We start from the raw sequence: 57,671 nt of genomic DNA, 5'->3' as shown, positions 1-57,671 counted from the left end.
TTGGATTTCTTCATTTAACCATGTTCCCCATTCAGGAAATGTATTTAAAACCCATGATTCTCTTGTAATTTTTTCTACTTGTGACATTGCTATACCTCCTAAAATATATACTATTTAATTTATTACTTTGTAAATTTGTTATTTTGTTTCTTTATTGTTTTATTTTTTCGTTTTTTTGTTTCTTTTCTCATCATATTTAATTAAATGTTCTTTTTTATTGTTACTTTTCACTTTATTTTTAATTTTTATTATTATTTTTGTTCTTTTTGTTCTTTTAGTTTGTTTTTCTTGTTTATATTTTTATAATAATCTATTTTTTCACAAAAATCAACACCTTTTTTATATTCTTTTTATTTTTTCTTATTTGAATTGATTTTTATGTTCTTTTCTTTTATAATAAAGATACAAACAATCATAATTAAACTTTAATTTGTTCATTTTATATTTTCAAGTAGTATATAATGATTTTTTTATTACAATCATGAAGAGATTCTAGTTTGTTCATCTTTAATTTTTTATACTTATAATAAGTAATAAGATTTTCTTAACAATTTATAAGAGGGGGAATTTTCATGGGTAAAAAGGGTTGGTATTCTTTAAGTAAGAAAAATAAACAGTATTTAGATTATTTAGTTTATATATTATTTGTTATATATATGATCTATTTAATTTCTACTTCTACTGATATTAGGCTAAAACTTGTTTATTTATTATTTTCATTAATAATGATATGTTTTGTATTTTTACATGAATATTTGGATAAGCTTTATAAAAAAGCTATTAATGAGCTTACTGTAAGCTGTAATCCTGTTAGTGGTTTAGAAACTTTATCTAAGCTAGAAAAGTATGACTTACTTAAAAGCTATAGAAAATCTATTTTAGTTTATAAACTTTTAGCTTTTAGTGATTTGAATAAGTATAATCAAATAATTGAATTACTAGAAAAGGTTACAATAAAGCCTTTTAAAGCATCTTATGACTTACTATTAATTTATTACTATAGTTTATTTCTATCTTATATAAGCCTTGATAATAGTAAAAAGGTTAAGGAATATTATAATAAATGTATGGACTTGAAAGATAGAAAAGATGTAAGAAAAAAGATTGCTCCTATTTTATCCTGGAATGAAATTTCTGGCATATATAACCTTTATCAAAAGGATTATGTGTTAGCTAAAAAGTATTTCAAAAAGGTAAATGTGACCTTATTAAATAATCGTGAGAAATATTTACATTTTTTCAATTTATCTTTGCTAAAAATCTATGATAATGATTTTATTAGTGCTAAAATCTATTTAGATGATATAAAGAATAATACTACTTCAATGTATATAACATACAAATCTGAAGTTATTTTTAAAATAAAACCTAAAAGATCGGAGGACATCTATAATGGGATTGTATAATTCACTTTCACCAAGGCAACAAAAGATAATTGATTATTTGACTCAAAATAAAGAAGCTAAAACTGAAGAGTTATCTGAGTTATTTAATACAGCTCCTATTACAATAAGAAGAGATTTTAAAGAACTTGAATCTATGGGTTTGGTTCTTAGATATTACGGCGGAGCTAAAATATTAGAAGATGAGGTTTCTAATGAAACTGACATTGTTAAGATAAAAAAACAATCTATTGCAAAATATGCAGCTTCTTTAGTTGAGGATGGAGATACAATTTTTATAAATTCTAGTTCTACTGCTATTTCTATACTAGATTATTTAGAAGATAAGAGAGTTACAGTTGTAACTAATAATGGTAGAGCTCTTGAAAAGAATTTGCCATCTAATATATATTTAATATTAACCGGTGGAGAAGTTTATGGTAGAAAGCATTCTATGATTGGGGATTTAGCAATGCAAGTACTTTCAAACATAACATCTACTAAATGCTTTATGGGAGTTTCCGGAATAAAGCCTGATTACGGAATAAGTACTTCTGTTATACAAGAAACTACAATAAATAAAGAAATGATAAAGCGTTGCACTGGCCCTGTATATATACTTGCTACAAGCAACAAAATTGGAATTCATCATAATTTTTCTAGTGGTAAAATATCTGATGTTGATTATTTAATTACTGACTCGGATGCAGACCCTAAAAAAATATCTGAACTTAACTCTGCTGGAGTTAAATCAATCATAATTGATTATAATGAAAATTAATTAAGATTTAATTATTTTGAATTTAATAGATAAATTAATAAAGTAGCATTTTTGTGCTACTTTATTAATTATACAATTTCAACGAGTAAATATATGACGCTTTATTTTTATGATAGTAATCATAAAGAAATTGATAAGTTAATATTAAATCTAAAATAAATCATTAATAAAAGACATGTATTATTTATATAATAATACATGTCTTTTATATTAAAATTATAATTTATAAATTTTTTCTCTATTATTAACAACTTCCTTAGTTGCATTTCTTGTGTCATAAACAACTTTAGCTCTTTCAACTATTTGCTCATAGTCATAAATAGTATGACCAGTTGTTATAACTACCATATCAGCTTCATCAATAATTTCTTTCCAATCTACTGAATGATAAGTCTTTCCTTTATATTTAGCAGTATCACAGAAAGGATCGTTAACTATAACTTCTGCTCCATTCTTTTCTAATAGTTCTATAACTTTAAATGATGGTGACTCTCTGTAGTCATCTATATCATTCTTATATGCTAATCCCATAACTAAAACTTTTGATCCATTTAAAGCCTTTTTATGTTTATTTAATATCTTCATGATATTTTCTAAAACGAAATCAGGCATAGAATCATTGATTACTCCTGATGTTTCTATAAGCTTAGTGTGATAATCATATTCTTTAGCCTTCCATTCTAAGTAGAAAGGATCTAGTGGAATACAGTGACCACCAAGTCCTGGACCTGGATAAAATGGCATAAAACCGTATGGTTTAGTTTTAGCAGCATCTATAACTTCCCACACATCTATTCCCATTCTATTACATAGTATAGCCATTTCGTTTGCTAATCCTATATTTATATTTCTAAATGTATTTTCTAGAATTTTTTCCATTTCAGCTACAGCTGGTGAAGAAACTTTATGTATTTCTCCTTCTAGTACATTTTCATATAATGCAGCAGCTATTTCTGTACATTCTGGAGTACATCCTCCAACTACTTTTGGAGTATTTTTAGTGTTGTAGCTCTTGTTACCTGGATCTACTCTTTCTGGTGAGAATGCTAAGAAGAAATCTTCTCCACATTTTAATCCACTTTCTTCTAATATTGGTTTAAGTACTTCTTCTGTAGTTCCTGGATAAGTAGTACTTTCTAATATAACAATCATACCTCTATGTAGATATTTTGCTACATCCCTTGTTGAATTTACAACATATGAAAGATCTGGTTGTTTATATAAATCAAGTGGAGTTGGAACACAGATACAAACTGTATCTACATCTTTTATAAAGCTAAAATCTGTAGTTGCTCTTAAAATACCTTTTTCAGTTAATTCCTTTAATTCAGCATCAACTACATCACCTATATAGTTTTGGCCCTTATTAACCATTTCTACCTTTTGATCTTGAACATCAAATCCTATTGTCTGATATCCTGCATTTGCTTTTTCAACTGCTAAAGGTAATCCAACATAACCTAAACCTACTACACCAACTTTTGCAGTTTTATTATTTATTTTTTGTAATAATTCATCTTTTAAAACTGACATGACTTTTCCTCCTAATCAATTAAAAACTTACTAATTGATATTACTTTTTATTATAGCTTATTTATTAGAATATATTATTATTTTACTTTGCTTATTATATAGTCAACTTGCTCTTTTGTTAATTCTGGATAAACAGGTATAGCAAAGGTTCTTTTGGATAAGTATTCAGATACAGGCATATCTCCTTCTTTGTATCCTAAATTCTTATAAACCTTTTGAAGATGTAATGGTACTGGATAATATACTCCTGTTGCAATTCCAGCTTCTTTTAATTTCGCTAAAACTTCTTCTCTATTTTCTGATTGTAGTATATACATATGATATACATGTTCATTGTAATCTTCACATACTGGAGTTACTAAATCATTATTTTGTAAAGCCTTGTTATAAAGCTCAACTATTTCTCTTCTCTTTGCATTCCAATTATCTATTTCTTTTAATTTAACACTTAAAATAGCTGCTTGAACAGCATCTAATCTTGAATTATATCCTATTAAATAATTGTAATACTTAAGTGGATTATAAACAGTATCGTTTGCTCCTTCAGCTGTTTTAATTTCTTCTTCTATATTATTTAAAAGGTTATATGCCTTTTGACCATTTTCCCCACTACCGTGAGTTCTAAGTGCTCTTGCAATAGTAGCTATTTCATCATTATCTGTTACTATTATTCCACCATCACCAGCACAACCTAGGTTCTTTGTTGGGAAGAATGAGAAGCAAGCAACATCACCTAATGTTCCTATCTTTCTTTCTTTATATTTTCCACCTACAGCTTGACAAGCGTCTTCTATAACTAATAAATTGTGCTTTTTAGCTATTTCATTTATTTCATCCATATCTGCTGCTTGACCAAATATATGTACAGGCATTATAGCTTTTGTTTTTGAAGTTATTTTTTCTTCTATTTTCGTTACATCTATATTAAAAGTATCTTTATTTACATCTACAAATACTGGAGTTGCTCCAACTGCTGAAATAGTTTCTGCCGTTGCAAAGAATGTAAATGGAGTAGTTATTACTTCATCTCCTTCTCCTATTCCCATTGATTTAAGAGCAATTACTAAGGCATCTGTACCATTTCCTACTGATATTGCATGCTTAACTCCTATAAATTCTGCAAATTCCTTCTCAAATTCTATTACGTTTTTCCCCATTATATAATTAGCTGATGATAGCACACCTAATGTTGCTTTATTTAATTCTTCCGCTAATGATTCATATTGAGCTTTTAAATCTATTAAAGGTATATTCATTATTATACCCTCCTTTATTTATGATTAACAAAAAACTAACAATAATATTTTACCACATTTATTATGTTATACAATCTTTTTAGTGTAAATTCTTAGACTATTTATAAATTAAGTGCTAAAATTTAAATTATCATATATTTATTTTGATTTGAAGGAGTTGTTTAAATGAAAAAATATTTCAATAAGCTTTATAGTGTAATTTCAAATACTTTCTATCTGAAATTATTATATTTGCTAGTTAGCTTATCTTTTGTGACCATTATTTTTGATTTTCCTATCTTTAAAATATTAACTAAGATTTGTCTAGGTTGGGCGCTGTTATTATTCATAACTCAATTTATAGAAGTAATTCTGAAAAAAAGAAAAATTCTTATTTTTAACATATTTCTATATGGCTTTTTAGCCGTTACTCTATTTTTTACTATTTATAAATATCCAACAAAAGAAAACTTTAAGGTATGGATTTTGAATGTTGTAATTTTAGCAGTATTATTTTCAATAGATACTTTTAAAAATAAAAAATTACTTTTAAGAGAGTTGGATATTTACTCCTATTTCTATGTGATTTTTACTTTTATTTTTTCTTCATTGTCTACAATATTAATATTTAGCAACTTTTCAGTACAAAAATCTATTATAAATGCTGATGGTGTAGAAGAACTAATTATTTTTACAGGATTATTTAGAAATGAGAATTCACTTGGAATTGCTTCCTCTATATCATTAATAATTACCTTCTATCTTCTTTATAAAAGTAAGTTGAAAAATGTTAGATTATTTTTAATTACTAATTTAATAATTCAATTGATAACACTATTTATTTCTGGTGGAAGAAGTGGATACTTAATTTTACTATCACTTATATTTTCTTTTATATTTGTTTATAGTAAAAATAATATAATAAGAACTTTAATGATTATAATTCCAATAATAACAGTGTTCTTTATTTTTAAATTAGATCCTAAAACCTTACACTATATATTTACTGGCCGAGAATACATTTGGGTTGCTGCTATTCGTATAATAAAATTTGCATTCTTTAGTGGAATTGGAACATCAAATACAATTCCAACACTTATACAAAATCAGCCTGCCGAGTTAATAGGGGTTACAAAGGGTGGCATTCATAATATATATATGGAAATAACTACAGTCAATGGATTTATAGCTACATTTATGATTTTATTATTTATATCATGTGCATATTTATATGGTGTATATAAAATCTCAAGGCTAGATAATAAAAATAAATTTTTATATACAATTCTACTTGGTATAATTTTAGGGATTCCTGTATGTAACTTAATGGAAAGTAATTTAGTATATAAAATAAGCTTTATTTCTCTAATTTACTGGTTTTATGTAGGTCATTTTATTGCTATATTATATAATGAAAAAAAATACTAAGCCAAAAGGCTTAGTATTTTTAAGTTAATATATTATTTACCTCTTTAACTAGTTCAATTGCAATATATTCTGCATTTTTTAATTCTAATGTACTATAAACTGGTAGTGAAATTTCATTTACATATTGTGCATATGCATTTGGATAATCTTCTATTTTATACCCTAAATTTTTATACAAAGTAAACATAGGTAATGGCTTAAAATGAACATTTGTTGAAATCCCTTTTTCAGCTAATCTTTGAATTAGTAAATTTCTTTGTTCTTCATTAAACCCCTTTATTCTTAATGGATATAAATGATAAGAGCTTTCAGTACCTTCACCATATTTAGTTAATGGTATTATAGCGAAATCTTCTTTTTCTAATATCTTCGTATAAGTATCAAATATTTCTTTTCTATACTTTAACATATCTTCATATCTTGTTAATTGGACTCTTCCAATAGCAGCATTTATATCTGTCATATTACATTTGAATCCATCTGTAATTATATCATATTCCCAAGCCCCTGCCTTCATCTTAGATAAAGCATCCTTTGATTGTCCATGAAGAGAAGTGAATTTAAGATCTTGATATAAGTTTTCTCTTCCATTGAAGTTATTATCATTGTAAGTTATAGCTCCACCTTCAGCAGTTGTAAAATTCTTTACAGCATGGAATGAAAAACTATGGAAATCACATTGTGCTCCAACTCTTTCTCCTTTATACTTTGCTCCAAAGGAATGAGCTGAGTCTACTAAAATTATTATATCTTCTCTATTCTTTTCTTTTAAAACTGCTTTTATTTTATCATAATCACAAGGTACTCCTGCAAAATCTACAGGCATTATAACTTTAGTTCTTTCAGTTATTAAATCACCAATTTTTTCATAATCAATAAAAAAAGAATCTTTTGCTACATCACAAAATATAGGTTTAATTCCTCTGTGAACTGCTACACTTGCAGTTGCTGTATATGTGTAGGGAGTTGTTATTATTTCATCTCCTTCTTTTATATCAAAAACCTTTAATATAAGTTCCATTGCTGCTGTTGCACTATTTAACGCTACTGCTTTATTTGCTTCACAATACTCTGCTAATTCTTCTTCAAATTTTGCTAAAGTTGGTCCTGATGTTATCCATCCTGATCTTAAAACCTCTACGACTGCATTAATTTCTGCTTCAGTTATATCTGGAGGAGAAAATGGTATTACTTTTATATTATCCATTATTTTCAACCCTTTCACAATTTTAATATGTATATTCCCAATTATATAATTGTAGATATTAAAATTCAAGCTTATCATAGTTTTAAATATAAAAGTAAAGTGTATTGATTTTATTATCAATACACTTTATATAGACTATTCATATATACTTTTTAATTTATATTATTGTGTTCTACTTAATAGTTCTCTAAGGTTTTCTATAACCGCTCTAGAAACCACTCCACCAGCTTGTACTATGCTATTAGTTGTTTTATTTTTTAAAACTACCTTTTGAGTATAAGTTAACTGACTCTCAGATATTATTACTGGCGATCCATTAAGTGATGCTATAGGTCCTGATGTTAAAGCATCTGCTAATTCTAATCCTTCAGTCACATAGACTTTTTCAGTTACATTCCCATAAAACTTTTCTATAATTTTCGCATTTGTTTCATACCTATTTGCTCCACCTAGTCTATTTCCAGAAACATCTTGTTTAGTTATTGAATTAATTCTACTTAGTATATTATCATTAACTGCTGTAGTTCCTCCAATAATGAATGCATTATTTAGACTTTCTGATCTTAACCAATCATAAACATCATTTGAAATGCTATTATTATCAACTAATATTATTGGCATTTTATCTCTTCCTGATATAGGTGCTATTGATAATGCATCTGCTTCACCATAACCATTAGCAATTGCTACATTTTCTACATCATATAGATTTTGATCAATATACTTAGCAACCTGTAAAGCTGTTTCATATCTAGTAGCCCCTCCTAATCTTGTTATCTTAGTAACTCCTAATCCTCGAAGCTTATTTTCAACATCTTGAGATACAACTGCTGGCCCTCCAACAATAATAGCATTTTTTGCACCTAGTCTCTTTATTTCATCTTGAGTTGATGATGGAATAGAATTCTTATCAACTAGTAATAATGGTCCTTTATAATATGAAGCAATTGGTGTTGCCGTTAATCCATCTGGTATAGCATATCCATTTGAAATTACTATAGTTTCTGCTGAATTAAATGAGCTTTTGCTTAATTCCACAGCTGTTGCATATCTATCAATTCCAGATTTCACTTCAACTGGCGGTGTAAATATATTAGCTAAACTAATGTTATTAGAGTTTATATATCCTCTATCTCCCCAGTTATAATTCCCATGATATTTATTATCTGCTCCACCATAACCTACTGGTGTATTTCTTTCTGGATATATTTCGTAATACTTTTGCCCATTTATAGTAACTTGTTGAATATCTGATATTATAAATGGAGTATTTATATATCCACCATATTGATTAGTATCGTTAGTCACATTATATAATAATGAACCATCTCTTTTTATAACTGCATTATTAGTTCTAGCCATACCAACTTGATTAGCATTAGTATCTTTTAAATTAGTGTTACCACCTGATAGATACTTGTCTATTTCATATGCAAAGCTTGCAGCCTTTTCTCCCCAGAAAGGATCTGATGCATATTTTACATTTGCACCTCTGTTTTTATTTCCTAAGAAACCGCCAAAGTATCTCCAATCTGCTGGATCTGCATAACCCCTTGAAATATAGTTTTTTGTAAAATCTATTACTGAATCTCTTGGTGCAGCAAAACTATCAGCTGAACCTACTGAAGAATCATATGCTTTTAGTCCAAACAAGTTATTTTTAGTTTGAGCAATATCTGACATTCCATAGGAAGATTCATTTATTGAAACTGCAAGTGTTAAAAGCGCATTAACTCCATAGTTGTTTTCAACTTCTTTTAAAGTAGCACCTAAGTTTCTAAGCTTTGATTCTGTCTTAGTATATGCATTTATATACCTATTTAAATCATCTGCTGAATAAATTGTCTTACTTCTAAACGGTAGATTACCATAATATAAATAATGTGGATTGCCTGCATTTAATGAATTATTTCTAACTCCTGCCCTATAATCATTAATTAAAGTATTTAATCCTGCTTCAATATTACTTCCATCATAGAAATAAATTCCATCATAGCTTAAATATCTAACACCTTCTCTTAAATAAGATGGGGCCTTTCCTAGAGTTTTTGTAAATCCAGTAACTCCTGTTAAATCATAACTTATAAAATGAGTTAACTCTCCATTTTTCACACTATAGTAACTTGGATTTTTAACTTGATTTAAAGGAACTACTATCATATCATAAGTTCCAGATGAAGTATTATTATTTATCCATCCATCATATCCATTAATCATTACTTTAGCTGATGTACCACTCATTTCTAATATAGGTGCATCATCCATATATCCTGGATTAACATATGTAAATGCATTGCTTAATTGAGGCTCTTTATACAAATTAACAGTTCCATAAACTGGACTATTATTACTGTACTTTATTACTCTTGCCATTTGATTTGTTGAATAAACAACTTGTCCAGCAAAATTTATTACTGCAGGCATTTGAGAACTAGCTAATGATTGTTCTGGCATTTTTTTTGCAGCATCTACGGCTTCTGATAAATTTTCATAAGCATCAACATATTCAAAGCTTCCATCTGAATTAGCAATTGTTAACTCATATGGCTTATCTGTCATTGGTTCTAGAACTTCTAAGTTTTCTAGAGCTTCTCTTTTCAACTTAAACTCTTCACGCTCTTGCCCTTCTTGTGATGCCATAGAAAAGCTTTTTACATTTGTGTTTATAGCCTTTTTCTTTGTATATTTAGTTCCCTTAAGCTCGCTATTTGAATTAGCATCTAATGTTACCTTTGATTCCTTAATTTCTTCTTCTTTTTTAACTTCCTCTTTTTTTATTTCATTTAAAGAATCTTGTTTTGAAGAATTTTCTTTTAAATCATTGTTTAAAGCTTCATCAGTAACTTTATTTTGCTCTTTATCATTACTGCTATCCTGTTTTAATTCTTCCTTTTTTTCACTGTTATCAACAGCTTGTACATTTTGGTTGTTACTACTTACATCTTCATTGGTAGTAGTTTCCTCAATAACTGAATTTAAATTAGTTGTTACTGCTTTTGCACTTATATTTGGTACTATAAATGCTATTATTAATAGTTGCGCCACCATTCTTTTTATTTTCTTTAATGACACATTCTCACCTCCCTCTCAATTATATAGCTTATCAATTTAAGTTAAGTATTTCAACATTTTAATATATAATATTATGTTATTTTAAAAGTTATATATAAAAATCAACAAATTTAGTAAATAAAATTAAACGCTTGACAATATTTCCCTACTAAAATAATATTATTTTGAGGTGATATAATTGTTTACAAATAACAGAATAGTTTCGGCAGATATTCTTAGAATTATGTCTGCTTTTCTTGTAGTTATGCTACATGTATCTGGAGTTATTTGGACTACTCTAGATGTTAACTCTATAAACTGGAGTATAATTAATATATATAACTGTTTATCTAGATGCTGTGTTCAAATATTTATTATGCTAAGTGGCATGTTTCTTTTGGATCCTAGAAAAAATATATCTACTAAGAGCATTTATACTAAATACTTACCTAGAATTATTATTTCTCTTTTATTTTGGAGTACAATATATCTTATTAATACTCCAATAAATATTGAACTATTTAAGAGTATAGTTATTTCTATTTTGAAAGGTACTACTAATTATCATCTGTGGTTTTTATATATGATAATTGGACTATATATTGTAACTCCAATTTTAAGAATAATAACCGCTAACGCTACTAAAAATCAAATAGAGTATTTTTTAATAATTGGAATTATAATTTCAGCTATTATACCAACACTTTCAGGATATTTTCCATTTAATTTTATATCAGAAAACGTAAATAAAATGTATATTTCTATACCTAGAGACTACGTCATATATTATTTATTAGGATTTTATTTAACTAACTTCCAATTAAAGAAATTAACAAAAAATTTCATATATATATTAGGGACATGTGGTGCAATTTTTACAGTAATTATAACTCAATATGTATCAATTAAAAATTCTGTTCCTACAGATTCTTGGCAAGGTATATTCTCAATAAATGTTATGTCATATAGTATTGCTATATTTTTATTATTAAAAAATTTATTTGATAAAGTTAAAGTTTCAAATAGAAATATAAAGTATATATCAACTATATCATCATATACATTTGGTGTTTTTTTAATTCATGACTTATTTATAAAATATCTTATTCGTCATGAAATTTTAACAGCTAATATTGTAAATCCCGCTCTCACCATTCCATTCATATCCATTTTAATATTTATATGTTGCATTATATTATCTTACTTAATAAAGAAAATACCTTTTGTAAATAAATATATAATATAAATAGTAAATATTTTGTTATATAAAAAGGTGACTATCATATTAGTCACCTTTTTATATATCTATTAATTATTCATCACTTTTACCAACACCAGATAATACTAATCCTTTATTATGATCTAATGCCCAGCTAATACCCCAATCATTTTGGAATATAAGGATATTTCTATCTTTGAAGTCTTTAACCTTTTTAGTATCTGACGTTAGATTTAATTTATCCATATCAATATCTTTGTTTTCTATCCATCTTACATATCTAAATGAAAGTCTATCCATCTTTATATCAACGTTGTATTCATTCTTCAATCTATATTCTAGAACTTCAAATTGAAGTACACCAACAACTCCAACTATTATTTCTTCCATTCCTATAAATAGTTCTCTAAATACTTGAATTGCTCCTTCTTGAGCTATTTGAGTAACACCTTTTACGAATTGTTTTCTCTTCATTGTATCTACTGGTCTTACTCTTGCAAAGTGCTCTGGTGCAAATGTTGGAATACCTTCAAATTTAAACTTCTTTGACGGTGCACACAATGTATCTCCTATTGCGAATATACCTGGGTCAAATACTCCAATTATATCACCTGCATATGCTTCTTCTACTATTTCTCTATCTTGAGCCATAAATTGTTGTGGTTGTGCTAATTTTATCTTTTTACTACCTTGCATATGGTAAACATCTTCACCTTTTTCAAATTTACCTGAACATATTCTCATAAATGCAATTCTATCTCTATGAGCTTTATTCATATTTGCTTGTATTTTAAATACAAAGGCTGAGAAGTTATCATCAAATGGATTTATTTCTCCTATGCTTGAATTTCTTGGTAGTGGTGATGTTGTCATTTCTAAGAAATGTTCTAAGAATGGTTCAACACCAAAGTTTGTTAAAGCTGATCCAAAGAATACTGGTGTTAATTCTCCTGATTTAACTTTTTCTAAATCAAGCTCATCTCCAGCTATATCTAAAAGTTCTATATCTTCCATTAACTTATCATGAAGCGCATCTCCTAATATTTCTCTAAACTTAGGATCGTCTACTGAACCTTCTACTGCATCTACTTCACTTTGACCGTGATTTCCTGCTGAAAAGGCTATAATTCTATTGTTATCTCTTTCATAAACTCCCTTAAATTCCTTTCCTGAGCCTATTGGCCAGTTCATTGGATATGTTTTTATTCCAAGTTCATTTTCTATTTCTTCTAATAATTCAAATGGATCTTTAGATTCTCTATCCATCTTATTAACGAATGTAAATATAGGCATTTCTCTAAGAGATGCAACATGGAATAGCTTTCTTGTTTGATCTTCTATACCTTTTGCTCCATCTACTACCATAACAGCACTATCTGCTGCCATAAGAGTTCTATATGTATCTTCTGAGAAGTCTTGGTGCCCTGGTGTATCTAATATGTTAATACAATGTCCTTTATAATTAAATTGCATTACTGAGGAAGTAACTGAAATCCCTCTTTGCTTTTCTATTTCCATCCAGTCTGATACTGCATGAGTAGAAGCCTTTCTTGCTTTAACTGAACCTGCAAGCCTTATAGCTCCTCCGTATAACAAGAACTTTTCTGTTAATGTTGTTTTACCTGCATCTGGGTGAGATATAATAGCAAAGGTTCTTCTTTTTTCTATTTCATTTATATAATCTGCCAAAGTAGCTTCCTCCTTAAAATTAAGTTTTATCTCTATTTCTCTAGTTATTCATTATACCCTAAAGTTATATAATTTAAAATGAAAATTTTATTACAACATTCCAAAAAGAGCTTTTCATTAAATAGCAGAAGAGCATAGTCTGGCTTTCTATTAAGAATACCATACATGCCCTTCTTCTATGCTTGTATCAAATTAGATTAAATTTTCATCTTTCTTCTTAAAAGTTAATGCGAAAATTCCAAGTGTACTAATTACTAATCCTAGAATCAATACATTAACACTAGTTTTATCTCCTGTCTTTGGTAATTCTGGAACAGTTGAAGGATTTCCAAGCTCTTTATTCATTAACTTTGTAATATTAACAAGAGCATTCAATGCTTTATCAACATCTTTTTGTGTTACGTTATCATCCTTTATAACTTTTTCTGCTGTTTTTAATGCTTCCTGATATTTTTCCCAATTTTCTTTTGAATGATTTTCTTCAATATAATAATTTAGGCATTCTTTGTAGAATTCTTCTAACTTAGACTTATCCACTTTAGAAGCTTCAGGTGTTTCTGTTTCTACATCTATTAGATTGCCTTTCGCTATCTTTAATTTTGATAGAGCTTTATCTACTTCTGATTGTGTTGATGCATTTTTATATACATCTTTTGCTTCTTTTAATGCATTTATAAAGGCATTTTTCTCTGCTCCATCTTGATATTTATCTAAGTCAATCTTTTCATATTCTGCAATTACATTTCCTAATTCGCTTCTATCAATATCTTCTTCTACGTCTAGCAATTTTAATGCTGCTTGTGCTTCTGTAAGAATTTTCACTGCATTATCTATTTCATCTTGTGAAACTGAATTGTCAATTAAAGCTTTTGCATCTTCTAGTGCTTTTACAAAGGCATCTTTTTCAGCTCCATCTTTATACTTAGTTAAATCAACTTTTTCTGAATTTTTTATAGTCTTTTCTAATTCAGTATAATCTAATTTTTGTTTTTCAACAGTTACTGTACTCTCTGCTATTAGACCTGCTGCATTTGTTATTTTAATCTTAGTAGTGCCTGAGCTTACTCCTGTTAAAACACCATTTTGATTTACTTTTACTACATTCTCATCAGAAGAGCTCCATACAATACCTTTTAGAACAGTATTTTCTGGATGCTTAGGAGTTAATGTTACTTTTTCACCTATATTTAGTGTCACATCTTCTAAAGTTGCTGTATCTGCTACCTTTTGTAGGATAATTGGTGCAACTTCTGCTATTGCTGCAAAATTACCTTTACCACTTTCTACATAAATTTTAATTGTTTTTGCAGTAAGTGTTTTATTAAACTTAGAAGTTATCCATGCTCCTCCTTGTGTATTTGAATCTGGAACAGTAATAGAATCTGAAGTTTCTAAAACATTTCCTTCTGAATCTAGAATTTCATATTTGTATTGTTGTACAATACCATTATTTGCACTTGGTCTTTGTTGGAATTTAAATCCTCCAATTTCCATTCCCGTTCCTAAATCTACAGTTAAAATTGCTGGATTTTCCTTACTTACAACAAAGCCTGTACCACTCCAATTTGAGTGCCAGAATGTAGAAGAATCTCCATCAGTAGTTGCAGAAGCCACTCCACTTCCTGCTCCTTCACCTGTAGGTTCTTCTGTATTTGCACTAGAACTTATACCGCTTAATTCAGTTCTTGGAATATCTATTACAACCTCATCTACAATTGCCATTTCAAATACAACTTCTTTTCCATCTGGAAGTGTTGCTGTAATAGTCGCATTTCCTGCTGATAATGCTTTTACAACATTAGCATCTTTATCTACAACTGCTACTTTTTCATCACTTGAATTCCATTGGATTTTATCTAAACCACTTCCATATATTGTAGCAGTCTCGCCTTTGTAAAGATTTAAACTTGAAAGTGTAACTGCGATAGCATCCTTATCTTCTTCAATTAAAAGATTATCAAGGGTAAAATCTCTTTGTCCCATAGATCCACTGCCTGCTTTACTTCCATTTTCATAAAGGCCAATCCAAGTTTGTCCACTTCCACTGCCAATTACCTGCATTTTAACATGTTTTGTCTCTCCGCAAGCCTGTACAAGATACTGATCAGCTGCAGGTGCTGTATAATTTGTTCCATCTCCAATGACCATAGCATATGCTTTGTCTGGTCCTGATTGATAATCAAATTCGACATTATACACTTTGCCTGCTTCAAAACGGAAATTTTGCGGAAGTGTTTGATAAATTATTCCAGTATTTGCATCATGATGTTTTAATGACCAATCTCCTGAAATTACATCATCAATTACTCTTCCGTTCCATCCCGCTTGTGTGTATGGCGCATTTAATTGTGATAAATGCGTTGCAGGGTCTGAGATTCCTTGTGCAGAGCTTAATACAAATGGATATAATCCTTGTACTACTGTTTCAAAGTCTTGTTTAAATGTTCCATCTTTTTGGAAGTTATCTAATGTCTTTTCTACAATACGGATATCATCCATATAAGTAGCTCCTTCTCCAGCTGCTCTAGCTAAAGTTAATTCTGCTGTATCCTTTTCTGCTGTGAATGAAATTTGCATACGTTGCATTTTACTTCCATTCTTTTGATCAGATTTTACATAGTTATTTAAAATAGAACGCTCAGTATAGTTAGAAACTGTCTTACTTCCTGTATTTACTTCTATAGTTGCCTTTTCATCACTATTATTCTCTACATATACTTCTGCTACATAATTTGTATTTTTCTTCAATCCTGAAATAGTTGTAGTTACAGATACATCTTCAGAAGGATTATTAAATGCTAGTCTTTGATCCCCTGTATTTGCCTTTTCTATTACAACTGATTCATCTTTTATATCTCCTGACCATTCATCTGAAGATAATTTTTCTCCTGCAGCATAACCATTAAATCCTGGATCTACTACATAATCCAATTGACCAAAGTCATTTTTTAGTTCTTTGATTTCAGAACCTTTTGCTAATACATATGCTGTTGCTGCTTTAGCTTCTAAAGTTATAGAACCATTATTTACTGGAACACTTATTTCATTTATACGTCCTTGGTCAGATAGTTCATACATTACAACATTTCCAAGCCCTTCCCATCCTGCTGGAAGTTCCCATGTTGTTTTTCCACCATCTAAATTCCAATGGTATAATTTTTCTGTTCCATCCTCATCTGTCCATGGTAATAAATACGTAACATCATTTAATACTACTTTACCATTTAAAGTAATTGTACGCTCAATATTATCATCATTTCTTTGTTCTTCATTTCTTGTTACAACAACTTTATCTCCTGCATCATTTTTTAATGTAATTTCTTTTTCATGATTTCCTACAGGTGATTGTCCTTCTTTATAATTTTTCCAATCAGTTACATTATAATGTTGTAAAAATTTAGTAGGTAGGTTTTGATTAAATGTTTGTAAAATATAGTCATTAAAGTCTCTATCTCCACCCCATCCTTCAAATCCATACAGTCTGTAACCTCCAAGTAATGGATTATCTGCTGTTCCTCCATATGCAGGATAATTCAATACTTGAGAATCTCTATGGTCATTTCTTATAAAACGGATAATATCGCTATTAAATCCTTTTGCACTTGCACCACCATAAGCTGCATCTGTTGACCAGTGTTGCCATGTAGAATCATATTCTCCTTGCCCACTAAACTCTGTTGAAAATCTCCAACCAAGAGAATTGATTTCTTTTGCAATATTTCTTGTTTCCCATGCATTTTGATACCATACATCAAGATATATGAAATCCATATTATTTTCGCGGCTTTCAGCATCAGCCTTAATTTCTTCTTTGCTTGCAGTTACTTCACCTTTTGAATCTTCTACAGCTAATGGCCATTCTCTAGTATAGAAATTTGTTCCATTAATACGATCATATAATTGTACAAGACGTTTCCATCTTGCTTGACTTGATAAATCCCAAAGCTTATCAATTACATGTGACTGATCTAGCCATCCCCATCCATTTGTAAATGGTTTTTGTAACATATCTTCATTAAATGAAGCTGCTTCTGGATATACTTCCTGTGCATTAACGTGAACACCAATTTCTGTATTATAATCATGTGCAATGTCAATTAATTTTTGGAAATCTTCTACTCCACCTTCACGCTCTGCAATATCTGCATATTCAGAGTTTGCAGAATCATGACCTTCATTTCCATATCCCTTTAACATAACTGATTGTGGAAGCCCATCTGTTGCAAGATATACTTTCTTAATATTATCAGCTGTTGTTAAATAAGGATTAGATGCCATACTTGCAAAGTTCATAACAATACGATAGTTAACCATATCCTTAATTACTTCTGATTCATAAGGCATATTCATAATATCACGGAACGCAAGGGCTCCATCATTCCAGTCAATATCTCCATCTCCATTTTCATCTGCTGCAATAGATACCTTTGTACATGGTAAATCACTTACTGGATAAGATTCATATTTGTTAGCTGCAGCTTGTCCCTGCTTATCTCCTAATTCATAATACCATGGTGCACTTGTAAGACTCATTGTATCTGCACCATTGTTTCTTACAACACGTTTATCTCCTTCAGCTTCTGAATTACTGAAAAGACCTGCACTTAACTTTTCATTTGTAAGGAATCCATATAAATAAGATTCTGTTTTTGATGGAACAAATCCATTTTCAAAATCAATAAATACGTCTCCACTTGCTGTTGTAGTTGTAGAAGTTTGTGCACCTGCAAAATTAGCACCTTCTTCTACAGCATCTACTGTTAAAAGATTTAACTGTGGAACATCAATAGTAGCAATCTTTGCAGAGCCTTCCGCCTTTGTAAGCTCTGTTACTTCCCATGTTAAATCATTTTCTTTTACGCTTACTTTTATTTTCATATCCAAATTTATGTTATTTTCAACATTTTCAACATGCATTGAATATATTCTAAAATCTGCTTCTGTCTTTTCAACTGTAACAGTTGGTTCAATTTTTATACCATTGATTGCTACAGTATTAAGTTTAGTTTCGTTACCACGCATATATTGGTCTTTTACTTCTACGCCATCTTTAAGTATTTGATATCTAGCAACAACAGGGAATGTTTTCCCAATATATACTTTCATTTCATCTGATGCAATAGTATCATACTCTGTTAAATCTAATCCTGCTTTTTCTTCTAATATAATATCTACTACATTGTCTTTATCTTCAACTTTTATAACCTTAGAATATGCATCATAACCTGGCTTTGTAACAGCCATATTATGTTCTCCAACTTCCAAGCCATCAAACTGATACTTTCCATTTACATCACTCTTAACCGACTTTGTTCCTATACGTATAACTGCTTCTGGAATTGCCTTCCCATCTTTAGTTAAAACAGTTCCTGATATTGGTACAAGCTTTGAATATACTTCTTCTACTTTTTGTCCTGTACGCTCTGCACAGAATACCCAATTATCCTCCATAGTGCTTGTTCCATTGTATTTCACATCTGCAAATGAAATTGATGTTGCTCCATTTGTCTTTACACCAAATCTTCCTTTTCCGGAAGCCTTCTCAGCAAATGAAATTAAAGCTTGATTAGTAACTCTAACTGTAGTTCCATTAACAGTTACTGATAATGTCTCACGACTTAAGGATACAGACATTTGTAATTCTTGACCCTCTACAGGCTCTGGAAGGCCTGAAATCTTTGGATAAGACTCACTACCATTTAACTTATATTGATAATACCACTTACTAGCTGAATCATATCCTACATATAACCAGTTGTTATCGTCTACATAAGTATAAAAAACTCCCCAGTTACTACTTGGTTTTACTTTTAGTGAAAGCTCACCGGCATCTTCCATCTTCTTATCATTATCAAGTAATAAAACTGGTGCTTTTGCAGCTGCATTGCCATAAGCATGTCCACCACCATTGTTAGCACCACCTGTCAATTTAAACCACTTTTCACCTTTCTCAGATGGCTCTTCCCCGTCTGAAACTACTACTGATGGTTCCCATACTTGACCTGCAAGGTTATCTTTATATAATGTCCAAGCATTGTAATCTGTGTACTTATTGCTTCCAACTGTTACATCGGAAAAATAGATATCAGTGTAAGCTGTTTGATATGCAGCTGAACCAAGTCCAATTTGTCCTGCTTGATCTTTTAAACTAACAAAATTAGCTGTATCAATTAGTGCTTCTCCACTCTTACCACTTGTCTTATTATCTACTTTTAGTTTAAGTCCATTTTCCTCATACTCTGCACTAATGTTTACGATATCATTTTGATTTAAATCTGGTAGTCCTGTAACTCCTTTATATTCTGAGCTACCATTCTTATACTCTATAAGCCAACCTGATGCTCCATCATATGCAACATATCCCCATTTGTTATCGTCTACATATTTTGTTACAAAACGAAATCTTGTATCTTTCTTTTCACTTCCTACTTTCATCTGAAAGCTAATTAACTCATTTGTAATGTCTTTTTTATCTGATAATACAAAAGCCTCTGGAGTCGCGCTGCCGAAATGACCATTACCATTACCACTTCCAGCTTTTATATGTCCTACAATTTTTGGTGCTGCTAAAACATGTAAAGATGGCAATAGACATGTTGAAAAAAATACAGTAAACGCTATCAATGCGGACCAAAACCTTTTCATTCTCCCTTTTATAATATTAACCATATACATAAACTCCTTTCCTTTAGTTTAGATTTGTTATTGCAATAAATTTTACCCAGTTCTTTTAGCTTTCCTCCTTTCATTTTTCTCCTTCATTTGCAAAATCCTCATCCTATCATTATAAAATGTGAATCATTTACTTTTATAATAGAAAGACTTCGCAAAATGTATCCCTTTCATTCGCCTTTGTCCTTTTAGAAATTTTTCCAAATAATGTAACTATGTAGTAAATTTAGACATACGATATACATAGTATGAGATAATTTTACATTATTTATTAGTAATAAAATATTATTATGTTAGTGAAAAATTATATTATCTTGCTGTATTTTCTTTTTTCTAGAATTAATTATCCTGTGTCATAAAAAACATAACATTTCTGAAATTAGATTCAATAAGGTGATTTCTTACCTTTAATTTATTATTTTTTTATTTCACATTAAAAGTGGCTCTGATTGAACACAAATCAATTATGATTATGTACAATCAGAGCCAAATATAAATGTTTCTTAATTATCTGTTTCCCTAATGTTTACTTTGTTATAATTTAATTCTCTTACATTCCACTTAATAAACAATATAAGTCCAAAATTAATTATAGCTGTTATAAATAAAATTATTCCTAGCGGTATTCCAAAATCTATGACTTGTCCATATAGAAATTGTCCTGGTGCTACGCTTATTGTTGCTACTGCAGTTGAAAAAGCTGAAACTCTTCCTAGCATTTCTAGTGGCACTTCTTTTTGTATAAATGTTAAGGTTAAAACATTTGACAATGAAAGAGACATCATTATCGCAAGTCCACCTATTGCAAACAAGAAAGCTATAGTATAGTTATTTGCTTTTATTCCACCTAATGTTGACATTAATATAACACCTGTAACCATTGGAAAATATGTATAATGAACCTTATTTATTTTAAACATATTTGGTTTTACACTTATCCAAAGTCCACCTAAGATCATTCCTAAGACACATATACCTTCCACTATTCCATATACTTCTGAAGGTAAACCTAAAAAAATGTTTATAAAATATGGTGCTAGTATTGTTAATACTGGAACTAAAAATATATTACATAAAGCATATGAAGCTATGATTCCAAGAACAACCTTTTTCTCTTTTGATAGATACTTGAAGGTTTTTCCCATATCTATAAAGGAATTTTTTATAAACTCCATTGATAGTATCTTGTCTTTCTTCTTTATATTTTCTTTAACTTCTGTAGATGTTGCTCCTATTTCTTCTAATTCTGAAGCTTGTGAATCTAATACTGTTGCTGCTACTTCTGTAGTTACTGTATTTTTCTCTAAAGTAACTACACCACTTGATTCTAGTTTCTCTTCCTTTACTACTACATCCGGAATCTCTAAGAATAATTCCATTATTGCAGAAGCAAAAAAGCTTATGGCACTTATTATAACTATTAGTTTTATTCCAACTATTCCATAAAGAATACCTGCAAGTATTGGTCCTGCAAAGTTTACTATTGATCCCACTTGATTTATTATACCATTTGCACTTGTAAGTTTATCTTCTTCAACTATTTGAGGAATTGATGCTGTAACTGCTGGTCCATATAATGTAAAGCAAATTGATAGCATAAACATTACTATAGCAACTATTACTTCATGATCCCTACCATTAAGTAATATTATTGCATAGCCTCCAATTAATAATGAGCAGAAGAAATCTAAGTAAACCATTATCTTTTTCTTATTTACACGATCTGATAACATTCCAGCAATAGGTGCAAATAAGATATATGGTATTGTTGATATTGCTAGTATATTTGCAAAGGCAGCCGTACTACCTGTAAATTCTAGTAAATATAAGGACATACTAAATCTTTGAATAGCATTACCAAACAAAGATATAATTTGCCCTATAACTATTATTGTAAAGTTTTTATTTTTCATGCTCCCCCCTCAGAAGTTCGTATTCCATACATATTGGGTATTCACCATTTTCACTTGTTTGAAGGTTCGCTTCTACCCCATATATTTCTTTTAATGATTCTTTTGTTATTACATCTATTGGTCTTCCTTCACAAATAATCTTTCCCTTTTTAAGACCAATAATATTATCTGCAAATCTACAAGCATTGTTAAGCTCATGAAGAACTATTACTACTGTAATTTGCTTCTCTTTATTTAATTTTTGTAATACTTCTAAAACCTCAAGTTGATATGACATATCTAAATATGTAGTCGGCTCATCTAGCATGATAATATCTGTTTCTTGAGCTAAAGTCATAGCAATCCATGCTCTTTGTCTTTGTCCTCCAGATAGGTTTTCAACTTCTCTTTCTGCAAATTCTTTAAGGCCCGTTTCTTCTATTGCCCAATCAATAACTTCTTTATCATGGCTATTTAATCCACCTATCATTTTTTGATGTGGAAATCTTCCATAGGCTACAAGTTCTCTTACTGTAAGTCCAGTAGGACATACTGGTCCTTGAGGAAGAAATGCTACTTCTTTTGCTATATCTTTTTCTTTTACCTTCTTTATATTTTTATTATTTATAAAAATATCCCCAGACTTTGGTTTATTAATTCTTGATATAGTCTTAAGAAGTGTTGACTTTCCACATCCATTTGCTCCAATTATTATACTGATTTTTCCCTTTGGTATTGATAAGCTCATATTTTCAATTATAGTATTGCTTTCATATGCAACTGATAAATTCTTTACGCTAATAGCTTCCATAATTATTTCTCCTTCATCATTAAATAAATAAAATATGGTACTCCAAATATTGATACAGTAATTCCAACTGGAATTTCAATTGGAGAAAATAGATTTCTTGAAACTGCGTCTGCAAGAAGAATTATTATAATACTTATTATTGCTGAGATTGAGACAAAGTGCTTATGATAAGGACCAACTAATTTCCTCGCAATATGAGGAGATATAAGTCCTAAAAATCCAATGTTTCCTGCAAAGGCTGTTGCAGTTCCTGCTAATATAACTGCATAACTTAAAAACTTTTTTCTTTCTTTTTCTAGATTTAATCCAAGAGATATTGAAAGCTCATCTGAAAGATTTAGAACATCTAGCTTTTTATGATTTAATAAGATTATTATAAAAATTATAGTCACTATTGGAATTATCACTTTAGCATAACTCCATCCAGATCCCCAAAGGCTTCCAGATGTCCAAACTAAAACTCTATTATAATCTCCAACTCCTCCTCTAAAGGTAAAGAAGGTAATAAAAGCATTAAGTGCTGCATTCATACCTATTCCAATTAAGAGAAGTCTTTTTGGTTTTACTCCATTCCTACTAGATAGCATATATATTATAAATGAAGAAATTGCTGCTCCAACTATAGCCATAAAAGGAAGAACAAAAATAGATAATGCTCCAAGTTCACTATAATAATTTTCAGTTTTATATGTAATAAATAGAACTGCTGCTACTGCCGCTCCTGCATTTATCCCTATTATTCCTGTATCAGCTAAATCATTTTTTGTTATAGTTTGAAGTATGGAACCTGCTGTTGATAGAGCAATTGCTACAAATACTCCGACTAACATTCTTGGAAGCCTTATATTTAAAACTGCTGTATTTTGAAGCTTTGTTCCCTTTCCAAGTAAAGTACTTATAACTTCTAAAGGTGTTACTTTAAACGTCCCCCAACATAATGTAACAAAAAATGAGACAAGTAATAATGATATTAAAGTTATTAAAACTAATTTAAATTTTTTCTTCTTCATTATCCTCTCTCCTTCCTTGCTACTGCTATGAAAAATGGTATTCCTATAAGGGCTGTAAATATTCCAATTGGAGTTTCATATGGGTCAAATAACATTCTTGCTGCTATATCTGCATATGTTAAAAGGGTCGCCCCTAATAAAAAAGCACACGGTATATTTTTTCTGTAATCTTCACCTAATATTTTTCTAACTATTTGAGGTACAATAAGCCCAACAAAAGCTATGTTTTTCCCAACTGCTACTGCTGCTGCACTCATTGGTATCATAACCATAAGTGTTGTAAATCTTATTTTTTCTGGATTCTCTCCAAGGCCAATTGCTACGTCATCTCCAAGATTTAAAATATTGATTTTAGGTGATAATAAAATTGCTATAATAAGTCCTATGATTCCTACAAAAAACACTAATTTAAAATCTGACCAGCTTGCATTTCTAAAGCCCCCAGATACCCAAAATCCTATCATTTGAGATTGATTTGATAAAAGTCCAACTATGGTTGTTAATGAAATAAAAAATGTACTCATAGCTGTTCCTGCTAAAAGTATCTTTGCAATTGAATTATTATTTGCTTTTTTAGATATAAAGGCTAAAACTATAAGACCTGTTATAAGTGCTCCTATTAAAGATGCTATCATAACATTTTTTGTATTTATTGTTATTCCTAATGCATAAAAAATTGATATTACTAAAGTTGCTCCTTGGCTAACCCCTAAAATTGATGGTTCAGCTATTGGATTTCTAGTAACACCTTGTATTATTGCACCTGTCACTCCTAAAATCCCTCCTGTAAATAATACAGAAAGTGCTCTTGGAATACGAACATCTCTAACTAACATCAGCTCAAGAGTTTCACTATAATTAAAGATACTATCCCAAATTTCTGAAAAACCAATATGGACAGATCCTAACCTTATGGCTAGGACCAGTCCTATTATTAGAAGTAACATACTACAAATTGTAAAAGCTATTGTATGTTTCTTACTTTGTTTCATTTAACATTTCACCTATTTCGTTTACTAATAGTTCTCTACCTACTGAGCTATAACCTTGGTTAAAGTATGGTGAAGCTCCTAATTTAACTACTTTACCTTCTTTAACTGCAGGTAAGCTATTCCAAATTGCATTGCTTTCAAGTTGAGCTAAGTCTTCATCAGTTGCCATTAAGAATATATAATCTGATTTAATTGATGCTAAACCTTCATATGTAACAACTGGAAGGCTAATATCACTTTGTTCTGGCATTCCTTCTGGTTTCTTAAGTCCCATGTCTTCATATAATACACTACCAAATCCTGCACCATCAAATATAAAGAATTGTCCACCACTTGCTAAGAATGAAAGATATGTTGTATCTTGACCGTACTCTTTCTTAATATTATCTCCTGCTGCTTTTGCTTTTGCTTCATAATCTTCAAGCCATTTATTTGCTATGTCTTCTTTATTAAATACTTTTGCAAATGCCTTAACATCCTCTTTCCAATTTAATGCTTCTAATTTAATCATAACTGTTGGAGCAATTTCGCTTAATTGATCATACATCTTTTCTTGAACTGTTGATATAACTATTAAGTCTGGTTTTAAGTTCATAACTGCTTCTATATCCATAGTATCTTGCATGCTATATCCTAAAATTTCTGCTCCTTTTAATGTTTCTTCTAAATATGAAGGAAATTTAGTATAATCATAAGCATCACTATTTGCAGTTCCAATTACTTTGTATCCTAAGATAGATAAAATATCACTATTTCCACTTAAGTCTACTATTCTTTGAGGATTTTCAGGTATTTCTACTTCTCCTCTTACATCTGTTACTGTTATACTCTTTTCTGATGTTTTATTCTCTGTTGTACCACCATTTGCACTACATCCTACAAGCATAATTGCAGTAGCACAAGAAGCTACTATTGTTTTTAATAAATTTTTCTTCATAATTTACCTCCATACATTTCCATAACTATTTTATTTACTACTTAATCTCTGTAGTGATTGTATATGATACTCATTCTCAATTCAATATTTGCAACCAATTTAATAATTTTATCATCTATTATGATAATTTTTTATTTATAAATAATCTGCTTCTTTGATATAATAATTATAAAATTAAGTTACAAATGCTATTTTTTATTAAAAATAGTATTACCAAAACCAATATTTTTATTATGACTTTATCTATACTAAATAAAAAGAGAGAATATTTATTATTAACTTATAAGCCTAAACAGGAGGAAAAATGATATCAAAATCAACACAAGAGTTTCAAGATACAGTTTTAAATAATATGACATTTTCAGCATATCCTATGGAAAACTACACTATATACAAAAATGAAAATAGACCTGAACTTGGATATTTCATTAAATATGGCCGTGAAGGATATTATGATTTTGGAATTGGTGACTACACTATTGCTGAAGATTTTTCACTTTCTTTTGACCATCAAGATGAAATAATGCGCTTTGGAACTGTTTATACTGGAGTTACAAAATTTAAAATAGAAAATAACCCTATCTCTTCATTTACTCCCTCTTCCTTTTTTGTTGTAGAAAAGAACTTAAAAGGGACACAGGTTTGGAAAAAGAGACAGCACTTTCATGGAGCAGAAATAACAATTTATAAGAAGTATTTTGATGAAATTATTAAGCCAAACTTTTCTAATATTGTTGATTTTAATAGTTTCATTTTTAATTATACTTATCATTATCTTCCCCTTGAAATTGCTACTATTATTCAGCAATTAAGAAACTTAGCTCAAGCTGATGCTTTAACCCAACTATATTTAGAAAGTAAGATTTTAGAAGCAATTGCCTTAATATCAAAAGAAATTCATTCTTCACCTGAAAACACTTTTACTAATCAATTAAATTATGGCGATATTATGATTGGAAAAAATAGAAAGGTTACATTAACAGCCTCAGATGCTAATGCAATACAAAATGCCTATGAAATTTTGACAATGGAAGCTTGTAATCCTCCCACCATAAAAGCTTTAAGCAAGATGGTATTTTTAAATGAACAAAAATTAAAGGCAGGATTTTCAGCAAAATATCATATGTCAATTAGTCAATATACAAACTCAATTCGTATGACAATTGCCGAGAACTTATTATCAACAACCGACTTAAGCATTGAAGAAATTTCTAAAATGATTGGTTATAATTATTGTGGAAACTTTGTAAAAATGTTTAAAAAGGTACATGGAAAAACACCTTTAGCTTTTAGAAAAATCAAAGAATAAAAAAGAGGGAATTAAAAGTATAACATTCAAGCTTTTAATTCCCTTTACATAATTCAATTTTTTCTTTATGTTTTTAATTTAAAAACAAATTATTGCTTTATATATAACTTTTTAGTGTAAATCAATAACATTCTTTTATATATTAGCAACTTTTATTTAAACTCATTAAATTCTTTTCTAGCATACTCATGATGTTCCATGCAAGCCACTAATGGCATATCGTATCCATCCTCTGTAAAGTTTATTTCAGTTAGGCTTGTCTGCTTTATAAATGGTGGATCCCATAAAGTATCTATATCTCTTTTTTCTAATTCACATAAATAAGATTTTAAAGTTATTGTATGGGTTACTACTAAAACAGTTTTACCTTTCTCTTTTTCTAAGATCTCATTTATGGCTTTAAAAGCCCTGTCTTTTACTTCATAGAAGTTTTCTCCATCTCCTGTTGGTACATATTTTGATGGAACATTCCAAAAGTTGTAGTAATTTTCTTCTCCCATACTTTTCATTTCTTCTTGGTTTAAGCCTTCCCAACTACCTATTTTAATTTCTTTTAATCCATCATGTGTTTTAAGAAGTATGTCTCTTTCTCCTCTTACAATTTTAGCTGTATCATAAGCTCTTCCTATTGGACTTGAGTATATTACATCTATATGTAAATCTTTCATCCTATCTCCAAGCCACTCTGCTTGTTTTATTCCAAGATCAGTTAGTGGTGAATTTCCCCAGCCTTGCATTATTCCTTTTTCATTCCATTCTGTTTCTCCATGTCTTGTTAAATATAATTTAGTCATATGCCCTCCGTAAATTCTTATAATTTTTGATTTATATAAATAGTAAAATAATTCATTTTTATATTAATTTAAAAAAATCTGAAAATTATCAACAATTAATATTTAATTATTCACAATTATCAGTTGATAAGTTTTCTTTTAGTGTTGATAATTTGTTAATATTTCATTTCTATAGTTTATATTTTCTAAACTTTGTCCCATAAGCTCGTCTTACTATTATATATTAATATAATTTATAATTAAATAAAACCTCATTATAAAAAAGTTGATATATGTAAGTTTACTTATTCCACCCTTTCACTCCAAGTCAACGTAAACTTACATATATCAACTTGAAAACTGAAGGAAGAAAAGTATAAAATAAATCTACTCTTAAGCATTGAGGTACTAAAAGCATTATATAATTACTTTTTTAAATTCTACACTTTTATAAACATAAAAAAGAAGCTACCGAAACGTTAGCTCCTCTTCAATTATTTTTTATTTCGCCATATCTAGATTTATTTCCTGAGAAATTCCTACAATTTGTAGTATTTTTTCTGCTCTTTCTTTTGTTGGTCCTGTTATTAATGTATAGTTAACATTTTCTGCTTCTAAAAAGCTTAGTATAGCCCTGTCCACAGCTTGTGCAACTTCTTCATCTTGCCATCTTACACCATCTTTTGAATAACCAAATTCTCTTGGTACAAAGAATATATGGTCATACTTTGGTAAATCTCTTAAAGCTAACACATAAAGATCTTTTAATATTTCTATTTCTTTTGTTGTTCTTTTTTTATCACCAAGCATGAATCTAGCATATATGTATGGCACAAATGTAGCATAATCTGTAATAGCATAATCAAAATCATTTAAGCTTTCTTCTAAGTGAAGTTGTCCTAAATATATTCCATATTGTTCAGCTATATTTTCTATCATGCCTTTATCTCTTAAGTAATCTGTGCTATATTCTGTTGCTACACCTACATTTAAATCTTTTATTTTCATTTCTACATAAAGTTGTTGTATTAATGTAGTTTTTCCACATCTTGGCCCACCTAAAATGGCAATTCTCTTTGGCATTGCAAACCCTCCAAAAACTTCTATATGAAATTAAATTATTTTTCAAAACAGATTTTAATTATATCAATAATCTAAGTTAATTTCAATGTATATTGGAGGGAATCTTGATTTTGATTTAATTTTGCTAAGTTATATTAATTTATTAAACCTTCATCTTGTAAAAATTCTTTTGCAACTGACTTTGCATCCCTTTTATTTACATCTACTTCATAGTTTAACTTTCTCATTTTTTCATCTGTTAATTTTCCATCTAATTCACCTAAAACTTCTCTAAGCTCTGGGAACTTTTCTAAAGTTTTTTCATTTATAATTGGAACTGCATAATATGGAGGGAAGAAGTTCTTATCATCCTCTAAAACAGTTAATTTAAATTGTTCTATTAATCCATCTGTTGTAAATGCATCAATAACTTGAGTTTCATTACTATTTAATGCTGTATATCTTAAACCACCATCTATAGGTTTAACGGTTTTAAAGCCCATATTGTAAGCCTTGTTAATTCCTAATAACCCATCTTCTCTATTAGCAAATTCTATTGTAGGCCCTGCTACTAATTCACTTGATATCTTAGCTAAATCTGATACTATCTTTAAGTTATATTTATCTGCAGTTTCTTTTGTAACTGCCATTGCATAAGTATTATTAAATCCCATTGGATTTAACACTTCAATTCCATAATCCTTCTTGAATCTATCTTTCATTACATTATAAACTTCATCTGTATTTGAATTAGGCTCTTTTATGTTTAGTATATTTACATAACCAGTACCTGTATATTCAACATACATATCTATTCCACCAGATTTTAATGCATTAAATGCAACTTGTGTTCCACCTAAGTTTAGTTTAGTTTCTACATCTATATCTGTTTTATTTTCGATTAATTCTTCTAGCATGTTTCCTAATATAAGCTGCTCTGTATAATTTTTAGATCCTATAGTTATCTTGTTATCACTTCTTGATAATATACTTGAAGCTAATGCTCCTCCAATAACAGCAACAGCTAGTAAAGATGCTATAATTATATTTCTCTTTTTATTTTTATTAGAACCATTTCTTTTAACCTTCATAGTTCCATCTGATTTTTTTATACCATTTGGCATTGTTGCTGCTTCTATTTTTCCTGTTATCCAATCTATTATTAAAGCTAATATAGCTGCTGGAATTGCTCCAAATAATATAAGGTTATTATCTACTGTTTGAATACCTGAGAACACTAAATATCCAAGACCACCTGCCCCTACAAAGGCTGCTATTGTCATAAGTCCAACGGCTGTAACAGCTGCCATTCTTATACCTGCCATCATAACCGGCATTGCTAGAGGTATTTTTATAAGCTTAAGTGTTTGTCCACTAGTCATACCTAATCCCTTTGCAGCTTCTAGCATATCTGGGTTTATATTTGTAACTCCTGTATAAGTATTTTTAATTATAGGTAACATTGAATACAATACTACCATAGTTATAGCTGGTGCTGATCCTATTCCTATAACTGGTATTAAGAAACCTAAAATAGCTAAACTTGGTATAGCTTGAGTTAAATTTGCAAATCCAATTACACCCTTAGCTAGCTTTTTATTCTTAGTTATAAATATACCTAATGGTACACCAATTACAACTGCTATCAATACAGCTATAACTGTAAGTTGTATATGCTCTAGTAGAAGAGATAGGATTTCTGATTTTTTCGATATTAGTTGTTCCATAAAAGTATTCATTAATTATCTCCTCCCATCTCGATATATTGACTACTTAAAACTGATATTAAACTACTTCTTGTTACTAAGCCTAGTAATCTACCAACTTCATCACAAACTGGCAAGTATCCTTTCTTTAAATTATTAAATACTTCTAGTAATTCTGGTAGACTCTTATCTCCTGAAACCCACTTAGGTTCTTTATTCATAACTTCTTCAACTAATTTATTTTTCTCTGATATTTTTTGAATATCTTCTAATGTAATATATCCTAATAGGGTTCCTAATTTATTTATTACAAGTAAACTATCTACTTTCTTTTCTCTCATTATCTCTCTTGCTTGTAGCAAGTTTCTCTTTGGACTAACTGTTACTGGTTTTGATATCATAACATCTTCTGCTTTAATCATTTCTGGTTTTGTCCAAATTTTATTTTTACCAACAAATTCTTCAACATATTCTCCTGCTGGATTTTTTAATATATTTTCTGGAGTATCATATTGAAGTATTTTACCACCCTTTAATATACATATTTTATCTGCTAAATTTATAGCTTCATCCATATCATGAGTTACGAAAACTATAGTCTTTCTATATTCTTTTTGAATATTGAAAAGTTCTTCTTGAAGCTCTGTTCTAGTTATTGGATCTAAAGCACTAAAAGGCTCGTCCATAAGTATTATCTCAGCATCTGCTGCAAAAGCTCTTGCAACTCCAACTCTTTGTTGCTGACCTCCACTTAGTTCTACTGGATATCGTTCGCTATATTTTTCTGGCTCTAGTCCAACCATATTTAATAGCTCAACTGTCTTATTATCAATTTCCTCTTGGCTCTTCCCCATAAGCTTAGGTATTATTTCTATATTTTCTTTTACTGTCATATGTGGAAATAAACCTGTTTGTTGAATTACATAACCAATACTTCTTCTTAATTTTATAGGATCCATATCTTTTATATTTTTCCCATTAACTAATATTTCTCCTGATGTAGATTCTATTAATCTGTTTATCATTTTTAATAAGGTTGTTTTACCACAACCACTTGAACCTATTAATACAACTAAATTTCCGTCTTCTATATTTAAATTAAAATCTTCTAATATAATGTTATTTTTATAGCTTTTTTTAACATTTCTAAACTCTATCATAAATTACCTCCCTTTCTCAGTAACAACTCTATACTATCACTAAGTTGTCAGTTTGTCAAATTACAATCCTGAAATTTTACATTTACTGTATTTTTTTTAACATTAAATTATTAAAAATTTAGATTTTCCTTTAAGCCATTGTTGTAATTAATCTAAATAATAAAGGACAAGTCTACACTTGTCCTTTGTTATTTATTAGTTATATTTTTTTCTGTACCGTCATTATTTTTATTTTTAGAATCATATATAGATCCAAGTGTTAGTCCAACACCAGTTCCAATGATTATTCCCCAAAGAAGCTCATTAAATATGATCCCCAATGCTATACCTAATCCACTACCAAATATGATTCCTAAGCTTACTCCTGAATTTTTTCTTTCCTTACTACCCATAAATTTCCCCCAATTATGCTTTTAATAATATATTATAACTATTTGTTAGTTTATATAGTATTATTATATCTATAATTTAGATAAATAATCCATATATGCCAAGTAAATTATTATATTCATACAAATATTGTTTGTATATGCTTAAAATCACTTATTTTAGTGTAACTATATAGGCTCATTACTATCTTCAGCTAGCTTTATTTCATTATTTATTATTAACTTTTAATTACTATCCTTTAATTTTACTCATTTTCTACAATATAATTCACTATATCTTCACATAATTTATGTGTAATTATAGAATCACTAATTGATGGATTTGGAGCTGTATCTTCTTTTATAGAGTTTATAAAATGATCTATTATATCTTCAAAACCTCTTTTATATAATGTTGAATCCCATCCACCAAAACTATTTTTTGTTTTGCCTTTGTTGTTAACTTCCAATGTATCAACTAAATCCTCAACAATGTATTTATTTCCCTTAACCATGTATTCTATATTTTCTTCGGTAATCCCTGCAGTTCTATTCATAACTCCAATTGTAGTTACCTTATTTCCCTTTAAAGTAACTACTACATTATTGAGATTATTTCCATCCTTTGAATAATTAATATCAACCGCTGTAGCTTCCTCCCCCATTAAAAACCTTAATGTATCCACAACATGAATAAAGTCTTCCACAATAAATCTTCTAATATCACCAGGTGGGTATTCTCTATTTTTTTGCATTATAATTATATCTGCTTTGCCTTTATCCTTAAGCTCTCTAACCTTTGGACAAAATCTTCTATTAAATCCAACCATAGCAATCACATTATTAGCTTTAGATAGTCTTTCTATCTCTTTACTTTCTTCAAAGTTAAAACTAAGAGGCTTGTCTATATATACATTAATACCTTTTTCTATTAACTTTTTAGATATTTCAAAATGACCATCTGCATGAGTTGAAACTATTGCTCCATCTATTTCTTCATTGAGCAAATCATCTATATTATTATATGCTTTATCTATTTTATATTTATTTGATACTTCTTCTAATACGTCTTTATTTCTAGTACAGATTAAAAGCTCTACTCCTTCTTTAACAGCTAAAATAGGTAAATAAGCCTTTTTAGCTATTGATCCTAAGCCAATTATAGCAATTTTCATAGTATCCCTCCTTTTATATATAATATTATTATATATAAAATATAATATTATTCCAAACCCTATTCAATTCTTAAACTTCTTTGGTATTTCACGAAATATAATAAACAGTCTTTTTTACATTCCCATACATTAAGAAAAGTCTAGTGATGTAACACTAGACTAGTCCTATCAATTAAAATAAATACAACAACCTATTATAATTATCATATAGTATTATTAATATCTATATATTCTATCACTATATTGATTTAATAATTTCTGATTAAATTCTGGTCCACCATCCACATTTGCACTCATAAATACTGGAGGATTATATCCTTTTTCAACCATTGTATTTATGGCATGTAGCATAGTTGCATTTAATAGTACTGCTGCTGCTACTGAAGAGGTACCACAAACTTTAACTGGTAAACCTGGTACATCTATAGAAGCATCACCTTCTACTCCACAGTTATCTAATATTACATCTGCGAATTCATAAAGATTTTTTCCACAGCTATGTCTAGATGTTAACTTTTTAGATACATCTAATGAAGTAACAACAATTATTTTAACATTTTGACTTTTTGCGTATTGTGCTAATTCAATGCTTAACGGATTTCTACCTGAGTTTGAAATTAATATTAAACAATCATTTTCTCTTAAATCTAGTCTCTTAATAAGTTGATTTCCTACACCTTCTATCATTTCATATATTCCACCAGCTGGATCTATAATACATTTTGAAGGTATTAATCCACCTGCTCTTCCACATACCTCAATAGCTGCAGCATATGAGTGTCCACTTCCAAATGCCTGTAAAATACCACCATTCATTATACAACTAGCAACTACTTCTCCAGCCCTCACTATATTTTCTGACTGACTTTGTTCTAAATTAATTAGCATCTCCGAAATTAATTCAAAATATTTGTTACTCACAATTATGTCCTCCCCCCTATACTAGTATTCCTAAATTAAATAAAACTACTGATAAAATCATTACAAACACTATCAATTTTGTAGATGTTATTTTTTTACGTCCTAGTAACCAGAAACATAGGGCTGCTAATCCCACGTGGGCTAGTCCAGGCATAATTTGATTTAATACATCTTGTACCTTCATTACTACATCACCAGCAACAAACTCATATGGTATTGTTACTCTAACAACTGATGGTATCAATGCTCCAATAACAGTTAGCCCTAGTATTGTTGCAGCTTCTGTGAAATAATTTAATTTATCCTTAAACTTAGTAACTAATAAAGTTCCTTGCTTATAACCTAAACTAAACATTTTAGTACGTATAAACCATCTGCATATTAAAAATACTGTCCATATTACTAGTCCTGTATAACTTCCTTTTATGGCCATATTAGCTGCTATTGCTCCAAATACAGTTCCAGCAATTACGCCAAATATTGTATCACCAACTCCTGCAAATGGTCCCATTAATCCGTTCTTTATACTTAGTACTGCTTCCTTACCTTCTATACCTTTCTCCTCTTCAACAGCTAATGATGCACCAACAATTAAATGTCCCATATCAGGCTCTGTATTAAAGAACTGTGAGTGAGTTCTTAAGCTTTCTTTTAATGCTTCTTTATCATCCTTATATATTTTTTCTAAGGCTGGAAGTATAGCATATATATAGCCAAGTCCCATCATTCTTTCATAATTCCAACCTATTTGACTCCCATATAGCCATCTAAAGTTAACATTTTTTAAATCTTTTTCAGTTAAATGCTTTCCTACTTGAACTTCATTATTTTTTACTAATTGATTTTCATTATTCTTCGTCATACTCATCACCATCTCCCATATTACTATAAACTGGCAATACGTTTGCATTCTTTTCAGATTTATATTTAAACGTTAATATAGCAATAACTAACCCTAAAGTTGCTACCCCTATCATAGGTAATGAGAAGTATACTACTAAAGCAAAACCTAAAATTAAATATGCTATATACTTCTTAGTTGGTAAGTATCTTAGCAATATACTAATACCTACTATTGGTAATAATCCTCCTGCAACCTTTAATCCTCCCATTAACCATTGTGGAACATATTGTAAAACCAATTCTACAAAGTTTTGACCAAATAATAATACCAGTAATACCGGAAGTGCCCTTGATAATCCCCAAGGAATCATTCCCATTAAATTCATTCTAGCAATTCCCTTAAGGTTACAATCTTCTACATATTTATCTGCTCTATGTTGAAAGAATGTATTTGAAAATCTTGCTAAAATATCAAGTTGAATTAGTAATAATCCCACTGGTACTGCTATTGCAATTGCCACCTCTATATCTTGTCCTACTCCTAGTACAGTACCTATTATTGCTGCTGTAGTATAATCTGGTACTGAAGCACCGCCATAAGTTCCTATACCTAAAATCATTAATTGTAATGTTCCACCAATTATCAGTCCTGTTATTGGATCTCCTAAAATTAAACCTGCAATGAATCCAGCTTGTATTGGCCTTCCTAAACCAATATCAAAAGATAATAAATCAATAATCGAAAAAAATGCCACTAAAGTAAGTAATAATATTTGCCACCATTGTACGTTCATGCTAATTCCTCCTATCTATTATTTTATTAAATTCATGAAGTTTATTTTTTCTTCTGTAGGAACCATTTGAGCAGTTATTCTTACTCCAAGTTGTGAAATTTTATTAAAATATTCGATGTCTTCTTTTCTTACGCTAATTGAAGACTTAACCAGTTTTGATCCTGCCTTTGCAGACATGTTTCCCACATTAATTTCTTTAATATCTATCCCCTTAGAAATTACTTCAAATATCTCCTTAGGCCCCTTTGTTATCAATAGTATCTTATCCTTTTCGTACTTATTTATCTTAAGATTGTTTACTGCTGTATCAACTGAAAGAATAGATAGTTTAACCCCAACTGGGGTTGCCATTTTTAAAGCCATTTTCTGAATTTGATCTTTGATTATTTCGTTGTTAACTACAACTATTCTTGTAATACCTAATTTATTTGTCCATAAAGCTGCTACTTGTCCATGTATTAGTCTCTCGTCAATTCTTACATTTACTATTTCCATAATGCCCTCCTATTTTTTAATCATAACGATCATCCATATTACAGAAATCCTTTACATCAACAATCCCCTTTTTCCCATCATCAATTATCATATCAATGTCAGCTTCTTCTTGTAATAATGTAGTTAATAGCATTGAAAAATTCATTCCGCTTATAACTTTTATTTTGTCATTGTTTAAATACTTCTTAATGACTGTATTACATGGTGTGCCACCAAATAAGTCACAAAATACTACACACTCACTATATTTATTCATGTCCTCATCTATCCGATCTAATTTTTCACTGAGATTTTCTCCATTCTCATTAGCTTGTAATCCAATGCAATAAACATTTTCTCTTTTTCCCACTATCATCTCTATGGATTCCTTCATTGCCTTTGCATAATCCCCATGGCTCACCAATAAGACTCCAATCAGTATACTCACCTCCAATTATTTTCTTACTATTTTCTTTGCACTTATATCGTTATCAATACTTATATTATTAGCAGTTCTTATGCCAACTTCTGAAATATAGATTTTATTATACTTTTTAAAGATTTAATTGCACACATTTTAAGCTTGTGTGACAGTTATTTAATAATACCTACATTTTTTTGTTACAAACACCTAAATTTACACATCTAGGCTTTGTTTTGTATCACACTCTCTATTAAGTTTCCTTATTCACTCATAGCAACTGTATTTGAAATAATTTGATATATCATATTTATTTCTGTGATGTTTATTTTTACACCATATTGTTTTTGTATATTCATAAAACTTTTATTAATAGCATTTATAAATTCTCCATTATTAATAATGAAATCTGAATAATCATCATCAGATTGCATTTCTCTTCCTGTTATTAGCCTTTCAACTAATAAACTTACGTGAATATATATAATTATTGTTAATTGTGATGAAAACTTAAATCCTAGTTCCCTCTCTAATATTTGTATCATTTCTTCCACATCATTTATTATTTTATTCACATTGAGAATTGTTAATTGATTTATAATATTTTCCATAGAGAAATACTTTACAATATTTGAAGTTATATTATTTAGCTTTTTAGTTATTCCCATTCCACTAAGGGTCTCTACAAGTTCTTTTTCTCCATTTTCCTTTATTAAATCCTGAAGAAGAATACATTTAACATCATCTAGTTCTATTTCGATAGTAGATATAATTAGCTGGATATCATAATATTTAAATATCTCTTCATTTCTTCCATTTGTAAGTAACTTTCGATACTCATATTCAATTACCTCTACATCATTTCCATCTAAGCACATTTTCATTAAATCTCTTATTTTAGTTGCAGTACCTATACCTGTTATACATGTAGTGATTATAGCCTTCTTCTTTTTTACCTTTTCAATAAATTTGCTTTGAATAGCATTCCTTTTTCGATAGAATCAATTATTCTTTCTATACTTTGATTATTTATTATTCTACCCCCTACATCTAAAGCTACCTGAGTTGTGATATTATTTATTATTCCTATATTACCCTTTGATACTTTTTCTATTTCTTCACCCATGTTAAATAATGATCCCATATCAACTAGTATTATTACTCCATTAGTTGTATCTAGATTCTTCAAATAATCTGTAACCTTTTTTATTATCTCTTTCGGTTTCATATCTATGGGCATATCAAATGATTCAAAAATAAATTCCTCATACACTTTATTAGTTAAACTTGCAATACTACTGGCCGTTGAAAATCCATGTGCTACTAATATTGCATTAATTGAATTAATTTTATTAGCTCTTATGGAAATAAAATATAAGTTTATTAATACTCTACACTTTAATTTTATATTGCAATCTAAAGATGAATTTATTATTGAAATAAACTTATCAGACGTAATATATAACTTACCCCAATCTTTTTTTAAATAAGTATCTATATATTTAATATTGTTATTCTCTTGACTATTATCAAAATAATCTTCATCTCTTAACTGCAAAAGAAACTTAGTTAATACTTTAGAAGAATTACCATAATACTTTACTCCATATTTATCATTTAATATCTGCAGTCCTCTAGAAACATTTTGAATGTATATACTCTCCATCAATTCATTACCTTTACTACTAGAGTCATATGTGATATTATCAATCAACTTATTTATTTCTTTTGTAAGTTTCTTTATTAAACTATCATTACTAGTATGGCTTCTTTCAAACTTCTTAATTTCTTCATAGACATTATCTATGGTTTCATTAAAGTAATCCCCTGTTTTACATGTCATAATAGAAAGATCTATTCTATTCTCAATATCATCATTAATATATAAATAGTCCTTATTAAAATAACTTTGTATTTTCTCACTTAACATTAAATAATTGTCTGTTAGATCTTCCATAAGCACTTCTTTTACTTTCCCATTAATATTTCTTCTATATGAATTAGCACAACTAAATCTAATTGTATCCCTTATACCGCCTATATTTCCCCTCTGCTTTGAAAAAAGTAATGTATTTACAACTCTATTACTTACCTTAAATTCCACATTAGTATTTTTATATTCCATATAGAAGAACTGATAAATCAATGCTAGTCTCTCCTCAATTGGTCTATCCGTAAAACTAGGAATTTTTATTTTCACTGGAATTCTTCTTAAAAAAGTATCTAATAAAGCTTCATTAGGTTTCTCCGTAGTAGCAAATATAAATTTTACATTAACATTAGATGTTTCTTTACTAGAGCCTATCCTTTTAAAGATTCCTTTATCTAAATATATAAATAACTTTTCTTGTCCCTCCGGAGGTAATCTATGTACCTCATCCAAAAATAAATACCCATTTTGGGCAGCTTCTATTAATCCTTCTTTGTCTTTATCCGCTCCTGTAAATGCTCCTTTTTTATATCCGAACAAACATGATGATAAAAGTTCTGGATTATTCGCATAATCTGCACAGTTAAGTACAACAAATTGTGCATCTTTAGATATACATTTTTTATATTTAGCGTACTCATATATAATTTCTGCCATATAGCTCTTTCCTACACCACTTTCTCCTAACAGTAGGATTGACATTGACCTACTAGGATAAATTACTGCACTCTTACACTTATCTACTACTTGAAGTAAACTATTATTATTTCCTACTACTTTAGTAAAAGGATCATTGCTTTCTATATAATCTACCTTTGGTTTATTACGCTCTAACTCTATATACCTAAAGTATACAGGCCTTGTGGCAGTCTTGGTTACCACCCCTTCCCTAACCAATTCATTAAGATGCCTACTAACCACACTCCTTTGTATATTTAAAATTTTAGAAACCTCTTCTGCTTTCACTCCTTTAGAGAATTTGTCTATATTTTCCTTATTCATTTGTAATTGCTTCAATGCGCTCATTATCTTTTTTTTATTATTCATACAAATCCCCCTAAAACTTCTTTATATAAATCATTCTAATATAAGTATTTCTCTCCTTATCAGATAATACTAGATTGGATAATTATTTATAACTTGTAACTTTTTATCTACTAAATAATTTTTAGCAACTTTTTTTATAACTGGTTTATACATTAAAAAGAGTGAAGTGATAAAAATATATAATCTATCACTTCACTCTTTTTAATATACTACTATTATTTTTACTAATTATATTAATCCTAACTTTTTAAGTCCCTTACTTATTCCTTCATTTTCTACATCTTCAGTAAAATCATAAGCATGTTCTTCTAGTAACTCATGATACCCTCCCATAGCTATTCCATGCTTTACAACTTGGAACATTTCTATGTCATTTTCCCCATCTCCAAAAGCATATGTATTTTCTATGTTTATTTTTAATATGTCAGCTAATTTAGTAACTCCATATCCTTTAGTGTATTCACTTATATATATTTCAAATGAAACTCCATATGGATGTTTCATAAATGCAAATTCTTCACTATACTTTTCTACTGTTTTATTATAGTCATCTTCTGTATTAATAATTGCTATTATTTTATTACACTCTATATCATTTATATCCCATTTATCTGTTAAAACATCCTGTCCAATATTTGCGCCCTTTAATAAGTCATTTAATTTTTCATTATTACTTGAGGAAAGATAATTTAATTCTTGTCCCTCTAGAATATAATCCATATTATTTTCATTTAAGTACTCTACAATTTCAACTAGCTTTTCTTTATTAATTGGATAGCTAAAAATTATTTTATCATCTATATCTGCATATGATCCATTAGATGTTATATATCCATCTAGCCCTAATGACAATAATCCTTCATCTAAGCAGCTTTTAGATCTACCAGTTGCTAACATTGTTAAATAACCATTCTCTTTTAATTTTTTAATAGACTCCCTAGTTTTCTCTGTTGGTTTTGTAATCCCTTTAAAGCAATCTATTAGTGTTCCATCTACATCAAAAAATACTATTCCTTTATTGCTCATTGTGTTTCTCCCCTATTCTATTAAATATTCACTTTATATTATTACAGTATATTAGTAATATGTAAAATTCAATAAAAAAGTGGATATATGTAAGTAGTTACTGCGTTGATTAATCCAGTACCTACAACTAATTTAAGTTCATATTCATGTCGCCAGACTTCATAAGGCCAGTCCCTACATCTTTCTTGATAAAAATCTATTCATTTTTTTATCTTTTATTTCTTGTTCCTCATTATATATGTATATATTTCTACTGTTAATAGTGTTTTTGCTTTATTATTTGGCTATCTTCTACTTTATGTTTTAAAACAAAATCAAATAAGATAAGAAAATTATAAAAATATAATAAAGCAGCTTAGTAAGACACTTCCTGAAATTCAGAGTGATTTTAAAAAATAATAGAAATAAAAAACTCACCTGCCTCAAGAAACGTTATTACATGGTTAATAGACTCAGGAAGTTATTCTGAAGAAGATATTAATAATTTTAAACATAGTGCATCTGTCTTTGGAGCTAATATACAATTTGTTAAATCTAAAGCAGAATTTATTAACTATATAAATACTGGTAACATTTCAGGTGTTGGTAAAAGAATATATCCAATAAGCAAATTCACTTTATTTGGTCATGGTGACGTAGGAAAATTATTATTTGGTTCTAATTACAGTATTGAAATAGCTGATTTGAGCCAAATTAATAGCTCTGCATTCCAAAATACACATAGTATTTTCTATTCTTGTAATACAGCTACTGGTGGAAATAATAGTTTCGCATATGCATGGAAGCTTAAAACTAATGGAGTAACAGAAACTGTTGTATACAGAACAGAATATGCTTTCACAACTTACACAGAAAATGCTTCTATAGTTGAAAAAGCTGCAGTAAGAGCTTTAAGAGCTCAAACTGGGTACATCCCGGCTGGATCTTCTAGATATCCAATTCCAGCTAAAGAAGATAATGCATACTGGGTTACTTTTTAATTTTTAAACTGGCTAATATTAAAAAAATAATTATAATAATTATAATAGGATATATCTTTAATTCATAAAAAATCATACTATCATATAGTGTTACGTATTGGTTCTTAGGATACCATTCTTTAATATCAAAACTAACCTCATTAAATCTTGAATAACCTTCTTTAAATTCTCCATAAACAACAAATTCCCTATATGAAGGAATTCCCTGCCTAAATGTTGATATACTTTCATATGGAGTATTTCCAATTAAATTTACAGTATCTCTTGAAATAGTTTTGTCAGGTAAAGTGTCTAGAAATCTATCTAAATGTTCTTGGCCACCAATAACTTTAGGCCCACCACTCCACTCATGACATTGGATCTCTAATCTTATCAAATTATCATATTCATATCTATCTCTTTCTGGCATTTTATATGGTAAACAAGGAATTACAATTAAAATAATTAAAATAAAAATTAATAAGAACTTTAATCTATATAATTTCATAAATACCCCCCAATTTTTATTTAATATTATATCACATTTAAATTTATTTTTTAAAAGTTGTATTCTAACATCCAACCTCTAACTTATAAAAAGAAGCTACTACTATTGGAAATATATTTACGCTATATAGTTTTGTTGGTATGATTCCTAATACAGGATATTGAGCTGGGTTATCAAGAATACCTAGTAATTATTATACTAATGACAGTAAGGTAGAAGCTTATTTTTCAAATGCAAGTCTTATTACTTATAATCTCTAAACTTTTAGAATCCATTTTAATTTTGATGTCAAAATAATTAAAGAGCTTGATAAAATTCCTTATTTTATATATATGATTGCTGATAGTTGTGAATTAGTAATTTATAAAATATAAACATTCTAATTTCGTTAAAAGTATCTTTAATGAATAACAAAAGCCAATGCTCAATGATCATTGGCTTTAAAATTACGTTAAGTTCAACTTTAGCGAATTTAGATTTAATAAAAATAATAGTTTACTATTTTATAAGAAAAACTCTTTATATATATTGAAAGAAGTTATTTTATGAATAGTGAACTATTTAATTTTTTAACTACTCAGGGTGTTTTCGCTCTATTATTTGGCTATCTTCTACTTTATGTTTTAAAACAAAATCAAATAAGAGAAGAAAACTACCAAAATATAATAAAGCAGCTTAGTAATACACGTCCCGAAATTCAGAGTGATTTTAAAAAATAATAGAAATAAAAAAACTTCATGATTATGTTGACAATCCTAATAAATAGAAGATAACATGGCTATCCTGGATGGCTTGCACTCGGAGCATACAGTTCCAGTAGCTCTAAATTAACATTAAAACCTTCTGACATAGTTAAAATAAATAAAAATTCATTCCAGTCTGTAGTTACAGAGTTTTATTCATGCAATACAGGAGTACCACATACTCCTATAAGTCCTCTAAGTTTTGCTGATTATTGGCAAAATCATATTGGTGGATACACTAAAGCTGCCATGTGCAAAACTGACTATACAGTAATATTTGGATTTGGAGATGAACAAATAAATGAACACGTAGCTAAACGTTCTTATAAAGGTTACGTTGAGGAAGGTGCTAGATTTTATCCAGAATTAGACCTTGCTGCACCTTCTTCAGATCGTAAATGGCTGTATTTACCTTAATAATCATTTATACGTAATATAAACTATAAAACACCATTCAACTTCCTATAGGCTTAGGGAGTTGAATCTACTTAAGTCAATTAAGTTTATTTTTAATAATATCAATAAACTTAATTGACACTCTATGCAGAATACTTAAAGTAATAAAATAAGATGATATTGTTACAATTCTATACTGTGTCATTTTTTTTACTTCAATCCAAAATGATAAATAATAACCAAGTGGATATGTAACCCACGATATGAAAGGAGTTTCTACCTTAAACTTATAACCCAAAAATTTTGAATTCATAGACATTGTGATAGACATAATCATCATAATTAACAAATATATATTTAAAAACTTATTTTCTACTTTAAATGATATAACTAATGTTAAAAATAAAATGGTACAAATCACTAAATGTTTTATTATAAAATTTGGATGTAATATTTCCACAATAAGCAGAGGATCACTATTAGATGGATCAAAAATAAATATTACAGTAGAAACAACAAATACAATTAGGTGTATGATTGCAATTTTGAGTGAATTTTCTTTAACTTTAATTTCTTTCATAAATCCCTCCTATTAAAGTAAAAGTAACTATTACTTTCTTTTTTCACATATTAACTTATTTTCTATATTGTACTATATTATGTTTGTAATTTCCTTAAGATTTCGCTAAAAAATCTTTTCACGAAGAAATAAAAAATTACGATTTTAAGCCATTTGCAAAGTCTGATATAATACAAAAATTGTAATTAACTGTTTAGTGTGCCCAAACAAAAATAAAAAAAGCTATTATTTCGCATTGATAGATGCGAAATAATAGCTTTTTTATATTTATTCTTATATTCTACTCTTTCAACTCTTCGCTCATTGGTGGAAGTTCACCACTCTTTATATTTATTAACCCATAATAGCTGCATTTATAGGTAAAATTCAAGGACTATTTTGTCGGAAGGGTGCATCATTACGAGCAACTAGATTTTTATAATCCACCGTTTCAAATTACCGTTAAGAACTGGCACTGTTTGAGCCTATGCGAGTTGTGCCATGTTTAGATGATTCGAATAAGGTGAATTATAAAAAATCTTTGCCAATAATTGAAAACTTTAATATTCTCTCTTCTTCTGCCTTTAACTTATACTCATCATGTACCTCTGCTCCCCAGCTATCATCTCCTCCAACCCCTGATTGTTTTAGGGATATCTTTAAAACTGTATGATATATTGGTGGTAGCTCATAGGCATGGTATGCATTTTCTAGTTCATGTGGAGTATATGGTAATACACTCATTTCTATATTATCTCCAGTTATTTTTATTCCTTCATTGTTATTATCAATTATCTCTGCCCATCTAACTCATGTTCTATTTCCACACTCTTGCGGATTTACATATCACTTCTTAATGCATGGGAATCAGATGTTATTATTTTTATGTATTTGCTATATGTTTCATTATCATAATATTTGTTATTTACAAAATAATAAATAATTAAAGCTAAACCTATAATTACAAATGGTAAACTAAATGTTATTTTTCCTAGTATTTCATTAGTAATAACAATGTATATTAAAATAAATATTCCTAAGTATAAAGTAAATTTATTATTTTTATTAAACATATTCCCTACCTATTTATTTATATTAAAAACATTATATAAATCTATTAATAAACTTTAAAACATTATATACTATTGTTTCCTAAATATTCTATATTTATTATATACCACAAGTTCTTACTTATAAACTAATCATATAAATTTATCATATAATCCTTATATTGAAACCTATATAATACAATACTATCTATAATAAAAAAATAGTAGATAGATTAGCTCTCACCATTCTATCTACTATCTAAAATTTACTTAATGTGTTAAATTTCCATCTACTATTACTATAAATAAGTTCTATTTCTTATTTATCACAAAACCAAATTGTTTCAGCGCTCCATTAATAGTATTGTTTTCATATAATGTTTTAAAGTTATTATTATAAGTATAAACATCTTCACCATAATTTATTATAACCTCTACCTCTTTACTTCCTAATTGTCTAGTAAAAGATAAAACATTGTTATTAAATGATATTTCTTTATATATGCCATACATTAAAACTTCATTATTATATCTTAATTTTATTAAATCTTTATACAACTTTAATATACTATTATTATCTTGTAAACACTTTTCAACATTAGTATCGTCTAGTTTGTCTTCTATGTTTATCCATGGCTCAACACTGCTAAAGCCATAGTATTTTGAGTTATTCCATTGCATTGGGCTTCTTGATTTATCCCTTGAACTTTTATTTGCACTAATTAATGCTTCACTTTCAGTTTTACCTTTTTCTAGCTCAAGCTTATATTTAGTAATACCTTGTATATCATTCATCTTTTTAATATCAAAACATAATAAATCTTTCATACCTATTTCTTCACCAAAATACATAAATGGAACACCATATGAAGTTAAAAGTAAAGCTGCCATTGCTTTTTCTATTCCATTTAAATCTCCTTTTGGATTAAACCTTGATATGCTTCTACCCATATCATGACTATTAAAGAATATTGTAGGTATTTGATTTTCCTCATACACTTCATCCATAGATTTAATTTCTTTATATATTTTTTCTGAAGAAAACTCTTCCATACTTCCTAAGTTAAAATTAAATACTACATCTAATAAATCTTTTCCTAAGTAATTCTTTAACTCATTTATGTCTTCTGAACCAACTTCTCCAACTAAAAAAGCATCTTCCTTAATTGCTTTTATATCAGCTACTAGTCTGCTAATTATATCTAATACACCATCTTGATCCTTATCAAATTTATGTATTTGTTCTCCTTTTTCATCAAAAGGATTGTCTTTGCTTAAATCATTTTGAACTGTTAAGAAGTTTATTACATCAAATCTAAATCCATCTACACCAAAGTCTAACCAATATTTTAATACAGCTTTCATTGCATCATATACTTTCGGATTATTCCAGTTTAGATCTACTTGTTCCTTTGCAAAAGCATGATAATAATATTCCTTAGTTTCTTTGTCAAACTCCCAAGCATCTCCCCCAAAGAAAGACTCCCAATTGTTTGGAACTTCTTTTTTCCATATATAAAAATCTCTTTTATCATTATCTTTAGAACTTCTTGATTCTATAAACCATGGATGCATACTTGATGTATGATTTAAAACTATATCAACTATTACTTTTATCCCTAAGTTATGTGCTTTATTAATAAAGCTTTTAAAGTCTTCTAAAGTACCATAATCTTTATCTACATTATAATAATCTGAAATATCGTATCCATTATCTACTCTAGGGGATGGATAAAATGGTGTTAACCATATTCCATTTACTCCTAAATCTGATAAATAATCAAGTTTAGATGTAATTCCTTTAAAATCACCAATACCATCATTGTTTCCATCCATAAAGCTAGACATATATATCTCATAAAATACGCTTTCTTTCCACCATATTTTATTCATTTAAATACCTCCTACTTAAATGGATTATCTATTTCTATAAATTGAGCTTCTGCATCACTAATTCCTGAATATAATCTTGCCTTATTACCTTCTATTATTAAACCACCACTAAATACAACATCTTCTAAGTCTGGTCTTTTAGCTTCTCCTGGTTTAAAATCTTTTCTTATTGCTATAAGCTTTTGTTCTGATACTTTTAAAGTATTAATATCTAATTTAAAAGTCATTGGATAATAATGTCTATTTCCATCATTATCAAAGCATGCTATATGACCTAATATTCCTAATGTTGATGAATCCAATGGCCTTGCTTCATTAGCTCCTCCCCATTCTTCATCTATAAATAATCCATTTAATAATGGATATTTATTAATTACTTCTATAGTTAATTCATTTAAAGAATTTATTATAGTAAATCCAATTTTACCTCTACCACCTTTTTCACCTTGCGGTCTTGTTAAAACTGCTATTTTTCCATCTAATAATTGTGCTAATCTTAAATCCTTCATTCCATCAGGGCCAACAAAAAATCTTTCTAATGATTGTATATTCTTTCCTTTATAGAATATAGTTCTCCATTTTAATGTATCTTCTTTTTCTGGGTCAGGGAATATTTCTACCCCTCCAACTATTAACTCATCATTAATTCTAGTATAAAAAGGATCTTGTAATTCTAACACTGGATATCCTTTAGCAGGACTCCAACCTTCACTTATATTTTCAAAGAAATATACTTTTGAATGTTCACTATCTCTAGCCTCTACTCTACCTGCTATTATAGTTTTATCATCATTTTTAAAAGGAGCAGTTATATTATATACATCATTATCCCCTACATTTACAAACTTAATTTTTTCTACATTGTACACTGATGGTTTTGACTCTAAATATTCCTTTAATAATCCATTACAAGTTTTTATCATATTCTTTTACCCCACCTTCTTATAATTATCTTTTATGTGAATCTCTCTCAACTACTTCAACGCTCATTACAATATTTTCATTTGGATCATTTTTATGTTCTAATCTCCAAAGCAATCTATTTACTGCTTTTCTACCCATATAATCCTTTTGAACCCTTACAGTTGTAACCTTTGGTATTACTAATGAACTTAATACAATATCATCAAAGCCTACAACTGCAATATCATCTGGAATTGAATATCCTAATTCTCTTAAAGCAGTAATTACAATTATTGCTGCATTATCATTTGAGCAAACAAATGCTTCTGGAATATTATCCATTTCAGAAATAATTTTTTGTACTCCTTTTTCATCCTGATTAATTATATATTCCTCTAAATTATGAAGTACAGAATAATTATCTATATATTCTAAAGTTTCATCTTCTGAATTAATACAAACAAACTTCTTTATTGCTTCTTTATAACCAAAATATCTTTCTTTAATACTTAACGAGTATTCTAAATCACCAAAAAATCCTATATTCTTATAACCTTTATCTAAAAGCAGCTTTGTAACTTTAAAGCTACCAAGCTTATTATCTGATAAAATACTATCTGTACTTTCTAATAATGATGTATGGTCTACTAATACAACTGGAAGCTTATAATCTTTAAGTTTAACTAAATATTCATCTTCAATAGCTGCAACTACTATTATTCCACAAACCTTTTTACTTTCTATACAGCTTGGAATACTTTGCTCATTTTCATTAATCATACATGTTATAATATCATATCCCTTTTTTCTAGCCTCTTCATTTATTCCCATTAATATTTTTGAATAAAAAGTACTATCTTCAAAGTGAGATTTTTTTATAAGTGTACATATATTTCGACTTGCATAGGATTGTACAAATCTAGGAGATTTATCTAAATATCCTAATTCTTCTGCCATATCAAGAACTTGCTTTCTTGTTTCTTCGCTAACACCAATTTTATTATTTAATGCAAGGGATACAGCATTAATTGATATATTTAACTTGTTTGCTATTTCTTTCATTGTTACTTTCGCCATACTATATCTCCTAATATTAATTTAGGAAGCAACCAATAAAGACTGCCCCCAAAATATTTTCTATAATTTTAAATTAAACTATTTTATCCATTACTTTAAATATATCTTCTATTTTAATATCTGCTCTGCAAACTTTATCATCTGCTGCACCATAGTAAATTTTAACTATTCCATCTTCAAATAAGCATCCACATGTAAATACTACATTTCCAAAGAATCCTTCTATTTCATAATCTTCTTTTGGTTCTAATATTGCTCTATTTGTTTTAGCTAATATTTTACTTGGATCATCTTTATCTAATAAGAAAGCCCCTAAGCAATATCTATTATCTTTATCTGCTGCATGGTAAATTTTTACCCATCCTTTTTCAGTTAAGAAAGGAACTGCTCCTCCTCCAACTCTTCCATTTTCCCATGAATCATCATTTGACACTCCATAAAAATGCTTTTGTTTTCCCCAGTGAATTAAATCATGTGATTCTGCCATCCACATATCTGGCCCACCAATAGCACTTGGTACTGGTCTATTAAATGTTATATATTTACCATTAATTTTTTCTGGGAATATAGTTACATCCTTATTTTCTGGAGCAAATATAATTCCATGTCTTTCATAGCTTACAAAATCTTTAGTAGATACTAATGAAGTTGCTGCTCCATTTCTTGTAACTGAAGTATAGTTTATATAATAAGTATCATCAATTTGTGTTATTCTTGGGTCTTCTATTCCCCATTCTTCTTCTGAAGCAATTGGCTTTATAAAAGCTTCATCTGCTATTTCAAAGTTCTCTCCATCTTTAGATCTCGCAACTCTTATATGAGATAATGAAGTTAAGTAAGCTATCTTTCTTCCTCCCTTAACATCAGTTATCCATAATGATCTTGAATCTGAATAATCAAACTGTGTATCTACTTTTTTGTTAAAAGATACTATCTCAATAACATCCTCACCATTTTTATTAACTACCACAGGTATCTTAACTTCATTTTCACTTACTACTTTAACCGATTCTGCTACTCTACATAATAAAATATATTCATCATTATATTTACATACTCCACAGTTAAATACACCATCAACCTTAAAGTCTTCTCTACTTGCCTTAACGTCACTTGGCTTTATTAATGGATTTCTTAAACTTCTTTTTACGTCTATATTATTACTCATACTAGTCCTCCTCTTACTTTAACATAAAGTTTATTCCTTCTTTGAAATGCTTAGAGAAGCATAGGAACATAATTACTATTGGAATTGTTAATATAACTGATGCTGCATACATAGGTCCTGGCAAATTCCCCATTGGCTTAAATTGTGTTGATATTAACACGTTAAGTGTTTGCATATCTACCTTTGGTGAAATTAGCATATCCCACATAAGTTCTGACCATCTTGTCATAAATGTTGATAAAAATACTATTGTCGTTACTGATTTTGTTACTGGGAAAGCTATATGACAAAGTATTTTTAGTTCTGAAGCACCATCTATTCTTGCAGCTTCAAAAACAGCATTTGGTAATGATTTAAAATAATTTATATACATAAACACACCCCAAATAGATACTGACAAAGGTAATATCATACCCAAATATGTGTTTGTAAGTGGCTTTGAAATTATATATCTTGGTACCAGTAATATTATTACTGGGAAGAACATTTGAAATAATAATGAGTTCATTATTACTTTTTCTCCTTTAAAGTTCTTCATTTTAGATACTGAATAACCAACTAATAAACCAACTAATACTGAAATTATTGCAGTAGGTAATGATACTATAAATGAGTTTACTAATGATTTAATCCACATGCTAGCATTAGCTGCACCATTTCCGCCTAAAAGATATTCATAACTTTTTAATGTAAATCCATCTGGCATCATAACCTTATCTACTTGATCCCAAGGTGCTAATGATTGTACTATCATATAAAAGTAAGGAAATAATGAAATTCCTAATATTATAATAGTAGCTACTATTACTAAAATAGTTTTTATATTTAACTTATTTTTCATTTTATTAACCTCCAATTTTATATTTGCGTAAGTACTTTTATTGACCGTATTTCTTATTGAATTTTTCCATTATAAATGTAATTATTTTTATTGTTACAAATACATGAACTGCACTAGCTATTGCAATAGCTGCACCATATCCTGATTGGAAGTTTGTAAATGAAGTATTGTAAATTTCTAATTGCCATGTAGTTGTTGCTAAATTTGGCCCTCCACCTGTTAATAAATAAGGTTCTGTAAAGATACCAAATGCAAGTCCTGCTGCTAATACAATAACTGTTGTTAATGTTGGTATAACCATTGGTAATGTTACACTTTTAAATTTTTTAAAACCAGTAGCTCCATCAATTTTACAAGCGTCATGAACATCATCTGGAATAGACTCTAATGCTGATAATATAAATAATGCATAATATCCTGACATTTTCCAAACTACTATTCCAACTATTATAATAAATGCCCATTTTGGATCTCTAAACCAATCAATATTAATTCCTTTGTCTCTCAAAGATACATTTAAAGCTGAATTAAAGCTAAAGAAATATCTTACTACAACTGATATTGCAACACCTGAAGTTAAATAAGGTATAAAAAATAAAACTGCTGTAATTCCCTTTATTTTCTCTGGTAACTTATGAACTAATAATGCAATTATCATCGCTGCAACAAATGTAAAAATAACTATAGGTATTAAATATTTAAATGAGTTTATAAAAGCCGCTTTAACTCTTGGATCACTGAATAAAGCTGTAAAATTATCAAACCCTACAAAATTCTTATTCTTTGACATTAAGTTCCAGTCTGTCATTGACAACCAAAATGCCCACACTAATGGTATTAAAAAGAAAATAACTGAATATGCAATATATGGCAAATTAAATAGCCATCCTAAAAACCCACCTTTATTTTTTAAGTTCTGTATTTTTTCCTTCATCTAGTGTCACTCCTTTATAAATAAAGCAAAGATAAAGTTTATTCATCTTTGCTTTACTTTAATAAACTATTCTAGTCCGCCAGCTTGTTTCATTGCGTCAAATGCTTGGTTAACAAATTGTGTAGCATCATTTGGTTTAATATTAGTTGATGTTAATGTAGTTTCTAAATATGCTGCTAAACTAGTTCCTAATGCTTCTTGTATTGGTGTCATCTTATCATGAGGCATACAAGGAATAGCATATGGTACATATTTTGCTAAGTCTTTTAATTCTGGATTTTCATTTAAGTATTTAGTGAAAGTTTCATTTGTAACTAAGTCACCTCTAACTGGTAACATTGTAGTAGCTTCTAACCATTCTAAATCTGTTTGCGCTGAATTTTCTTCATTATATAACCACTTAATAAACTCTACTGCGCCTTGATGCATTTCATCAGTAATATTACTATCTTTATATAAAACTAAACCTTTTGCATCTGCATAGTTATAAGTAGTATTACCTTGGTTTTTAACTATCATTGGACCATATTTATAATCTTCACCATATTTTTTTCCACCTTCTCTTAAAGATTGAATTTCCCATGGTGCTGCTATTGTACATAATACTGGTGGATTTTCTTCTGACCATACATTTGGAACTTCTGATGTTAATAATGTATCTCCTAATGATCCAAAGAATTCAAATGTTTCTTTTGTTAATTCCTTATCTAAAACTAATTTATTTCCTTCAACCCATGGCTTACCACCACTAAATGATAAATAAATATTTTGGAAATCAGACCATCTGTCCCACCATTGATCTGGTCTTATTAATGAATTTCTATAGAATACGTGACTTACACCAATTGAAGCCATCTTATCTTTATTTTCTCTGAATTTAGTTATTAAGCTTTCAAATTCTGCTTTAGTTTCTGGAGCTTTATCAACACCTAACTCCTTTAGTGCTTTAGTGTTCCATTGTAATACCATTGGGTTAACATACATTGGTATTACATATTGTTTTCCATCTATTTGCCAACCTGGCATTACTGTTTCAAGTGCTCTATTTTCAACTAAGTCTTTAAACCATTCTTCATTTTCTAGTGAGTATACAGCATCTGATGCTGCTAACGTAGTTGCAAATCCTCTATTTATGTTTTCTGATATAGCTGGAGTAGTATCAGTAGCTAATGCATTTTGAATCCCAGCTTCTGATGATGGTGTTTCTGGCATTTGTTGTACTTCTAATTTAACTTTCTTTCCATTTACCTCAGTATTGGTTGCATTAAATGCTTCTGCCTTCTTTGTCCAAAAATCATACTGAACTTTTTGTGGTGCTGTCCAAAAGTTTACTGTAATAGCATCTCCTGAAGATTTTGAACCTGAATTACCACCTGAACAACCTACTAATGATGTAGCCATAATAGTTGTTAATGTTAATGCAGAAATTATTTTAGTGATTTTGCTCATAAAAATTCCTCCCTAAAAATTTAATTATCATAAGTATCATAGATACACTATAAACTTGAATTTAACTTTAATTTTTTAATACAAGTATTTATATTTTAGCATTTTACTACTTGCTTCGACATATTTTTTATTTTGTAAACCTTTCAATTATCATTTTATAGTTGATTTGCTTGAATTTCAACGCGAATTAACTTTAATTTTTATGTTTTTTAAATTAATTTGTAAATTTTTCTGGTATAAATAGAAAAAGAGGATTCAACATCCTCTTTTTACCATATTTATTGTCCAAAATTTTTCTTTTCTATTTTGCTTAATATCATAATGACTAATGCAATTATTGTAAGTGCTAAATATGTTGCACCAAATATTCCAACACCTAATTTTTCATATAAATTTCCTGTTATTAAATTTAAAATACTAGGTAGCATTGTCCCTAATATAGCTCCTAATAACATAAAGGCTGAAAATTGATACCGAGGCTCTACTATTTCTCCAAAAAGTTTATTTTGTATTTGAAAAATAGCTCCAGCTACAAAACCATGTAAAATTGTTATTAATAAAACTACAATATAAGAATTTGTTATAGTCATTATGCTCCATCTAATAGACCATTAAACCTTACTTTAATAGCCTATTAATCTTAAATTCTATTAATCTAGTATCTATATTATATTTTTTGTTATATTTTCTATAAAATTATATTCATTATCCAAACTTACTCTATAAATTCGTTTTTCTCTGAATTTTTTAACTTAACCCTACAATTATATTTATAAATTGAATTCTGCATCAACTTTTTTGAATTTAAATTTATTCTTTATACTTGTAAATATCATTATAAATATAGCTATTAATGTAAGTACTAAATAACATCCTCCGAATATCCAAATCCCCATATTCTCATATAAACTCCCTGTAATTAAGTTTAATATACTAGGTAGTATTGTATTGGAAAAGGAACTTATTATTATAAATGCTAAGAAGTGCTGATTAGATGGAACAGTTTCTCCAATTAACTTATTTTGAATTTGTAGAACTATTCCTGTAACTATTCCATGAAGTATAGTTATTAATAATATAGTTGAATATGATTTAGCAAAAAGCATTATACCCCATCTTAAAATTAGTATTAATAATGATATTACTAATGCTGTATCAACTTTTTTTAAAATCCTTATTTTATCATAAATTAACAAAAATATAACTTCAAAAATAACCATTATAAAAGGAATTAATCCTATAATTTCTTTTGACGCATTTAAATCAATCATCATTATTTGAATTCCATATCCAGATGCTGCATTTTGAGTTCCCCAAATGATTGATATTATTATTAAATACTTAATATATAGTTTATTTTTTAATAAATTTGCTATAGATTTAATAAGATTACCCTTACTTAATTCATTCTCTTTATAATTTTCTATATCATCATTGGGTATGTCTGGAATTTTGTTTATTAGAATAATACTTATAAATATTAAAACCATCCCCACTGACATAGCTAAATATACATCACCTAATTTAATAGCTATAGAACTTACTATTCCAGCTAATCCATATCCTATAGTAGATCTAACTCTTAAATTTCCATATGAACCTTTATTAATCTTTGATATGTTCAATAGGTACTTATCATTTAATGTTCCACCAGGTTGCAGTAAAATTGATCTTAATAAATTTATAATAAAGAATATTCTAAAATTATCTGTAAATATCAATAGCATCATTGTTATGATATTTGATAAATTTACTAACTTACTAAACCATATAATTTTTTTATATTTATCTAATACACTACCCCATATAAAAAATATGGGAAATATTATCAATGGTGTTGTTCCTATAATTAAGCTTATTTCTTTAGCACTAAATCCTTTAGTGGAACTTAAAAATAGAACAAATAAGCTTCCAATTATATTTCCACCTAAAGACGATATAAGAAGATAATTAGAAAACCTTTTAGATACAGTCTCCACTATTCCTTCCCCCCTTTTTTCAAGAATTCTCCTCACGAAATAGCTTACTATCTATGAAGCTTTAATTAAACAAATATTTACTTTAAATAAAACCAATTAAATCTTGCATTCTTTATTCTCTTTTTTGCTCTATAGAGCTAACTTCAATAACTTATATGCTATAAATAATTTATCCACAGATTTTAAAAATATAATCTCTTATAGGGTAAAAAATGGCTGTGTTAGATATCTTCCTCTAACACAGCCTAAACAATAGAAATAAATATTTTCTCTTTTTCTAATATTATTTTTATCCATTCCCATTAAACTATTTATTCTATTAAGAATCCTGCACCTTTAAGTCCAGCATCATCTCCAATTTCTGCTACCCTTATATTTACTGCTTCCTTATTTATAACATTTTCCTTAACTTTATTTATTATTATTGGGATAATTGATTGATTATATAAAACTACAGAACCTCCTAAAACTATAATTTCAGGGTCAACTACTGATATTATATTAGAAATTCCTTTAGATAAATTTTCACATAATTCTTCAATTAGCTTAATTGCTACTTCATTATTATTTTTATATAAATCAAAAACTTCTGGTGTTTCTATGTATCTTCCTAGTTTTTCACTTGCTTTTCTTGAAATATTAGGGCCACTACATTGACCTTCTAATCCTCCTTTAACCAATCCTGAATGACTATATTTATCTTCATTTATTATTAAGTTGCATATTTCTCCTGCAAAACTATTTGCACCATTTACTATTTTATTATTAATTATTAAAGCTCCACCTACACCTGTGGATACAGTAATGTAAAAAACGCTTTCAGCACCTTTTGCAGAACCTATCATTGCTTCTGCAAGACCAGCAACATTTGCATCGTTATTAATTTCAGTTTTTAATAATGTGTTTTTTTCAATATATTCTTTCACATTGAAATTATCCCAGCCTTTCAAATTTGGAGCCTTAAGTATTTTACCACTTTTAATATCTAAAGGACCTGGACTTCCAATTCCTATCCCACTTATACCTTTTTCTTTCCAATTAGCATTAATATGATTTATAATTTTATCTAAATTGTATTCAGGTCCCTTGTTCACTTCATTTTCTATTTTAAGTTTTTCTATAATATTTCTTTCTTCATCCATTAAGGCAGTTCTAATATTAGTTCCACCTATATCTATACCTATTATATATTTCATTTTTATAATCTCCATTCTATTATTTTATATAATTTAAACATTTACATTATAATTAATAACAAGCTTAAGCTTGTTATTAATTATATTATGAGGGATTTATTATATAACTGGATAACTTTTTAAAACTGTAATATTACCTTTTATTGCATATTCTCCTAAAGTAGCTGGAATTAAATAACTATCTCCCATTTTTATTTTTTCTGAGAAATCTTTTCCTTCTATTGTTCCTTCACCGTCTACGCAAGTGTACATATCAAATTTTTCAATATCACTTAAATCCTTATATTCTGAAGTTACAGATATTTTCTCTATTCCAAAGTACTCATTTTTACATAATAAACTTTGACTATATCCTTCATGCTTTATTTCTTCTTTTTCACTAAGATTTTCACATTGAAGGTCAAAGTTTATAACATCTAATGCTTTTTCAACATGTATTTCCCTTGGCCTTCCATAATCATATACTCTATATGTTACATCACTATTTTGTTGAATCTCTGCTATTATAACTCCTTCGCATATAGCATGAACTAATCCACTATTTATTAAAAAGCAATCGCCTTTTTTAACTTCTATCTTATTTAAATAACTTTCTACTTCATTATTTTTTATAGCTTCTTCAAATTGTTCTTTACTACACTCTTTAGTTCCCACTATTAAACAAGCACCTGGTTTAGCATCCATAACATACCAAGCTTCTGTCTTACCATAATCCCCTTCATACTTTGCTGCATATTCATCACCTGGGTGAACTTGTACTGAAAGTTTTTCTTTTGAGTTTATAAGCTTTATAAGTAATGGGAACTTTTCAAGAGTAATCTTTTCTCCAACAAGTGCATGCCCGTATTTCTTTATTAAATCATTAAATCTAGTTCCTTTTAATGAGCCATTTTCTACTACTCCTGTTCCATTTGGATGGCATGCTATATCCCAGCTTTCACCTATTTCTCCCTCTGGCATATTATTTCTAAAGGCTTCGAAATCTCTACCACCCCATATTTTTTCATAATATAAATTTTCAAATCTAATTGGATACATTAAATCACCGCCTTATTTTAATTCTTCTTAAAGATAACATATTCTTATATAATATAAAGTAATCTTTAAAACAATCTTATAGCTGGATTAATTTAAATTCAATAATAACTCACTTTAATTTTGTATATAAT

At 28.7% G+C, this 57,671-nt stretch carries 48 protein-coding genes and 1 pseudogene (1 of these 49 only partly in view); 8 read left to right on the top strand and 41 right to left on the bottom strand.

What is annotated here, in order from left to right:
- Positions 1-87, bottom strand: the 5' end (the start) of a protein-coding gene (ulaG, locus tag ACZJV1_RS03025) for an L-ascorbate 6-phosphate lactonase (protein WP_411169785.1). The gene continues 978 nt to the left of window position 1, outside the view; the window shows 87 of its 1,065 coding nt (coding positions 1-87); its start codon is at positions 85-87; the stop codon falls past the left edge of the window.
- A 485-nt stretch (positions 88-572) separates the two neighbouring features.
- Here ulaG and ACZJV1_RS03020 point away from each other — a divergent pair, with 485 nt between their 5' ends.
- The gene (locus tag ACZJV1_RS03020; RefSeq protein ID WP_463651372.1) at positions 573-1,406 is read left to right on the top strand and encodes a hypothetical protein; all 834 of its coding nucleotides are present in this window, start codon (positions 573-575) and stop codon (positions 1,404-1,406) included.
- Positions 1,393-2,163, top strand: coding sequence for a DeoR/GlpR family DNA-binding transcription regulator (locus ACZJV1_RS03015; protein ID WP_463651371.1), 771 nt, complete (start codon positions 1,393-1,395; stop codon positions 2,161-2,163). Before ACZJV1_RS03020 ends, ACZJV1_RS03015 begins: the two co-directional genes overlap by 14 nt.
- A 216-nt stretch (positions 2,164-2,379) precedes the next feature.
- Here ACZJV1_RS03015 and ACZJV1_RS03010 read toward each other — a convergent pair whose 3' ends face one another.
- Together ACZJV1_RS03010 and ACZJV1_RS03005 are read right to left on the bottom strand one after the other, a co-directional pair.
- Positions 2,380-3,696, bottom strand: a complete 1,317-nt coding sequence (locus ACZJV1_RS03010) for a nucleotide sugar dehydrogenase (RefSeq protein ID WP_463651370.1) — start codon at positions 3,694-3,696, stop codon at positions 2,380-2,382.
- 77 nt (positions 3,697-3,773) lie between these two features.
- Positions 3,774-4,952, bottom strand: a complete 1,179-nt coding sequence (locus tag ACZJV1_RS03005; RefSeq protein WP_463651369.1) for a DegT/DnrJ/EryC1/StrS family aminotransferase — start codon at positions 4,950-4,952, stop codon at positions 3,774-3,776.
- 165 nt (positions 4,953-5,117) lie between these two features.
- On the opposite strand from ACZJV1_RS03005, the gene ACZJV1_RS03000 reads away from it, so the two are divergent.
- The gene (locus ACZJV1_RS03000; RefSeq protein WP_463651368.1) at positions 5,118-6,359 is read left to right on the top strand and encodes an O-antigen ligase family protein; all 1,242 of its coding nucleotides are present in this window, start codon (positions 5,118-5,120) and stop codon (positions 6,357-6,359) included.
- A gap of 19 nt (positions 6,360-6,378) precedes the next feature.
- On the opposite strand, the gene ACZJV1_RS02995 is transcribed toward ACZJV1_RS03000, so the two are convergent.
- Positions 6,379-7,557 (bottom strand): DegT/DnrJ/EryC1/StrS family aminotransferase, encoded by a 1,179-nt coding sequence (locus ACZJV1_RS02995; RefSeq protein WP_463652138.1) that lies wholly within the window; start codon positions 7,555-7,557, stop codon positions 6,379-6,381.
- Positions 7,558-7,728: 171 nt separating this feature from the next.
- Positions 7,729-10,638 (bottom strand): cell wall-binding repeat-containing protein, encoded by a 2,910-nt coding sequence (locus ACZJV1_RS02990; RefSeq protein WP_463651367.1) that lies wholly within the window; start codon positions 10,636-10,638, stop codon positions 7,729-7,731.
- A 178-nt stretch (positions 10,639-10,816) separates the two neighbouring features.
- Here ACZJV1_RS02990 and ACZJV1_RS02985 point away from each other — a divergent pair, with 178 nt between their 5' ends.
- The gene (locus ACZJV1_RS02985; protein ID WP_463651366.1) at positions 10,817-11,863 is read left to right on the top strand and encodes an acyltransferase; all 1,047 of its coding nucleotides are present in this window, start codon (positions 10,817-10,819) and stop codon (positions 11,861-11,863) included.
- A gap of 66 nt (positions 11,864-11,929) precedes the next feature.
- Here ACZJV1_RS02985 and ACZJV1_RS02980 read toward each other — a convergent pair whose 3' ends face one another.
- From ACZJV1_RS02980 to ACZJV1_RS02950, 7 genes are all read right to left on the bottom strand, one after another.
- Positions 11,930-13,525 (bottom strand): peptide chain release factor 3, encoded by a 1,596-nt coding sequence (locus tag ACZJV1_RS02980; protein ID WP_463651365.1) that lies wholly within the window; start codon positions 13,523-13,525, stop codon positions 11,930-11,932.
- Positions 13,526-13,717: 192 nt separating this feature from the next.
- Complete coding sequence (locus tag ACZJV1_RS02975; RefSeq protein WP_463651364.1) at positions 13,718-20,194, bottom strand: endo-alpha-N-acetylgalactosaminidase family protein; 6,477 nt, start codon at positions 20,192-20,194, stop codon at positions 13,718-13,720.
- Positions 20,195-20,700: 506 nt separating this feature from the next.
- Positions 20,701-22,110, bottom strand: coding sequence for an MFS transporter (locus tag ACZJV1_RS02970; protein ID WP_463651363.1), 1,410 nt, complete (start codon positions 22,108-22,110; stop codon positions 20,701-20,703).
- On the bottom strand, positions 22,100-22,900 hold the full coding sequence (locus ACZJV1_RS02965; RefSeq protein ID WP_463651362.1) for an ABC transporter ATP-binding protein: 801 nt from the start codon (positions 22,898-22,900) through the stop codon (positions 22,100-22,102). The genes ACZJV1_RS02970 and ACZJV1_RS02965 overlap by 11 nt, the downstream gene beginning before the upstream one ends.
- A gap of 2 nt (positions 22,901-22,902) precedes the next feature.
- Positions 22,903-23,910: a FecCD family ABC transporter permease gene (locus tag ACZJV1_RS02960; protein WP_463651361.1), complete on the bottom strand. Its 1,008-nt coding sequence runs from the start codon at positions 23,908-23,910 to the stop codon at positions 22,903-22,905.
- A complete protein-coding gene (locus tag ACZJV1_RS02955) occupies positions 23,910-24,902 on the bottom strand; it encodes a FecCD family ABC transporter permease (protein WP_463651360.1) in 993 nt (330 codons plus the stop codon). Before ACZJV1_RS02955 ends, ACZJV1_RS02960 begins: the two co-directional genes overlap by 1 nt.
- A complete protein-coding gene (locus ACZJV1_RS02950) occupies positions 24,889-25,839 on the bottom strand; it encodes an iron-hydroxamate ABC transporter substrate-binding protein (RefSeq protein ID WP_463651359.1) in 951 nt (316 codons plus the stop codon). The genes ACZJV1_RS02955 and ACZJV1_RS02950 overlap by 14 nt, the downstream gene beginning before the upstream one ends.
- A 304-nt stretch (positions 25,840-26,143) precedes the next feature.
- Here ACZJV1_RS02950 and ACZJV1_RS02945 point away from each other — a divergent pair, with 304 nt between their 5' ends.
- On the top strand, positions 26,144-27,148 hold the full coding sequence (locus ACZJV1_RS02945; RefSeq protein WP_463651358.1) for a helix-turn-helix domain-containing protein: 1,005 nt from the start codon (positions 26,144-26,146) through the stop codon (positions 27,146-27,148).
- 152 nt (positions 27,149-27,300) lie between these two features.
- Here the strand turns inward: ACZJV1_RS02945 and ACZJV1_RS02940 are convergent, their stop codons facing one another.
- From ACZJV1_RS02940 to ACZJV1_RS02875, 14 genes are all read right to left on the bottom strand, one after another.
- The gene (locus ACZJV1_RS02940; RefSeq protein ID WP_463651357.1) at positions 27,301-27,942 is read right to left on the bottom strand and encodes a histidine phosphatase family protein; all 642 of its coding nucleotides are present in this window, start codon (positions 27,940-27,942) and stop codon (positions 27,301-27,303) included.
- 480 nt (positions 27,943-28,422) lie between these two features.
- On the bottom strand, positions 28,423-29,004 hold the full coding sequence (locus ACZJV1_RS02935) for an AAA family ATPase (RefSeq protein WP_463651356.1): 582 nt from the start codon (positions 29,002-29,004) through the stop codon (positions 28,423-28,425).
- A gap of 134 nt (positions 29,005-29,138) precedes the next feature.
- Positions 29,139-30,722 carry an ABC transporter permease/substrate-binding protein gene (locus ACZJV1_RS02930; protein WP_463651355.1) on the bottom strand — a complete coding sequence of 528 codons (1,584 nt, stop codon included), beginning with the start codon at positions 30,720-30,722 and terminating at the stop codon, positions 29,139-29,141.
- On the bottom strand, positions 30,722-31,849 hold the full coding sequence (locus ACZJV1_RS02925) for an ABC transporter ATP-binding protein (protein ID WP_463651354.1): 1,128 nt from the start codon (positions 31,847-31,849) through the stop codon (positions 30,722-30,724). The genes ACZJV1_RS02930 and ACZJV1_RS02925 overlap by 1 nt, the downstream gene beginning before the upstream one ends.
- Before the next feature lie 188 nt (positions 31,850-32,037).
- Entirely contained in the window at positions 32,038-32,241 is a 204-nt protein-coding gene (locus ACZJV1_RS02920) for a hypothetical protein (RefSeq protein WP_463651353.1), read from the bottom strand.
- Positions 32,242-32,483: 242 nt separating this feature from the next.
- A complete protein-coding gene (locus ACZJV1_RS02915) occupies positions 32,484-33,392 on the bottom strand; it encodes a Gfo/Idh/MocA family protein (protein ID WP_463651352.1) in 909 nt (302 codons plus the stop codon).
- A gap of 216 nt (positions 33,393-33,608) precedes the next feature.
- Positions 33,609-34,313 (bottom strand): SIS domain-containing protein, encoded by a 705-nt coding sequence (locus tag ACZJV1_RS02910; protein ID WP_463651351.1) that lies wholly within the window; start codon positions 34,311-34,313, stop codon positions 33,609-33,611.
- Between the two features lie 16 nt (positions 34,314-34,329).
- Complete coding sequence (locus ACZJV1_RS02905) at positions 34,330-35,175, bottom strand: PTS system mannose/fructose/sorbose family transporter subunit IID (RefSeq protein WP_460286083.1); 846 nt, start codon at positions 35,173-35,175, stop codon at positions 34,330-34,332.
- Positions 35,162-35,950: a PTS mannose/fructose/sorbose/N-acetylgalactosamine transporter subunit IIC gene (locus tag ACZJV1_RS02900; RefSeq protein WP_460286081.1), complete on the bottom strand. Its 789-nt coding sequence runs from the start codon at positions 35,948-35,950 to the stop codon at positions 35,162-35,164. Before ACZJV1_RS02900 ends, ACZJV1_RS02905 begins: the two co-directional genes overlap by 14 nt.
- 18 nt (positions 35,951-35,968) lie before the next feature.
- Positions 35,969-36,445: a PTS sugar transporter subunit IIB gene (locus ACZJV1_RS02895; RefSeq protein WP_460286080.1), complete on the bottom strand. Its 477-nt coding sequence runs from the start codon at positions 36,443-36,445 to the stop codon at positions 35,969-35,971.
- Between the two features lie 16 nt (positions 36,446-36,461).
- Positions 36,462-36,845 (bottom strand): PTS sugar transporter subunit IIA, encoded by a 384-nt coding sequence (locus tag ACZJV1_RS02890; protein ID WP_460286079.1) that lies wholly within the window; start codon positions 36,843-36,845, stop codon positions 36,462-36,464.
- Between the two features lie 263 nt (positions 36,846-37,108).
- Positions 37,109-37,729, bottom strand: a complete 621-nt coding sequence (locus tag ACZJV1_RS02885; protein ID WP_463651350.1) for a PRD domain-containing protein — start codon at positions 37,727-37,729, stop codon at positions 37,109-37,111.
- Positions 37,730-37,797: 68 nt separating this feature from the next.
- Positions 37,798-39,822 carry a sigma 54-interacting transcriptional regulator gene (locus ACZJV1_RS02880; RefSeq protein ID WP_463651349.1) on the bottom strand — a complete coding sequence of 675 codons (2,025 nt, stop codon included), beginning with the start codon at positions 39,820-39,822 and terminating at the stop codon, positions 37,798-37,800.
- A 228-nt stretch (positions 39,823-40,050) separates the two neighbouring features.
- Positions 40,051-40,848, bottom strand: coding sequence for a Cof-type HAD-IIB family hydrolase (locus ACZJV1_RS02875; protein WP_463651348.1), 798 nt, complete (start codon positions 40,846-40,848; stop codon positions 40,051-40,053).
- A gap of 683 nt (positions 40,849-41,531) precedes the next feature.
- Between ACZJV1_RS02875 and ACZJV1_RS02870 the strand changes: the two genes are divergently transcribed.
- Positions 41,532-41,828 (top strand): hypothetical protein, encoded by a 297-nt coding sequence (locus ACZJV1_RS02870; RefSeq protein WP_463651347.1) that lies wholly within the window; start codon positions 41,532-41,534, stop codon positions 41,826-41,828.
- On the opposite strand, the gene ACZJV1_RS02865 is transcribed toward ACZJV1_RS02870, so the two are convergent.
- Positions 41,818-42,315 carry a hypothetical protein gene (locus ACZJV1_RS02865; protein WP_460286075.1) on the bottom strand — a complete coding sequence of 166 codons (498 nt, stop codon included), beginning with the start codon at positions 42,313-42,315 and terminating at the stop codon, positions 41,818-41,820. The two genes, ACZJV1_RS02870 and ACZJV1_RS02865, sit on opposite strands and share 11 nt — an antisense overlap.
- Before the next feature lie 545 nt (positions 42,316-42,860).
- Between ACZJV1_RS02865 and ACZJV1_RS02860 the strand changes: the two genes are divergently transcribed.
- Positions 42,861-43,034, top strand: a complete 174-nt coding sequence (locus ACZJV1_RS02860; RefSeq protein WP_463651346.1) for a BhlA/UviB family holin-like peptide — start codon at positions 42,861-42,863, stop codon at positions 43,032-43,034.
- Between the two features lie 273 nt (positions 43,035-43,307).
- Positions 43,308-43,475, top strand: a complete 168-nt coding sequence (locus ACZJV1_RS02855; RefSeq protein ID WP_463651345.1) for a hypothetical protein — start codon at positions 43,308-43,310, stop codon at positions 43,473-43,475.
- Positions 43,476-43,551: 76 nt separating this feature from the next.
- On the opposite strand, the gene ACZJV1_RS02850 is transcribed toward ACZJV1_RS02855, so the two are convergent.
- From ACZJV1_RS02850 to ACZJV1_RS02785, 14 genes and pseudogenes are all read right to left on the bottom strand, one after another.
- Positions 43,552-44,034 carry a hypothetical protein gene (locus ACZJV1_RS02850; RefSeq protein WP_463651344.1) on the bottom strand — a complete coding sequence of 161 codons (483 nt, stop codon included), beginning with the start codon at positions 44,032-44,034 and terminating at the stop codon, positions 43,552-43,554.
- A gap of 507 nt (positions 44,035-44,541) precedes the next feature.
- Positions 44,542-44,811: pseudogene (locus ACZJV1_RS02845) on the bottom strand (beta-galactosidase small subunit-related protein); the annotation flags it as partial.
- Between the two features lie 41 nt (positions 44,812-44,852).
- Positions 44,853-45,086 carry a hypothetical protein gene (locus tag ACZJV1_RS02840; RefSeq protein WP_411169763.1) on the bottom strand — a complete coding sequence of 78 codons (234 nt, stop codon included), beginning with the start codon at positions 45,084-45,086 and terminating at the stop codon, positions 44,853-44,855.
- A gap of 288 nt (positions 45,087-45,374) precedes the next feature.
- Complete coding sequence (locus ACZJV1_RS02835) at positions 45,375-46,955, bottom strand: alpha-glucosidase (protein WP_463651343.1); 1,581 nt, start codon at positions 46,953-46,955, stop codon at positions 45,375-45,377.
- Positions 46,956-46,966: 11 nt separating this feature from the next.
- Complete coding sequence (locus tag ACZJV1_RS02830; RefSeq protein ID WP_463651342.1) at positions 46,967-47,878, bottom strand: DUF1861 family protein; 912 nt, start codon at positions 47,876-47,878, stop codon at positions 46,967-46,969.
- 25 nt (positions 47,879-47,903) lie between these two features.
- A complete protein-coding gene (locus ACZJV1_RS02825; RefSeq protein WP_460286067.1) occupies positions 47,904-48,935 on the bottom strand; it encodes a LacI family DNA-binding transcriptional regulator in 1,032 nt (343 codons plus the stop codon).
- A gap of 73 nt (positions 48,936-49,008) precedes the next feature.
- Positions 49,009-50,103: a glycoside hydrolase family 130 protein gene (locus ACZJV1_RS02820; RefSeq protein WP_411169759.1), complete on the bottom strand. Its 1,095-nt coding sequence runs from the start codon at positions 50,101-50,103 to the stop codon at positions 49,009-49,011.
- A 13-nt stretch (positions 50,104-50,116) separates the two neighbouring features.
- Entirely contained in the window at positions 50,117-50,944 is an 828-nt protein-coding gene (locus tag ACZJV1_RS02815; RefSeq protein WP_411169758.1) for a carbohydrate ABC transporter permease, read from the bottom strand.
- Positions 50,945-50,981: 37 nt separating this feature from the next.
- Positions 50,982-51,878: a carbohydrate ABC transporter permease gene (locus ACZJV1_RS02810; protein ID WP_411169757.1), complete on the bottom strand. Its 897-nt coding sequence runs from the start codon at positions 51,876-51,878 to the stop codon at positions 50,982-50,984.
- 66 nt (positions 51,879-51,944) lie between these two features.
- A complete protein-coding gene (locus ACZJV1_RS02805; RefSeq protein WP_411169756.1) occupies positions 51,945-53,327 on the bottom strand; it encodes an ABC transporter substrate-binding protein in 1,383 nt (460 codons plus the stop codon).
- A gap of 278 nt (positions 53,328-53,605) precedes the next feature.
- Entirely contained in the window at positions 53,606-53,917 is a 312-nt protein-coding gene (locus ACZJV1_RS02800) for a hypothetical protein (RefSeq protein ID WP_411169755.1), read from the bottom strand.
- Between the two features lie 180 nt (positions 53,918-54,097).
- On the bottom strand, positions 54,098-55,306 hold the full coding sequence (locus ACZJV1_RS02795; RefSeq protein WP_411169754.1) for an MFS transporter: 1,209 nt from the start codon (positions 55,304-55,306) through the stop codon (positions 54,098-54,100).
- Positions 55,307-55,617: 311 nt separating this feature from the next.
- Positions 55,618-56,502, bottom strand: a complete 885-nt coding sequence (locus ACZJV1_RS02790; protein ID WP_463651341.1) for an ROK family protein — start codon at positions 56,500-56,502, stop codon at positions 55,618-55,620.
- Positions 56,503-56,601: 99 nt separating this feature from the next.
- Entirely contained in the window at positions 56,602-57,540 is a 939-nt protein-coding gene (locus tag ACZJV1_RS02785) for a type I phosphomannose isomerase catalytic subunit (protein WP_463651340.1), read from the bottom strand.
- Positions 57,541-57,671: the final 131 nt, after the last annotated feature.

The organism is Clostridium sp. LS3, from assembly GCF_055330225.1.
Note: the sequence above shows the minus strand (reverse complement) of the source record. Positions and strands in the feature narration are given on the sequence as shown.

What these genes read in the sequence shown, in the direction of transcription:
- ACZJV1_RS03020 (WP_463651372.1), top strand. Translation starts at nt 573, where the DNA reads ATGGGTAAAAAGGGTTGGTATTCTTTAAGTAAGAAAAATAAACAGTAT.
- ACZJV1_RS03015 (WP_463651371.1), top strand. Translation starts at nt 1,393, where the DNA reads ATGGGATTGTATAATTCACTTTCACCAAGGCAACAAAAGATAATTGAT.
- ACZJV1_RS03010 (WP_463651370.1), bottom strand. Translation starts at nt 3,696, where the DNA reads ATGTCAGTTTTAAAAGATGAATTATTACAAAAAATAAATAATAAAACT.
- ACZJV1_RS03005 (WP_463651369.1), bottom strand. Translation starts at nt 4,952, where the DNA reads ATGAATATACCTTTAATAGATTTAAAAGCTCAATATGAATCATTAGCG.
- ACZJV1_RS03000 (WP_463651368.1), top strand. Translation starts at nt 5,118, where the DNA reads ATGAAAAAATATTTCAATAAGCTTTATAGTGTAATTTCAAATACTTTC.
- ACZJV1_RS02975 (WP_463651364.1), bottom strand. Translation starts at nt 20,194, where the DNA reads ATGGTTAATATTATAAAAGGGAGAATGAAAAGGTTTTGGTCCGCATTG.
- ACZJV1_RS02970 (WP_463651363.1), bottom strand. Translation starts at nt 22,110, where the DNA reads ATGAAAAATAAAAACTTTACAATAATAGTTATAGGGCAAATTATATCT.
- ACZJV1_RS02965 (WP_463651362.1), bottom strand. Translation starts at nt 22,900, where the DNA reads ATGGAAGCTATTAGCGTAAAGAATTTATCAGTTGCATATGAAAGCAAT.
- ACZJV1_RS02960 (WP_463651361.1), bottom strand. Translation starts at nt 23,910, where the DNA reads ATGAAGAAGAAAAAATTTAAATTAGTTTTAATAACTTTAATATCATTA.
- ACZJV1_RS02955 (WP_463651360.1), bottom strand. Translation starts at nt 24,902, where the DNA reads ATGAAACAAAGTAAGAAACATACAATAGCTTTTACAATTTGTAGTATG.
- ACZJV1_RS02950 (WP_463651359.1), bottom strand. Translation starts at nt 25,839, where the DNA reads ATGAAGAAAAATTTATTAAAAACAATAGTAGCTTCTTGTGCTACTGCA.
- ACZJV1_RS02945 (WP_463651358.1), top strand. Translation starts at nt 26,144, where the DNA reads ATGATATCAAAATCAACACAAGAGTTTCAAGATACAGTTTTAAATAAT.
- ACZJV1_RS02940 (WP_463651357.1), bottom strand. Translation starts at nt 27,942, where the DNA reads ATGACTAAATTATATTTAACAAGACATGGAGAAACAGAATGGAATGAA.
- ACZJV1_RS02935 (WP_463651356.1), bottom strand. Translation starts at nt 29,004, where the DNA reads ATGCCAAAGAGAATTGCCATTTTAGGTGGGCCAAGATGTGGAAAAACT.
- ACZJV1_RS02930 (WP_463651355.1), bottom strand. Translation starts at nt 30,722, where the DNA reads ATGAATACTTTTATGGAACAACTAATATCGAAAAAATCAGAAATCCTA.
- ACZJV1_RS02925 (WP_463651354.1), bottom strand. Translation starts at nt 31,849, where the DNA reads ATGATAGAGTTTAGAAATGTTAAAAAAAGCTATAAAAATAACATTATA.
- ACZJV1_RS02920 (WP_463651353.1), bottom strand. Translation starts at nt 32,241, where the DNA reads ATGGGTAGTAAGGAAAGAAAAAATTCAGGAGTAAGCTTAGGAATCATA.
- ACZJV1_RS02915 (WP_463651352.1), bottom strand. Translation starts at nt 33,392, where the DNA reads ATGAAAATTGCTATAATTGGCTTAGGATCAATAGCTAAAAAGGCTTAT.
- ACZJV1_RS02905 (WP_460286083.1), bottom strand. Translation starts at nt 35,175, where the DNA reads ATGACGAAGAATAATGAAAATCAATTAGTAAAAAATAATGAAGTTCAA.
- ACZJV1_RS02900 (WP_460286081.1), bottom strand. Translation starts at nt 35,950, where the DNA reads ATGAACGTACAATGGTGGCAAATATTATTACTTACTTTAGTGGCATTT.
- ACZJV1_RS02895 (WP_460286080.1), bottom strand. Translation starts at nt 36,445, where the DNA reads ATGGAAATAGTAAATGTAAGAATTGACGAGAGACTAATACATGGACAA.
- ACZJV1_RS02885 (WP_463651350.1), bottom strand. Translation starts at nt 37,729, where the DNA reads ATGAAAATGTGCTTAGATGGAAATGATGTAGAGGTAATTGAATATGAG.
- ACZJV1_RS02880 (WP_463651349.1), bottom strand. Translation starts at nt 39,822, where the DNA reads ATGAATAATAAAAAAAAGATAATGAGCGCATTGAAGCAATTACAAATG.
- ACZJV1_RS02875 (WP_463651348.1), bottom strand. Translation starts at nt 40,848, where the DNA reads ATGAGCAATAAAGGAATAGTATTTTTTGATGTAGATGGAACACTAATA.
- ACZJV1_RS02865 (WP_460286075.1), bottom strand. Translation starts at nt 42,315, where the DNA reads ATGAAATTATATAGATTAAAGTTCTTATTAATTTTTATTTTAATTATT.
- ACZJV1_RS02860 (WP_463651346.1), top strand. Translation starts at nt 42,861, where the DNA reads ATGAATAGTGAACTATTTAATTTTTTAACTACTCAGGGTGTTTTCGCT.
- ACZJV1_RS02855 (WP_463651345.1), top strand. Translation starts at nt 43,308, where the DNA reads ATGTGCAAAACTGACTATACAGTAATATTTGGATTTGGAGATGAACAA.
- ACZJV1_RS02850 (WP_463651344.1), bottom strand. Translation starts at nt 44,034, where the DNA reads ATGAAAGAAATTAAAGTTAAAGAAAATTCACTCAAAATTGCAATCATA.
- ACZJV1_RS02840 (WP_411169763.1), bottom strand. Translation starts at nt 45,086, where the DNA reads ATGTTTAATAAAAATAATAAATTTACTTTATACTTAGGAATATTTATT.
- ACZJV1_RS02835 (WP_463651343.1), bottom strand. Translation starts at nt 46,955, where the DNA reads ATGAATAAAATATGGTGGAAAGAAAGCGTATTTTATGAGATATATATG.
- ACZJV1_RS02830 (WP_463651342.1), bottom strand. Translation starts at nt 47,878, where the DNA reads ATGATAAAAACTTGTAATGGATTATTAAAGGAATATTTAGAGTCAAAA.
- ACZJV1_RS02825 (WP_460286067.1), bottom strand. Translation starts at nt 48,935, where the DNA reads ATGGCGAAAGTAACAATGAAAGAAATAGCAAACAAGTTAAATATATCA.
- ACZJV1_RS02820 (WP_411169759.1), bottom strand. Translation starts at nt 50,103, where the DNA reads ATGAGTAATAATATAGACGTAAAAAGAAGTTTAAGAAATCCATTAATA.
- ACZJV1_RS02815 (WP_411169758.1), bottom strand. Translation starts at nt 50,944, where the DNA reads ATGAAAAATAAGTTAAATATAAAAACTATTTTAGTAATAGTAGCTACT.
- ACZJV1_RS02810 (WP_411169757.1), bottom strand. Translation starts at nt 51,878, where the DNA reads ATGAAGGAAAAAATACAGAACTTAAAAAATAAAGGTGGGTTTTTAGGA.
- ACZJV1_RS02805 (WP_411169756.1), bottom strand. Translation starts at nt 53,327, where the DNA reads ATGAGCAAAATCACTAAAATAATTTCTGCATTAACATTAACAACTATT.
- ACZJV1_RS02800 (WP_411169755.1), bottom strand. Translation starts at nt 53,917, where the DNA reads ATGACTATAACAAATTCTTATATTGTAGTTTTATTAATAACAATTTTA.
- ACZJV1_RS02790 (WP_463651341.1), bottom strand. Translation starts at nt 56,502, where the DNA reads ATGAAATATATAATAGGTATAGATATAGGTGGAACTAATATTAGAACT.
- ACZJV1_RS02785 (WP_463651340.1), bottom strand. Translation starts at nt 57,540, where the DNA reads ATGTATCCAATTAGATTTGAAAATTTATATTATGAAAAAATATGGGGT.